The 57,671-nt window shown below is 54.3% G+C and carries 49 protein-coding genes, 1 tRNA gene and 8 pseudogenes (1 of these 58 running past the window's edge); 35 read left to right on the top strand and 23 right to left on the bottom strand.

Going from position 1 to position 57,671, the window contains the following annotated elements; all coding sequences use genetic code 11:
- The 3 genes and pseudogenes from GM30_RS02615 to GM30_RS02605 form a co-directional block, all read left to right on the top strand.
- Positions 1-2,237: the 3' portion of a formate C-acetyltransferase gene (locus GM30_RS02615; RefSeq protein ID WP_049847375.1), read on the top strand. It extends 61 nt beyond the left edge of the window; the window shows 2,237 of its 2,298 coding nt (coding positions 62-2,298); its start codon lies beyond the left edge, outside the window; it ends in the stop codon at positions 2,235-2,237.
- Positions 2,203-2,966 (top strand): annotated as a pseudogene (locus tag GM30_RS02610) (4Fe-4S cluster-binding domain-containing protein). The gene GM30_RS02615 and the pseudogene GM30_RS02610 overlap by 35 nt, the downstream one beginning before the upstream one ends.
- 1 nt (position 2,967) lies before the next feature.
- Positions 2,968-3,324 carry a PTS fructose-like transporter subunit IIB gene (locus GM30_RS02605; protein WP_049847374.1) on the top strand — a complete coding sequence of 119 codons (357 nt, stop codon included), beginning with the start codon at positions 2,968-2,970 and terminating at the stop codon, positions 3,322-3,324.
- Here GM30_RS02605 and GM30_RS02600 read toward each other — a convergent pair.
- Positions 3,311-4,171 (bottom strand): helix-turn-helix transcriptional regulator, encoded by an 861-nt coding sequence (locus GM30_RS02600; protein ID WP_049847373.1) that lies wholly within the window; start codon positions 4,169-4,171, stop codon positions 3,311-3,313. The two genes, GM30_RS02605 and GM30_RS02600, sit on opposite strands and share 14 nt — an antisense overlap.
- Positions 4,172-4,264: 93 nt before the next feature.
- A complete protein-coding gene (ppc, locus tag GM30_RS02595) occupies positions 4,265-6,901 on the bottom strand; it encodes a phosphoenolpyruvate carboxylase (protein ID WP_049847372.1) in 2,637 nt (878 codons plus the stop codon).
- A 385-nt stretch (positions 6,902-7,286) separates the two neighbouring features.
- On the opposite strand from ppc, the gene GM30_RS02590 reads away from it, so the two are divergent.
- Positions 7,287-8,195 carry a sugar phosphate isomerase/epimerase family protein gene (locus GM30_RS02590; protein WP_049847371.1) on the top strand — a complete coding sequence of 303 codons (909 nt, stop codon included), beginning with the start codon at positions 7,287-7,289 and terminating at the stop codon, positions 8,193-8,195.
- 44 nt (positions 8,196-8,239) lie between these two features.
- Here the strand turns inward: GM30_RS02590 and GM30_RS02585 are convergent.
- The 4 genes and pseudogenes from GM30_RS02585 to GM30_RS26960 form a co-directional block, all read right to left on the bottom strand.
- Positions 8,240-9,152: pseudogene (locus GM30_RS02585) on the bottom strand (2-hydroxyacid dehydrogenase).
- Between the two features lie 15 nt (positions 9,153-9,167).
- Complete coding sequence (locus tag GM30_RS02580; RefSeq protein WP_049847370.1) at positions 9,168-10,490, bottom strand: MFS transporter; 1,323 nt, start codon at positions 10,488-10,490, stop codon at positions 9,168-9,170.
- Between the two features lie 362 nt (positions 10,491-10,852).
- Complete coding sequence (locus tag GM30_RS02575; protein ID WP_049847369.1) at positions 10,853-11,701, bottom strand: sugar phosphate isomerase/epimerase family protein; 849 nt, start codon at positions 11,699-11,701, stop codon at positions 10,853-10,855.
- A gap of 8 nt (positions 11,702-11,709) precedes the next feature.
- Positions 11,710-14,064, bottom strand: coding sequence for a transketolase family protein (locus GM30_RS26960; RefSeq protein ID WP_072094011.1), 2,355 nt, complete (start codon positions 14,062-14,064; stop codon positions 11,710-11,712).
- 289 nt (positions 14,065-14,353) lie between these two features.
- Between GM30_RS26960 and loiP the strand changes: the two genes are divergently transcribed.
- Positions 14,354-15,112, top strand: a complete 759-nt coding sequence (gene loiP, locus GM30_RS02560) for a metalloprotease LoiP (protein WP_038158157.1) — start codon at positions 14,354-14,356, stop codon at positions 15,110-15,112.
- Between the two features lie 97 nt (positions 15,113-15,209).
- Here loiP and speB read toward each other — a convergent pair whose 3' ends face one another.
- The 5 genes from speB to GM30_RS25935 all read right to left on the bottom strand — a co-directional run bounded on the left by speB (position 15,210) and on the right by GM30_RS25935 (position 18,838).
- Positions 15,210-16,130: an agmatinase gene (speB, locus tag GM30_RS02555; RefSeq protein WP_049847368.1), complete on the bottom strand. Its 921-nt coding sequence runs from the start codon at positions 16,128-16,130 to the stop codon at positions 15,210-15,212.
- A gap of 177 nt (positions 16,131-16,307) precedes the next feature.
- Positions 16,308-18,284, bottom strand: a complete 1,977-nt coding sequence (gene speA, locus GM30_RS02550) for a biosynthetic arginine decarboxylase (RefSeq protein ID WP_072091814.1) — start codon at positions 18,282-18,284, stop codon at positions 16,308-16,310.
- Positions 18,285-18,292: 8 nt separating this feature from the next.
- The gene (gene yqgB / locus GM30_RS23640; protein WP_072091815.1) at positions 18,293-18,424 is read right to left on the bottom strand and encodes an acid stress response protein YqgB; all 132 of its coding nucleotides are present in this window, start codon (positions 18,422-18,424) and stop codon (positions 18,293-18,295) included.
- Between the two features lie 92 nt (positions 18,425-18,516).
- Positions 18,517-18,618 (bottom strand): hypothetical protein, encoded by a 102-nt coding sequence (locus GM30_RS27800; protein ID WP_420802246.1) that lies wholly within the window; start codon positions 18,616-18,618, stop codon positions 18,517-18,519.
- Positions 18,587-18,838: a hypothetical protein gene (locus GM30_RS25935; RefSeq protein ID WP_155483902.1), complete on the bottom strand. Its 252-nt coding sequence runs from the start codon at positions 18,836-18,838 to the stop codon at positions 18,587-18,589. Before GM30_RS25935 ends, GM30_RS27800 begins: the two co-directional genes overlap by 32 nt.
- 245 nt (positions 18,839-19,083) lie before the next feature.
- On the opposite strand from GM30_RS25935, the gene metK reads away from it, so the two are divergent.
- The 8 genes and pseudogenes from metK (at position 19,084) to ruvX (ending at position 26,204) form a co-directional block, all read left to right on the top strand.
- Positions 19,084-20,238 carry a methionine adenosyltransferase gene (gene metK, locus GM30_RS02545; RefSeq protein WP_049847366.1) on the top strand — a complete coding sequence of 385 codons (1,155 nt, stop codon included), beginning with the start codon at positions 19,084-19,086 and terminating at the stop codon, positions 20,236-20,238.
- A 392-nt stretch (positions 20,239-20,630) separates the two neighbouring features.
- Positions 20,631-22,025: a sugar porter family MFS transporter gene (locus GM30_RS02540; protein WP_049847365.1), complete on the top strand. Its 1,395-nt coding sequence runs from the start codon at positions 20,631-20,633 to the stop codon at positions 22,023-22,025.
- A 75-nt stretch (positions 22,026-22,100) separates the two neighbouring features.
- Entirely contained in the window at positions 22,101-22,598 is a 498-nt protein-coding gene (locus GM30_RS02535; protein WP_049847364.1) for a SprT family zinc-dependent metalloprotease, read from the top strand.
- A 94-nt stretch (positions 22,599-22,692) separates the two neighbouring features.
- Positions 22,693-23,400: a deoxyribonuclease I gene (gene endA, locus GM30_RS02530; RefSeq protein WP_049847363.1), complete on the top strand. Its 708-nt coding sequence runs from the start codon at positions 22,693-22,695 to the stop codon at positions 23,398-23,400.
- Between the two features lie 47 nt (positions 23,401-23,447).
- The gene (gene rsmE, locus GM30_RS02525) at positions 23,448-24,179 is read left to right on the top strand and encodes a 16S rRNA (uracil(1498)-N(3))-methyltransferase (protein ID WP_049847362.1); all 732 of its coding nucleotides are present in this window, start codon (positions 23,448-23,450) and stop codon (positions 24,177-24,179) included.
- A 19-nt stretch (positions 24,180-24,198) separates the two neighbouring features.
- Positions 24,199-25,146 carry a glutathione synthase gene (gshB, locus tag GM30_RS02520; protein ID WP_049847361.1) on the top strand — a complete coding sequence of 316 codons (948 nt, stop codon included), beginning with the start codon at positions 24,199-24,201 and terminating at the stop codon, positions 25,144-25,146.
- Between the two features lie 100 nt (positions 25,147-25,246).
- Entirely contained in the window at positions 25,247-25,810 is a 564-nt protein-coding gene (locus tag GM30_RS02515; RefSeq protein WP_049847360.1) for a YqgE/AlgH family protein, read from the top strand.
- Positions 25,810-26,204, top strand: a pseudogene (ruvX, locus tag GM30_RS02510) (Holliday junction resolvase RuvX). Before GM30_RS02515 ends, ruvX begins: the two are co-directional and overlap by 1 nt.
- 36 nt (positions 26,205-26,240) lie before the next feature.
- Here the strand turns inward: ruvX and GM30_RS02505 are convergent.
- Positions 26,241-26,894: a LuxR C-terminal-related transcriptional regulator gene (locus GM30_RS02505; RefSeq protein ID WP_049847359.1), complete on the bottom strand. Its 654-nt coding sequence runs from the start codon at positions 26,892-26,894 to the stop codon at positions 26,241-26,243.
- 458 nt (positions 26,895-27,352) lie between these two features.
- The gene (locus GM30_RS02500; protein WP_049847358.1) at positions 27,353-28,333 is read right to left on the bottom strand and encodes a type IV pilus twitching motility protein PilT; all 981 of its coding nucleotides are present in this window, start codon (positions 28,331-28,333) and stop codon (positions 27,353-27,355) included.
- A 16-nt stretch (positions 28,334-28,349) separates the two neighbouring features.
- Here GM30_RS02500 and GM30_RS02495 point away from each other — a divergent pair, with 16 nt between their 5' ends.
- The 5 genes from GM30_RS02495 to hemW are packed head-to-tail and all read left to right on the top strand — an operon-like array spanning position 28,350 to position 31,660.
- Positions 28,350-29,054 (top strand): YggS family pyridoxal phosphate-dependent enzyme, encoded by a 705-nt coding sequence (locus GM30_RS02495; protein ID WP_049847357.1) that lies wholly within the window; start codon positions 28,350-28,352, stop codon positions 29,052-29,054.
- A gap of 18 nt (positions 29,055-29,072) precedes the next feature.
- Positions 29,073-29,636 (top strand): YggT family protein, encoded by a 564-nt coding sequence (locus GM30_RS02490; protein WP_049847356.1) that lies wholly within the window; start codon positions 29,073-29,075, stop codon positions 29,634-29,636.
- Positions 29,633-29,923, top strand: a complete 291-nt coding sequence (yggU, locus tag GM30_RS02485) for a DUF167 family protein YggU (RefSeq protein WP_049847355.1) — start codon at positions 29,633-29,635, stop codon at positions 29,921-29,923. The genes GM30_RS02490 and yggU overlap by 4 nt, the downstream gene beginning before the upstream one ends.
- Before the next feature lie 8 nt (positions 29,924-29,931).
- On the top strand, positions 29,932-30,525 hold the full coding sequence (gene rdgB, locus GM30_RS02480; protein ID WP_049847354.1) for an RdgB/HAM1 family non-canonical purine NTP pyrophosphatase: 594 nt from the start codon (positions 29,932-29,934) through the stop codon (positions 30,523-30,525).
- The gene (gene hemW, locus GM30_RS02475) at positions 30,518-31,660 is read left to right on the top strand and encodes a radical SAM family heme chaperone HemW (protein WP_049847353.1); all 1,143 of its coding nucleotides are present in this window, start codon (positions 30,518-30,520) and stop codon (positions 31,658-31,660) included. The genes rdgB and hemW overlap by 8 nt, the downstream gene beginning before the upstream one ends.
- Before the next feature lies 1 nt (position 31,661).
- Here the strand turns inward: hemW and GM30_RS02470 are convergent, their stop codons facing one another.
- The 4 genes from GM30_RS02470 to trmB form a co-directional block, all read right to left on the bottom strand.
- The gene (locus tag GM30_RS02470; protein WP_049847352.1) at positions 31,662-32,666 is read right to left on the bottom strand and encodes a DUF1202 family protein; all 1,005 of its coding nucleotides are present in this window, start codon (positions 32,664-32,666) and stop codon (positions 31,662-31,664) included.
- Between the two features lie 121 nt (positions 32,667-32,787).
- Entirely contained in the window at positions 32,788-33,492 is a 705-nt protein-coding gene (locus GM30_RS02465) for a YggN family protein (RefSeq protein ID WP_274519034.1), read from the bottom strand.
- Positions 33,493-33,541: 49 nt separating this feature from the next.
- Positions 33,542-33,868, bottom strand: a complete 327-nt coding sequence (locus GM30_RS02460) for a YggL family protein (RefSeq protein ID WP_049847350.1) — start codon at positions 33,866-33,868, stop codon at positions 33,542-33,544.
- A complete protein-coding gene (gene trmB, locus GM30_RS02455) occupies positions 33,868-34,587 on the bottom strand; it encodes a tRNA (guanosine(46)-N7)-methyltransferase TrmB (protein ID WP_049847349.1) in 720 nt (239 codons plus the stop codon). Before trmB ends, GM30_RS02460 begins: the two co-directional genes overlap by 1 nt.
- Before the next feature lie 138 nt (positions 34,588-34,725).
- Here trmB and mutY point away from each other — a divergent pair, with 138 nt between their 5' ends.
- From mutY to mltC, 3 genes and pseudogenes are all read left to right on the top strand, one after another.
- Complete coding sequence (mutY, locus tag GM30_RS02450) at positions 34,726-35,784, top strand: A/G-specific adenine glycosylase (RefSeq protein ID WP_049847348.1); 1,059 nt, start codon at positions 34,726-34,728, stop codon at positions 35,782-35,784.
- Positions 35,785-35,810: 26 nt separating this feature from the next.
- Positions 35,811-36,083: an oxidative damage protection protein gene (locus tag GM30_RS02445; RefSeq protein WP_038158211.1), complete on the top strand. Its 273-nt coding sequence runs from the start codon at positions 35,811-35,813 to the stop codon at positions 36,081-36,083.
- A 46-nt stretch (positions 36,084-36,129) separates the two neighbouring features.
- A pseudogene (gene mltC / locus GM30_RS02440) lies at positions 36,130-37,202 on the top strand (membrane-bound lytic murein transglycosylase MltC).
- Positions 37,203-37,246: 44 nt separating this feature from the next.
- Here the strand turns inward: mltC and GM30_RS02435 are convergent.
- Complete coding sequence (locus tag GM30_RS02435) at positions 37,247-39,187, bottom strand: ornithine decarboxylase (protein WP_049847347.1); 1,941 nt, start codon at positions 39,185-39,187, stop codon at positions 37,247-37,249.
- A 328-nt stretch (positions 39,188-39,515) separates the two neighbouring features.
- Between GM30_RS02435 and GM30_RS02430 the strand changes: the two genes are divergently transcribed.
- Positions 39,516-40,238, top strand: a complete 723-nt coding sequence (locus GM30_RS02430) for a DUF554 domain-containing protein (protein ID WP_049847346.1) — start codon at positions 39,516-39,518, stop codon at positions 40,236-40,238.
- Between the two features lie 105 nt (positions 40,239-40,343).
- A tRNA-Phe gene (locus GM30_RS02425) sits at positions 40,344-40,419 on the top strand.
- 254 nt (positions 40,420-40,673) lie between these two features.
- Here the strand turns inward: GM30_RS02425 and GM30_RS25370 are convergent.
- Positions 40,674-41,039: a hypothetical protein gene (locus GM30_RS25370; protein ID WP_080993370.1), complete on the bottom strand. Its 366-nt coding sequence runs from the start codon at positions 41,037-41,039 to the stop codon at positions 40,674-40,676.
- A 764-nt stretch (positions 41,040-41,803) separates the two neighbouring features.
- Between GM30_RS25370 and GM30_RS23630 the strand changes: the two are divergent.
- The 7 genes and pseudogenes from GM30_RS23630 to GM30_RS23620 form a co-directional block, all read left to right on the top strand.
- Positions 41,804-42,388: pseudogene (locus GM30_RS23630) on the top strand (contractile injection system protein, VgrG/Pvc8 family); the annotation flags it as partial.
- A 102-nt stretch (positions 42,389-42,490) separates the two neighbouring features.
- Entirely contained in the window at positions 42,491-44,101 is a 1,611-nt protein-coding gene (gene tssI, locus GM30_RS02415; RefSeq protein WP_072094010.1) for a type VI secretion system tip protein TssI/VgrG, read from the top strand.
- A gap of 69 nt (positions 44,102-44,170) precedes the next feature.
- Positions 44,171-48,205 (top strand): RHS repeat-associated core domain-containing protein, encoded by a 4,035-nt coding sequence (locus GM30_RS02410; RefSeq protein ID WP_193391767.1) that lies wholly within the window; start codon positions 44,171-44,173, stop codon positions 48,203-48,205.
- Positions 48,206-48,207: 2 nt separating this feature from the next.
- Complete coding sequence (locus GM30_RS25930) at positions 48,208-48,603, top strand: hypothetical protein (protein ID WP_124966065.1); 396 nt, start codon at positions 48,208-48,210, stop codon at positions 48,601-48,603.
- Between the two features lie 140 nt (positions 48,604-48,743).
- Positions 48,744-49,582, top strand: a pseudogene (locus GM30_RS26955) (RHS repeat-associated core domain-containing protein); the annotation flags it as partial.
- Positions 49,582-50,265, top strand: coding sequence for an ankyrin repeat domain-containing protein (locus GM30_RS23625; RefSeq protein WP_072094009.1), 684 nt, complete (start codon positions 49,582-49,584; stop codon positions 50,263-50,265). The pseudogene GM30_RS26955 and the gene GM30_RS23625, both read left to right, overlap by 1 nt.
- A gap of 152 nt (positions 50,266-50,417) precedes the next feature.
- Positions 50,418-50,593 (top strand): annotated as a pseudogene (locus tag GM30_RS23620) (IS4 family transposase); the annotation flags it as partial.
- 48 nt (positions 50,594-50,641) lie between these two features.
- Here GM30_RS23620 and fbaA read toward each other — a convergent pair.
- The 3 genes and pseudogenes from fbaA to epd form a co-directional block, all read right to left on the bottom strand.
- Positions 50,642-51,721 carry a class II fructose-bisphosphate aldolase gene (fbaA, locus tag GM30_RS02400; protein ID WP_049847345.1) on the bottom strand — a complete coding sequence of 360 codons (1,080 nt, stop codon included), beginning with the start codon at positions 51,719-51,721 and terminating at the stop codon, positions 50,642-50,644.
- A 91-nt stretch (positions 51,722-51,812) separates the two neighbouring features.
- A complete protein-coding gene (pgk, locus tag GM30_RS02395; protein WP_049847344.1) occupies positions 51,813-52,976 on the bottom strand; it encodes a phosphoglycerate kinase in 1,164 nt (387 codons plus the stop codon).
- Positions 52,977-53,024: 48 nt separating this feature from the next.
- Positions 53,025-54,043: pseudogene (epd, locus tag GM30_RS02390) on the bottom strand (erythrose-4-phosphate dehydrogenase).
- 374 nt (positions 54,044-54,417) lie between these two features.
- On the opposite strand from epd, the gene GM30_RS02385 reads away from it, so the two are divergent.
- From GM30_RS02385 to GM30_RS02365, 5 genes are all read left to right on the top strand, one after another.
- Positions 54,418-54,843: a PPC domain-containing DNA-binding protein gene (locus GM30_RS02385; protein WP_049847343.1), complete on the top strand. Its 426-nt coding sequence runs from the start codon at positions 54,418-54,420 to the stop codon at positions 54,841-54,843.
- Positions 54,844-54,868: 25 nt separating this feature from the next.
- Entirely contained in the window at positions 54,869-55,447 is a 579-nt protein-coding gene (locus GM30_RS02380) for an ECF transporter S component (protein WP_049847342.1), read from the top strand.
- Positions 55,447-56,007, top strand: coding sequence for an energy-coupling factor transporter transmembrane component T (locus GM30_RS02375; RefSeq protein ID WP_049847341.1), 561 nt, complete (start codon positions 55,447-55,449; stop codon positions 56,005-56,007). The genes GM30_RS02380 and GM30_RS02375 overlap by 1 nt, the downstream gene beginning before the upstream one ends.
- Positions 55,995-56,669, top strand: coding sequence for an ABC transporter ATP-binding protein (locus tag GM30_RS02370; RefSeq protein WP_049847340.1), 675 nt, complete (start codon positions 55,995-55,997; stop codon positions 56,667-56,669). The genes GM30_RS02375 and GM30_RS02370 overlap by 13 nt, the downstream gene beginning before the upstream one ends.
- Positions 56,666-57,283, top strand: a complete 618-nt coding sequence (locus GM30_RS02365; RefSeq protein ID WP_049847339.1) for an ATP-binding cassette domain-containing protein — start codon at positions 56,666-56,668, stop codon at positions 57,281-57,283. The genes GM30_RS02370 and GM30_RS02365 overlap by 4 nt, the downstream gene beginning before the upstream one ends.
- A gap of 43 nt (positions 57,284-57,326) precedes the next feature.
- On the opposite strand, the gene GM30_RS02360 is transcribed toward GM30_RS02365, so the two are convergent.
- Positions 57,327-57,671: transketolase-like TK C-terminal-containing protein (locus tag GM30_RS02360; protein ID WP_274519033.1), on the bottom strand; the 345-nt coding region annotated here is incomplete at its 5' end.

Raw genomic sequence — 57,671 nt, 5'->3', positions numbered from 1 at the left:
TGGAGCGCGCGCTGCTGTATACCGAGAGCCACAAACTCACGGAGGGCGAACCGGTTATCCTGCGGCGGGCGAAAGCGACGGCGCATATTCTTGATAACGTAGCGATAGCGATTCGTGACGATGAACTGATTGCCGGTAACCGCACGGTAAAACCGCGTGCGGGGATCATGTCCCCCGAGATGGATCCCTACTGGTTGCTCAACGAGCTGGACAGTTTTTCCGAGCGTCCGCAGGATCGCTTTGCGATCGGCGAAGCAGACAAGCAGATCTACCGTGAGGTGCTTTTTCCCTACTGGGAAACGCGCTCAATGAAAGATTTCATCAATGCGCAGATGACAGATGAGGTGAAAGCGGCAGTCAACACGCAGATCTTCAGCATTAATCAGACCGACAAAGGACAGGGGCATATCATCATCGATTTCCCCCACCTGCTGAATAACGGGCTTGGTGCGCTGATTCAGCAAATGCAGGGGCTTTGCCAGCGCGAGCCGGAAAACGTCTTTTATGCGGCTGCGCTACTCCTGCTTGAGGCCTCTTCACGGCATATTCTGCGTTACGCTGCGCTGGCGGAGACCATGGCGGCGCAGTGTAGCGATGCACAGCGGCGCCAGGAACTGCTCACCATTGCCAGCCATTCTCAGCACAACGCCCGGCATAAACCAGAATCCTTCTGGCAGGCGTGTCAGCTGTTCTGGTACATGAATGTCATTTTGCAATACGAATCCAACGCCAGTTCGTTGTCACTGGGCCGCTTTGATCAGTATATGCTGCCCTTTTATCAGGCCTCGCTGAACCAGAGCGATGACCCCGCGCAGTTGCAGGAAATCCTCGAATCATTATGGGTGAAATGCAACGACGTGGTCTTGCTGCGTTCGACCAGCAGTGCCCGCTATTTTGCCGGGTTCCCGACAGGTTATACCGCATTGTTGGGCGGCCTGACGGAGAATGGCCGCAGCGCGGTGAATACGCTCTCCTTCCTCTGCCTGGACGCCTACCAACAGGTCCAGTTGCCGCAGCCTAATCTTGGGGTGCGAATCAACGAACTCATCGACAGACCTTTTCTGCTGAAGACCGCCGAAACCATACGCCTGGGCACTGGCATTCCGCAAATCTTTAACGACGAAGTGGTGGTGCCCGCGTTTCTGAATCGTGGCGTGTCGCTGGAGGATGCGCGCGACTACGCCGTCGTTGGCTGCGTGGAGCTTTCCATTCCCGGCAAAACTTACGGGCTGCATGACATTGCGATGTTCAATCTCCTGAAGGTCATGGAAATTGTGATGCAGGAAAATGAAGGTAATGCCGCGCTCACCTATGACGGTCTGCTTGAGAAGATCCGCGCCAAAATCAGCTATTACATCGCCCTGATGGTGGAAGGCAGCAATATCTGCGATATCGGCCATCGCGAATGGGCACCGGTGCCGCTGCTCTCTGTGTTTATCAGCGATTGTCTCCTGCAAGGTAAGGAACTGACGGAAGGGGGCGCACGCTATAACTTTTCTGGCGTGCAGGGTATTGGCATTGCCAATCTAAGCGATTCGCTGCACGCCCTGAAGGGCATGGTGTTTGAGCAACGGCGCTTAAGTTTTGATGAACTGCTGGCGGTACTCAACGCTAATTTCGCCACGCCCGAAGGGGAGAAAATTCGCGCCCGGTTAATTCATCGTTTTGACAAATACGGTAATGATATTGACGATGTCGATAATATCAGCGCGGATTTGCTGCGTTATTACTGTAAAGAGGTCGAAAAATACCGTAATCCCCGCGGCGGGCTTTTCACCCCTGGTTCGTATACCGTCTCAGCACATATCCCCCTCGGCTCAGTGGTTGGCGCGACGCCGGACGGGCGTTTCGCCGGGGAGCAACTGGCCGATGGCGGACTGTCGCCCATGTTGGGGCAGGACGCGCAAGGGCCAACAGCGGTACTGAAATCGGTCAGTAAACTGGATAACTATCTGTTATCCAACGGCACCCTGCTTAACGTGAAGTTTACCCCTGCGACGCTGGAAGGCGAGGCCGGATTACATAAGCTCGCTGATTTTCTGCGCGCCTTTACGCAGCTGAAATTACAACACATTCAGTTCAACGTGGTGAATGCCGGGACGCTGCGCGAGGCTCAGCGTCGCCCGCAGGATTTTGCCGGGCTGGTCGTGCGCGTGGCGGGTTACAGCGCTTTCTTTGTCGAGCTGTCGAAGGAAATTCAGGATGACATCATTCGCCGCACCGCACATCAGCTGTAACGAGCAGGTCGGGGCTGATATTGCGCGCATATACAACATTCAGCGTTACTCGCTCAATGACGGGCGAGGGATTCGTACCATCGTGTTTTTCAAAGGTTGCCCGCACCGATGCCCGTGGTGTGCTAACCCGGAATCGATCTCGCCAAAAAGAGAAACGGTGCGGCGTAAAAGTCAATGCCTGAGCTGCTCTCCCTGTTTGCGGGACGTTGATGCGTGTCCGTCCGGGGCCTATGCGCATATTGGTCGCGACATCACCCTTGATGCGCTGATTCGTGAAGTCATGAAAGATGAGGTCTTTTTTCGCGCCTCCGATGGCGGCGTTACGCTGTCGGGCGGCGAGGTTCTCATGCAGGCTCCCTTTGCGACACGGCTGTTGCAGCGGTTGAANNTGCTGAACAATCAGAACGGTGCCTGGGCATTCATCTCCCCCGTGTACTGGAGAATTTTCAGCGGCTGGTCAATGAAGGGATTCGGGTGATCCCGCGTTTGCCGTTGATCCCCGGCTATACGCTGAGTGAGGCGAATGTGCGAGCTGTGCTGAGATTTCTGCAACCGCTGGCACTAACAGAGTTGCATCTGCTGCCTTTTCATTCGTATGGTGAATCCAAATACCGCATGCTGGGGCAGACCTGGGCGATGGCGGGGGTGTCGCCGCCAGACGTGGCAGTGGTCGATGCTCTGCGGCGAATAGCAGAACAGCAGGGTTATCAGGTGATAACAGGAGGCTGATATGGTGGTGAAGCATGAGCGATTTCTGGTTGCAGTGACCGCCTGCGTCAGCGGTGTGGCTCACACCTATATGGCTGCGGAACGCCTGGAGAAACTCTGCCAGCAAGAAAAATGGACGGTAAAAATTGAAACGCAGGGCGCGCTGGGTATTGAAAACAGCCTGAATGCGGTCGATATCGCCCGGGCAGACGCCGTGCTGCTGATTACTGACATCGAACTGGCAGGCGCGGAGCGGTTTACGCAAAGCCGCTCTGTGCAGTCAGGGATTAACGCTTTTCTGCGAGAGCCGCAAAAAGTGATCGCCGCCGTGCGTAAATTGCTTTCTGCACCGCAACATACTCATCTTATTCTCCGTTAAGTTTCTTTTCCGTCAACTGGCTATGGTACTGCCGACGGTACTCCGACGGCGAGCGCTCGGTATTTTTACGGAACAAGCGGCAGAAATAGTTGCTGTCGACGAAACCGCAGGCGTGCGCCACTTCTTTCACTTTCAGGTCGTAGCCCTTCAGCAGCGCTCTGGCATGTTCCAGCCGCGTATGGTTCAGGTACTCGTTAAAGCCCATCACGCCGCTTTTCTGGAAAAGATGTGACAGATAATTCGGTGAGATATAAAACGCCTGTGCTACCGATTCACGAGTGAGCGGCGAGGCATAGTGGGTATCAATGTGTTCGCGAATGGCTTCGAACAGCGCCTGGCTGCGCGACGCCGTTTGTATCTGGCTGCCCAGCAGGTCCGCGCAATGGCTTAACAGGCTGGCAATGATTAGCCGGGCTGTTGATTGCTCATGCGGTTGCATCAGCATTTCATTGAGTGCCTGCAGCAAAAAAGAACCCACGCGTGGCCCGCGACGGGCGACGTGCTCTTTATTCAGGTTATGCAGCGTTGCGCCATCCCAGTGCTGAACGCTGAAACCAAGCTGCTGTTTGCCAAAAAGAATACTTAATGTGGTAACCGGCTCGCGCCACTGCGGGAAATTCCAGCCACCGGCGGGTACAAACAGCGCATCATGTTCGGTCATCAGCGCCTGTTCTCCGACAATACCGGAATCCAGCAGTTGGCCTTCAAGCACGATCTCCAGACGAGGGAAAGGGACCTGAAACGCAACGTCAGGAATGGCGCCCGTGGTGCTGGCAAAAAAGACATGGCGCAGCAGCGTGGGACTGTTAACGATCCGGGACAGGAGATAGCTGATATCGTGGCGCATGTTTTTTCTCATTCCTGTTGCGACGAGGAAACCTTACCCGTTGCGATCAAAAAAGGCCACACAAGGTGTGGCCCTTTTACTAAACAGCGTCAATCAACCGGTGTTACGCATGCCCGCCGCGACCCCGGCAATGGTCACCATCAGCGCCTGTTCGACGCGCGGATCTGGCGCATTACCCTTCTCTTCGCTGAGGCGTGAACGGTGCAGCAGCTCTGCCTGCAGCACGTTCAGCGGGTCAGTGTAGATATTACGTAGCTGGATGGACTCGGCAATCCACGGCAGATCGGCCATCAGATGCGCATCATTGGCTATGGCCAGCACCACTTTAATGTCGGCTTCCAGTTGATTACGCAGCTCTTCGCCGAGCGTCCACAGCTCCGGTTTCACCAGACGCTGATCGTAATACTCTGCCAGCCACAGGTCCGCTTTGGAGAAGACCATTTCCAGCATGCCGAGACGGGTGGAGAAGAACGGCCAGTCGCGACACATGGTTTCCAGTTCGCTCTGTTTGCCATCTTCGACGACTTTCTGCAACGCAGCACCCGCACCAAGCCAGGCGGGCAGCATCAGGCGGTTCTGCGTCCAGGCGAAGATCCACGGGATGGCGCGCAGGGATTCGACACCGCCNCCCGGACGGGAGCCAAGCGGCAGTTTGCCCAGCTCCTGTTCCGGCGTTGCCGAACGGAAATAGGGCACAAAATCTTTATTTTCACGCACGTAGCCGCGATACATCTCGCAGGAGATGTCGGACAGCTCGTCCATAATGTGGCGCCATTCCGCTTTCGGTTCTGGCGGCGGGAGCAAGTTGGCTTCCAGAATCGCACCGGTGTAGAGCGACAGGCTGCTGATGGTGACTTCCGGCAGACCGTATTTGAAGCGGATCATCTCACCCTGTTCGGTCACGCGCAGACCGCCTTTCAGACTGCCCGGCGGTTGCGAGAGCAGCGCCGCGTGGGCGGGTGCGCCGCCGCGACCAATAGAGCCGCCGCGGCCGTGGAACAGCGTCAGCTCAATGCCCGCTTTTTCACAGGTTTTGATTAGTGCGTCCTGCGCCTGGTACTGCGCCCAGGAGGCGGCCATCACGCCTGCATCTTTCGCAGAGTCGGAATAGCCAATCATCACCATCTGTTTGCCCTGAATAAAGCCGCGATACCAGTCGATATTCAGCAACTGGGTCATCACGTCGTTGGCATTGTTCAGGTCATCAAGGGTTTCGAACAGCGGCGCGACCGGCAGCGCAAAGCTGATACCGGCTTCTTTCAACAGCAGATGAACCGCCAGCACGTCGGACGGCGTTTTCGCCATCGAGATAACGTATGCCGCGATGGAGCCGCGCGGTGCTTCGGCAATCACCTGGCAGGTTTCCAGTACTTCGCGGGTGTCGTCGCTTGGCTCCCATTGACGCGGCAGCAGCGGTCGTTTGGAATTCAGTTCGCGGATCAGGAACGCTTGTTTATCGGCTTCTGACCAGCTTTCGTAGTCGCCGATGCCGAGGTAGCGGGTCAGCTCGCCCAGCGCTTCAGTGTGGCGGGTGCTTTCCTGACGGATATCAATACGCACCAGCGGGACGCCAAAACACTTCACGCGGCGCAGGGTGTCGAGCAGTTCGCCGTTGGCGATGATGCCCATACCGCAGGCCTGCAGCGATTTATAACAGGCGTACAACGGTTCCCAAAGCTGCTCGTTCTGCGTCAGCAATCCGGCAGGTTTCGGTAATTTCTCGCCCTTCAGGCGCGCTTCCAGCCAGGACTGCGTCGCCATCAACTGGCTACGCAGTTTTTTCATCAGATAGCGGTACGGCTCGGTCGCGCCTTCTTCGCCGACCAGCGCCCGCAGGTCGTCGGTGCAGTCAACCATCGACAGTTCGGAAATCAGCAACTGAATGTCTTTCAGGAACAGGTCGGTGGCTTTCCAGCGGCTCAGCAGCAGCACATGGCGCGTGATGTCTGCGGTAACGTTCGGGTTGCCGTCGCGGTCGCCGCCCATCCAGGAGGTGAAACGAACCGGCACAAAATCCACCGGCAGGCGATAATTCAGGTGTTCTTCGAGCTGTTCGTTCAGCTCACGCAGGTAGTTCGGCACGCCTTCCCACAGGCTGTTTTCCACCACCGCAAAACCCCATTTGGCTTCATCCACCGGGCTCGGGCGGTATTTGCGAATTTCATCGGTATGCCAGGACTGGGCGATCAGCTGGCGCAGACGGCGCATCAGCTGGTGGCGTTCGTAATCGACGATATCTTTGTTGTCGAGCTGCTTTAAGCAGGTGTTCACTTCGACCATTTTGTGGATCAGCGTACGACGCGTGATTTCGGTCGGGTGCGCGGTAAGCACCAGCTCCAGTGACAGTGACTCAACGGCTTTTTTAATGGTGTCTTCGGTGAGATCGGGTTGGTCTTTGAGCTTGCGCAGCGTACGGGCAATCACTTCCGGATTGCTGGCGGCCTCGCCTTTCGGCGAAATGCTGTGGTATTGCTCGGCGGTGTTAGCCAGGTTCAGAAACTGGCTAAAGGCGCGGGCGACGGGTAACAGCTCATCATTAGACAGATTTTGCAGCGTAGTGAGCAGTTCCTGACGGTTCGCTTCGTTACCCGCACGGGACGATTTGGAAAGCTTACGGATGGTTTCGACACGATCAAGAATGTTTTCACCCAGTGCATCCTTAATGGTGTCACCCAGCAATTTGCCGAGCATACTGACATTACTACGCAACGCGGAATATTGTTCGTTCATGTTACCCCAGACACCCCATCTCATTTTATTTTGTTATGCCTGTCGCCCGTGAACCTGGACGGCGGGCAAAAAGACCCCGTCTTTTATAAAGCCACGTAAAAACCCCCACGTCAATTGCTGCGAAAACGCTTCAGCAGACGAAAAAATGGCGGCAATTTGCAAAATTTAATTTGCGTTGTGTGAGATAAGGAATGCTTATTGAAATGTGAACAATATCACGCGATTTCGCGTGGGATTCGGTGGAGGAAAATCGCGTTTGGTGTAGCGGGTGATTGACCCGACAGTTTTACAATTGTTCTTGTGTTCTTTGTGTGATCATATGTTCATTGGTGGTTATAATTACTTGAAAATGCGTACTCATTACACCAGGAGGCAGTGATAGCACATGAAACCCACATTGTATCCATCCGCCCATATTGCCGAACTTTTCTTCCCGCTGGCCAACGATGAAAAAGCCATTCTGCAGGTGATCCAGCAGGTCGCAGCCACGGATTACTATCAGGGATTTGAAACCGGCATTATTAAACACCCCGAGATTGCGAAAACCATCCGTTCCATTGCGCAACAAAACCATTTGCACGTGACGCAGTGGCTGACCTTTGAATTACTCAGGGACAATCTGAATCTCAGCAGCCTGGACAGCGCGCTCAGAGAGAAATCTATCCGCCGTGCCTGTGAGCTGGTCCATCTGGCGGCGGAGTGCGGCACCACTAAATTGTCGCTGGTGAGCGGCAGCGATCCCGGCGATGCGCGTCGTGAAGAGGCGAAAAAAGGCTTTGGCGAGGCGCTGATCCGCATCGGCGAAGTAGTGAAGCAGTACCCGACTATGCTGATGCAGGTGGAGCCGCTCGATCGTTTCGCCCACAAATGTCAGTTGATAGGCCCCACGGACGAAACGGTGGAATGGATGACGACGCTGCGTGCGGAGTGCCCGAAGCTGTATCTCGCCTGGGACAGCGCTCATGTCGCGCTGAATGAGGAAGATCTGGCAGACTCGCTGCGTCTGGCGGCACCGCTGATTTCCCAGCTGCATCTCGCCAACGCCATTCTCGATCCGCAGGCAGAAGGTTATGGCGATTACCACATGAAATTTGGCGAGCCAGGTTTTCTGACGCCCCGCACGGCGGCGCATATTATCCGCACCGCGCTGAGCCTGCCGTTACCGCCGGAGCTCGGCCCGATCTCCATCGCCGTTGAAATGCGGACCACGGAACAGGATGACTTGTGGGATAACGAAAAACAGTGCCGCGCGTTTTTACAAAGGGCGATGGCCGAAGCGGTGCAGGAAGCATAGAGAAGAAAAATCCGTGCCTGTAAAAACAGGCACGGATGAGAAGATTATTTTGGTTGTGGTACTGGCGTCAGCAAGGGCTGCCCGGCATTAAACGCGGCAATGTTATCCATCACCAGTTTTGCCATCGCCGCACGGGTGGCGAGGGTGGCACTGCCGGTGTGCGGTGTGACGACCACGTTATCGCGATTAAGCAACTCGCGCGGCACATGCGGTTCGTTGGCAAACACATCAATCCCCGCACCGCCAAGCGTACCGTCGGTGATCGCATCGACCAGCGCGTCTTCATCCACCACACTGCCGCGGGCGATGTTGATTAAAATCCCGTTGCTGCCTAACGCCGCCAGCACTTCGCGGTTAATCAGTTTTGCACTCTCCTTGCCTGCGCTGGCGCAGACCATTAATACGTCGCTGTTCTGCGCCAGTTCAACCAGCGTGGGGTAAAACACGACGTCTTCGCTTTCCACCGGATAGCGGTCAAAACAGCCGATGCGCATGGCGAAGCCTTTCGCCCTGTGCGCCACCGCCCNGGCGGCTGCCACTGACTTTCGTTGATGGCGGGTACGCGCCGAACGGCCAGTCTCCCCGCTCGATAAACCGCTGTGCGCCAATGATCCGCCGCGAAACGTTCAGCATTAAAGCAATGCCGAGATCCGCGACGTCGTCGGTTAAAATATCCGGTGTATTGGTGACCTGAATATTCCGCCGGAAGGCGGCGTGGATATCCACGCCGTCGTAGCCGACACCAAATACCGCAATTAACTTTAAAGCAGGCAACTGGTTGATCAGCGCGGCTTCCACTTTCGATTCCCCGCTGGCCAGAATCACCTGAATTTCCCCGGCGATGGCGCCTAAATCCTCTGCAGACAGTTTGTTATATTCGTACAGCGTGTAATTCTGCGCTAATTGTTCCGCTAAATTATCCGGGACTTTCTCAACGCGTAATATCGCAGCAGACATCGCGACACCCTCTTATTATTTCTGGAACGATAACTGACCGTTTTTCACCGGTAATTTATTGAAGTTGATACACAGCGTGCCGACGGTATAGAAACCGGCGCAAACAGCGAAGTAGACCAGCACGCTTTCATAGCTGCCGGTGGCCTGCAGAATGACGCCGACCAGAATCGGTACCAGGATACCTGCGCAGCTGTTTGCCATGTTCATTAATCCGCCAACCAGACCCACGCGATCTTTCGGTGCCAGAATCGCCGGGAAGCTCCAGTACAGGCTGCCAAACATCATGAAGAAAGCGGCAACGGCCAGCAGACCGACGGCGATAGTCGGGTTAGTAATGGTCGCCAGCGCGTACAGCGCGGCCAGCCCGACAACACCGGAAATCGACAGTAGGGTTTTCAGCGCCACGTTATGGGTGATGCCTCTTTTCACCAGGAAATCGACGAAGAAGCCGCTGAACAGGCAACCGAGCGTCCCCATGATGAAAATCAGGAAGGTGGAGTTACCGATAGACGCCAGATCCAGACCTTGCGCCTGCGCCAGATAGCTCGGGCCCCAGGTGAGCAGACCCCAGTAGACCATGCCCCAGGAGGCGCGGCCGACCATGATGGCAATCATGGTGAACCAGCTGATACCCAACCCTTTGGTCGGTGCCGTATCGTCGTTGCCCGTGGCGCTGACAACGTTCCCTGCGGCAATATATTCGACCTCTTTCTGATCGACGCTCGGGTGTTCGGACGGGCGGTCACGCAGCACTTTCCAGGCCAGGAAGCCTAACAGCATGGTGAACAGGCCGACGACCACGAATGTCACGCGCCAGGAGTCGAACATCACAATCAAGTGCGCCACAATGATACCGCCGAGGGCAACACCGAGCGGGCTACCGGAGTCCATAATGACCGCGCCGCGCCCCCTTTCAGACTGGGTCAGCCAGGTCGAACTCAGTTTTGCGCCGCTGGGCGATACCGGGGCTTCCATCACGCCCAGGCCGATACGGGACAGGATCAGGCTGAGCCCACCGCTGGCCAGGCCGATAATGGCCTGGAAGAATCCCCAGCCAAACAGCGCGCCGGTGATCACTTTGCGGGGGCCGAAGCGATCGAGCAACCAGCCGCCGGGAACCTGTAATAATGCGTAAGACCAGAAGAAACTACTGAGAATCAGCCCCTGTGTGGTGGGTGAAAGATTAAATTCTTCTTTGATATAGGGCATCCCGATAGACAGCGTAATACGGTCCATGAGGTTAACCGCTAATAAGAAGAACATCGTTGCAAAGATAACCCAGCGGAAATTCGTTGGTTTCTGTGCGTTTGATGGTGGCGTAATCGTAGAGTCAGACATAATTAACCTTCAGTTTAATAGGGAACGTTATTAGAAATAAACGCAATTAACCAATGAAGCTTAAGTACTCTATTGATGTTACTTGTTTTTTTGTTTTAGTGAACAAAAGAACTGTATGTGTTCTTTTGTTAATTACATAACAGCATAACGACAAATAACTGTATGAGAGCTTAATCACATAACATGAAAAATACGCTTCAGGTTTTTTTTGCTATTTTTCACGGCAACAGAAATCTGTTTCCCGGCAAAAATAAAATTGCAGGAAAATAAATATTCACAGTTTTACCAACAGACAATTGACGCTCATCCTTTTATTCATCACGTTATTATTTGAATGCCGTGATGAGCGTCGCTGTCTTTTTTTAACTCACGCCGTAGCCGGTCATTTTTTCCAGCGCCTCACGAGACTGAATCAGGACGTCCAGGCTGCGTGCCGGATCGACAGGCGCATCCGCACGCACCGGGTAGCTGTCACGCTGACGGTGCATTCGCAACGGAATTTCCAGGCTGCACGGTATCGCGCGCGTCTCAAGGGCTTTCAGCATGGGAACGTAGTTCAACTGGCCCTGGCCCATCGGCGTGAAATGTACTTCACCGTTGCGCACCTCCAGATCTTTCAGATGACAGTGTTGCGCGCCCGGCAGCATGTTGATGGCTTCCGCAATGGCGTCGGCGTCAGGGCAGAGCGACACAATATTGCCTGCATCGACGTTAAAGGCCACGGCCGGGCTGTCGATGGCATCGAGCAAAGCGAAGCCATCGTCCGCCAGGCGGAACACGTCGTAATTCGGGTCACCGCCGTTTTCCAGGCAGATCACGCACTGATGTTCTTCTGCAAACGGCGCCAGCTCGCGCAGGTTGCTGATGATGCGTTCCCTGTCCGCGCTGCGGCCGACGCAGATGTTGATCCAGGTGGCGCCAATCATGCTGGCAAAGCGGATGCGTTGCGTGAATTGTGCAACGGCATCCTGCGCGCCCATGTTCATCGTCGCGCCCAGCGAGTGGGTGCGTAGATCGTATTTTTCCAGCACTTCGCGGATGTGCCGGGCGTTGCCTTCCTGAAACAGCGCCGGTGGCATGTCGCCCACGTAGCCCTGATTGTACGCCAGCTCTACATAGCGAAACCCGGCCTCGCGGATCGTGCGGAAGGCGACGTCGGTATCGACGCCGTCAAACATCGCGGTATTCACACCAATAACCAGTTTGTTCATGCTGATCTTTACCTCCCTTGTTGATGTAACGGGGTTGCCAGCAGCGCTTTCGCTTTTGCCACCACGTTCCCGACGGTAAAGCCGAATTCTTCAAACAGCTTCTCAGCCGGAGCAGATTCACCGAAAGTGGTCATACCGACGATAGCACCGTTCAGGCCGGTGTACTTGTACCAGTAATCAGCAATACCCGCTTCCACCGCCACGCGGGCAGAGACCGCTTTCGGCAGCACGGATTCACGGTACGCCGCATCCTGTTTGTCGAACGCGTCGGTGGACGGCATGGACACCACGCGCGCCTTCACGCCTTCCGCTGACAGTTTTTCCCACGCGGCAACGGCCAGCTCAACCTCAGAGCCGGTGGCGATGAAGATAAGCTCCGGCTGACCGGCGCAGTCCTTCAGCACATAACCACCGCGGGCGATGTCGGCCAGCTGCTGCGCCGTACGCGTCTGCTGCGCCAGGTTCTGACGGGACAGAATCAGCGCGGTCGGGCCGTCGTGGCGCTCAACGCCGTACTTCCACGCCACTGCCGATTCCACCTGGTCGCACGGACGCCACAGGCTCATGTTCGGGGTCACACGCAGGGACGCCATCTGCTCCACCGGCTGGTGGGTCGGGCCGTCTTCGCCCAGACCAATCGAATCGTGGGTGTAAACCATCACCTGACGCTGTTTCATCAGCGCGGCCATACGGACCGCGTTACGCGCGTATTCGACAAACATCAGGAAGGTGGAGGTGTACGGCAGGAAACCGCCGTGCAGCGCAATGCCGTTGGCAATGGCGGTCATGCCGAATTCGCGCACGCCGTAGTGAATGTAGTTACCGGCCGCGTCTTCGTTGATGGCTTTCGAACCGGACCACAGGGTCAGGTTGGACGGGGCCAGGTCAGCGGAGCCGCCGAGGAATTCCGGCAGCCACGGGCCGAAGGCTTCGATGGCATTCTGTGATGCTTTACGGCTGGCGATTTTCGCCGGATTCGCCTGCAGGTTTTCAATCCACGCCTGCGCTTTCGCGGCGAAGTCTGCCGGCATGTCACCCTTCATACGGCGGGTGAACTCAGCGGCTTCCTGCGGGAAGGCTTTCGCATACGCGGCAAATTTGTCATTCCAGGCAGACTCTTTTGCCTGACCGGCTTCTTTTGCATCCCACTGGGCATAGATTTCAGACGGGATTTCAAACGGCGCGTATTTCCAGCCCAGCTGTTCGCGGGTGGCAGCGACTTCCATTTTCGCCGGATTCGCCTGCAGGTTTTCAATCCACGCCTGCGCTTTCGCGGCGAAGTCTGCCGGCATATCACCCTTCATACGGCGGGTGAACTCAGCGGCCTCCTGCGGGAAGGCTTTGGCCCAGGCAGCGAATTTGTCGTTCCAGGCAGACTCTTTCGCCTGACCCGCTTCTTTTGCATCCCACTGGGCATAGATTTCAGACGGGATGTCAAACGGCGCGTATTTCCAGCCCAGCTGTTCGCGGGTGGCAGCGACTTCTGCATCGCCCAGCGGCGCACCGTGAGAATCGTGGGTCCCGGCCTTGTTCGGGGAGCCGAAACCGATGATGGTTTTGCACATCAGCAGGGACGGTTTGTCCGTTACTGCGGTCCCGGCCTTGTTCGGGGAGCCGAAACCGATGATGGTTTTGCACATCAGCAGGGACGGTTTGTCCGTCACCGCACGCGCTTCTTCCACCGCACGTCTGATGGACGCCGCATCGTGACCGTCCACGCCGCGCACCACGTGCCAGCCGTAGGCTTCAAAGCGTTTCGCGGTGTCGTCGGTGAACCAGCCTTCCACATGACCGTCGATGGAGATGCCGTTATCGTCATAGAACGCCACCAGTTTGCCCAGCTTCAGGGTGCCCGCCAGGGAGCACACTTCGTGGGAAATGCCTTCCATCATGCAGCCGTCGCCCATAAAGGCATACGTGAAGTGGTCAACGATGTCATGACCCGGACGGTTGAACTGCGCCGCCAGGGTTTTCTCGGCAATCGCCATGCCCACGGCGTTGGCAATGCCCTGGCCCAGCGGGCCGGTGGTGGTTTCGACGCCTGCGGTGTAACCCACTTCCGGGTGACCCGGGGTTTTCGAGTGCAACTGGCGGAAGTTTTTCAGTTCTTCCATCGGCAGGTCATAGCCGGTGAGGTGCAGCAGGCTGTAAATCAGCATGGAGCCGTGGCCGTTGGACAGCACGAAACGGTCGCGGTCAGCCCAGGACGGATTCTGCGGGTTGTGATTGAGGAAATCACGCCACAGGACTTCGGCAATGTCAGCCATACCCATCGGGGCACCGGGGTGACCGGATTTCGCTTTCTGTACTGCGTCCATGCTTAGCGCACGAATAGCATTGGCAAGCTCTTTACGTGAGGACATTTTGACTCCAGATCGGACTGTTGAAGTGTTGAAGGCCATGCCCGAAACGACTTGACGACAGCGCGTTTTGGGCTACGCCGGAAAAAAGTGTGAACAATGTAACCCAAGCGACAAAGCATGTACATGGAGCATCCTTTTACCGCTTCAGAAATCTCTGGATCATGCTCGCATGTTGCGCAATCTGCTCACGCCATTGTCGTTATTTTCTTTATACTTCCAGCACGATCCGCACAGTCTCTCTGCGGACCGATTTTCAGATTGATGACGATACCGTGCGGAAGATAAACCGATGAAAATACGCTCAGCATTACTGGCTTTAGGGATCGCAACCGCGTTAACCGGTTGCCAGAACATGGATTCAAACGGGTTGTTAAGCTCCGGTGCGGAAGCTTTTCAGGCGTATTCACTTACTGATGAGCAGGTCAAAACGCTAAGCGACCAGTCCTGTAAAGAGCTGGACAGCAAAGCCACCATCGCGCCTGCCAGCAGCGAATACACCAAACGCCTCAACAAAATCGCCGCGGCACTGGGCGATAACATTAATGGTCAACCGGTGAACTACAAGGTCTACGTGACCAAAGACGTGAACGCCTTTGCGATGGCCAACGGCTGCATCCGCGTTTACAGCGGCCTAATGGACATGATGAACGATAACGAAGTCGAAGCGGTCATCGGTCACGAAATGGGTCACGTTGCGCTGGGCCACGTGAAGAAAGGCATGCAGGTTGCGCTGGGGACTAACGCCCTGCGCGTCGCGGCGGCCTCAACCGGTGGTGTCGTAGGAAGCCTGTCACAGTCACAGTTGGGCGATCTGGGCGAAAAACTGGTGAACTCACAGTTCTCCCAGCGTCAGGAAGCCGAAGCGGATGATTATTCGTACGATCTGCTGCGTAAGCGCAATATCAACCCGACGGGTCTTGCCACCAGCTTCGAAAAACTGGCGAAACTCGATGCCGGCCGCCAGAGCTCAATGTTTGACGACCACCCTGCCTCTGCTGAACGTGCGCAGCATGTACGCGATCGCATGAAGGCGGACGGAATTAAATAATCACATATCTAATGGCTTCGGACGTTATTGGCGAAGCCAGTTTGAGCCCGGACAGCGAGCACTGCCCGGGTTCAAAATGGCAGGTAAAATAGTCCGATTACTCGCCTTTTTTGGCTGCCTGAATATAAAGCATTTCCAGTGCCAGCGTGGCCGCCGCCAGTGCAGTGATTTCAGACTGGTCGTAGGCCGGAGCCACTTCCACTACATCCATTCCCACAATGTTCAGATCCTTCAGACCACGCACCAGCTTGATGGCGCGATCGGACGTCAGACCGCCGATCACCGGCGTACCGGTGCCCGGCGCGAAGGCTGGATCCAGACAATCGATATCGAAGGTCAGATAGACCGGCATATCGCCGACGATCTGTTTAACCTGCGCGATGATGTCGTCCACGGTGCGGTCGTTCACCTGACCGGCGTCGAGCACGGTGAAACCGTTGTCTTTATCAAACTCGGTACGAATACCGATCTGTACAGAGTGGTTCGGATCGATCAGCCCTTCGTTCGGCGCGGTGTAGAACATGGTGCCGTGGTCGAATTCGCAGCCGTTGGCGTAGGTGTCGGTGTGGGCATCGAAATGCACCAGCGCCATTTTGCCGAAGTGTTTGGCGTGAGCACGCAGCAGCGGCAGCGTGACGAAATGGTCACCGCCGAAGGAGAGCATCCGCTTACCGGCCGCCAGCAGTTTTTCCGCGTGGGCCTGCAGTTTTTCGCTCATTTCGCGGGCATCGCCAAAGGCGTAAACCAGATCGCCGCAGTCCACCACGTTCAGACGCTCGCGCATGTCAAAGTTCCACGGGAAGCGGTTGTGCTCCCAAGCCAGGTTAGTGGAAACCTGACGGATAGCCGCCGGACCGTGGCGACCGCCAGCACGACCCGAGGTCGCCATATCAAACGGCACGCCAGTGATAACCCAGTCCGCATCGCTGTCATACGGCTGGAAATTCAGCGGCAGACGCAAAAAACCAAAGGCGTTGGAAACCAGGGAGTTGTCGTACTGATGACCTAAAGTGCTCATGTCCTGACCTCTTTTAAAGTCGATACATTAGAAACAGATGAAAAAAAATCCCCTCCGCGTCGTTAAACCCGACGAGGAAGGGATTATTCGAATTCAGTTTGTGTTCAGGATTATCGCCGCAAATTCATACGGGTTCAAGCCTGATGCCCCTCATCACAAGGACGAGGGGCAAGCGCTTTACTCGTCTTCCAGATAAGTATAGCCGTACAGCCCTGCTTCAAATTCTTCCAGGAACTGCTGTTGCAGCGCGGCGTCGAGATCGGTGTTTTTCACCTGATCGCGGAACTGCGTCAGCAGGGTGTTGGGATCAAGCTGCACGTACTGCAGCATGTCCGCCACCGTATCCCCTTCGTCAGACAGCTCAACTTCCACGCTGCCGTCAGGGAAGACAAACACGTCAACCGCTTCGGTATCACCGAACAGGTTGTGCATGTTGCCGAGGATCTCCTGATAGGCACCGACCATAAAGAAGCCCAGCATCGGCGGGTTCTCCGGATCGTACGGCGGCATCGGCATGGTGGTGGCGATCCCGTCGCCATCGACGTAATGATCGATAGCCCCGTCAGAGTCACAGGTGATGTCCAGCAATACTGCACGGCGCTCCGGCGCATGATTCAGCCCTTCCAGCGGCAGGACCGGGAACAGCTGATCGATACCCCATGCGTCCGGCATCGACTGGAACAGCGAAAAGTTGACGTAAATCTTATCCGCCATACGTTCCTGCAGTTCATCGATGATCGGGCGATGTGCGCGGTTACTTGGGTCGAGCTGCTTCTGCACTTCATGGCACATGTTCAGATACAGCTGCTCGGCCCAGGCGCGCTCGTGCAGGCTGAACGTACCGGACGAATAACCGATGTGAATGTCATGCAGATCCATCTGGCTGTCGTGCAACCATTCGCGCAGCGAGCGGCGATTGCCTGGCTCGTGCATCTCCTGCCAGGTTTCCCACATGCTTTGCAGCGCGCGGGAGGCATCGGGTTCCGGGGCGGCAGGCACGGTGTATTCGTTACGCTCAACGCCAATAATGTTAGAGACCAGCACCGTGTGGTGCGCGGTCACCGCACGACCGGACTCGGTGATCACCGTCGGGTGCGGCAGGCCGTTCTCTTCACAGGCATCACCAATCGCCCAGATGATGTTGTTGGCGTATTCGTTCAGGCCGTAGTTAACCGAGCAGTCGGATTGTGAACGGGTTCCTTCGTAATCCACGCCCAGACCGCCGCCGACGTCGAAGCATTGAATGTTGACGCCAAGCTTATGCAGTTCAACGTAGAAGCGCGCTGATTCACGTACGCCAGTGGCGATATCGCGAATGTTCGCCATCTGCGAGCCGAGATGGAAATGCAGCAGTTGCAGGCTGTCCAGATGCCCCGCGTCACGCAGGATCTCCACCAGTTGCAGCACCTGCGTCGCCGCCAGGCCGAATTTGGATTTTTCACCGCCAGAGGACTGCCATTTGCCAGAACCTTGCGACGCCAGACGCGCACGTACGCCAAGGCGCGGCACCACGTTCAGACGCTCGGCCTCTTCCAGCACGATCGCAATCTCGGACATCTTTTCGATGACCAGATAGACCTTGTGGCCCATCTTTTCACCGACCAGCGCGAGACGAATGTATTCACGGTCTTTATAGCCGTTACAGACGATCACGCTGCGGGTCATGCCGGCATGGGCCAGCACCGCCATCAGCTCCGCTTTCGAACCGGCTTCCAGGCCCAGCGGCTCGCCAGAGTGGATCAGCGATTCAATCACGCGACGATGCTGGTTCACCTTGATCGGGTAAACCAGGAAGTAGTCACCGTGGTAACCGTAGGATTCGCGCGCGCGTTTGAACGCGGCGTTAATCGAACGCAGACGGTGTTGCAGGATCTGCGGGAAGCAGAACAAGGCGGGCAGACGTTGCCCCTGCGCTTCGCGGGCTTTCACCAGTTCGGCGAGATCAACGCGCGCCTGCGGCACATCAGGATCCGGGCATACGGTGATGTGTCCCAGTTCGTTGACGTCGTAGTAGTTATTGCCCCACCAGGCAATGTTGTAAGTACGTAGCATCTTGCTGGCTTCCTGGGAGCTCATCGCAACCTCCTGCATGGAACGTAGTACACCCTGTTCGCCTGCTGACGAAGGCGAAACCATTGAAATGTCGTCAGACATAGCGAACCTCAAATTGTCTTATTAAGTGTAAAACAGTTGACTACTATCGCAGTGTAATATTGCGATAACAACCCATAAACGGCGCAGTTCCCCAGCACAGCGTGCTGAGTTTGCGGCCGTGCGACCGGTTTCATGTTCATATCATTGTAAAACACAGACCCGGACTAATTATGACCGTCCGGAGAAACCACGAGAAAACTCTTGTCGGAACAAGAGCGCCCTTGTTCAGTCTTCACAGCGCCTTACCGGCTCTTGAATCCTGAGAAGCGCCGAGATGGGTAGAACATCGGCAGGTTTGCACATTAGAGATGCGGGTTGCGGGAATTAAACGCATGCCAGAACGGCATGACTGATTCAGCGGAAAACGACGGTTCATTCTTTCGTATCACCTCCACGCCAACCTCCTGAGGCCAGCGACAAGCCAAAGCTAATAGTTCACTGCTTAACCCGGCTGGAAGTGGCGTCACGATGATTTTCACCGTGCGCTTTTTTGCATAAGCCGCGCGCGGCGTTTTATACCGATAACCGGGGCAAAATGCAAAATAAAAATGCACACTCTGCCACCGCTGTCAGGAAAATTTTCCAGCGCGATTTCGCTGACGATTGCGACCTGCATCAAAAAAAACTGGCAATCCGATGAATAAATCACCTAAAATAGCCATCCAGATGTTAATCCATCTATACTGATTAACACTCAGACTTCTTGTGGCTATTGACCGCTCCATCAGCGGAATCATCCAGAAAAGCCAACGGATACAAAAGTTTGAGCTTAACGTATTCTCCTTAGGTGAAATAAAACATGGCAAAACACCTCTTTACGTCCGAGTCCGTATCTGAAGGGCATCCAGACAAAATTGCTGACCAAATCTCCGACGCCGTCCTCGACGCGATCCTCGAGCAGGATCCGAAAGCACGCGTTGCCTGTGAAACCTACGTCAAAACCGGCATGGTGCTGGTCGGTGGTGAAATCACTACCAGCGCATGGGTTGATATCGAAGAGATCACCCGTAACACCGTCCGCGAAATTGGCTATGTGCATTCCGATATGGGCTTTGACGCCAATTCCTGCGCCGTATTGAGCGCGATTGGTAAACAGTCCCCGGACATCAACCAGGGCGTTGACCGTGCCGATCCGCTGGAGCAGGGTGCGGGCGATCAGGGCCTGATGTTTGGTTACGCCACCAACGAAACCGACGTGCTGATGCCCGCGCCTGTCACCTACGCGCACCGTCTGGTGCAGCGTCAGGCTGAAGTGCGCAAAAACGGCACGCTGCCGTGGCTGCGCCCGGATGCGAAAAGTCAGGTAACCTTCCAGTACGACGACGGCAAAATCGCCGGTATCGATGCTGTGGTGTTGTCCACGCAACACGCGGAAGACATCGATCAGAAAGCGCTGCAGGAAGCGGTGATGGAAGAGATCATCAAGCCGGTTCTGCCAGCAGAATGGCTGAACGCGTCGACCAAATTCTTCATTAACCCGACCGGACGTTTTGTTATCGGCGGCCCGATGGGCGACTGCGGTCTGACGGGTCGTAAAATCATCGTGGATACCTACGGCGGCATGGCCCGTCACGGTGGCGGTGCGTTCTCCGGTAAAGATCCGTCGAAAGTTGACCGTTCTGCAGCGTACGCGGCGCGTTATGTGGCGAAAAACATCGTGGCGGCCGGTCTGGCTGACCGCTGTGAAATTCAGGTGTCCTACGCCATCGGCGTGGCTGAACCGACCTCCATCATGGTGGAAACCTTCGGGACTGAGAAAGTGCCGAGCGAACAGCTGACGCTGCTGGTACGCGAATTCTTCGATCTGCGTCCGTACGGCCTGATCCAGATGCTGGATCTGCTGCACCCGATTTACAAAGAAACCGCTGCCTACGGTCACTTCGGTCGTGAACATTTCCCGTGGGAAAAAACCGACAAAGCCGCGCTGCTGCGTGACGCTGCCGGTCTGAAATAATTCACCCGCGCAATGCGTTAAACGGCCAGCGAAATGCTGGCCTTTTTTATTGCTGCTATTATTAATCCTGCGCCGCGTTATCTGACTCGCCTGTCGTTTCCTTAAGCATGATGGAAGCGATTACACTGCGTGTTACTTCTGACCCTTTCCGGTTTTCTCTCATTCCAGACATGCAAAATGCGTTGTTACACCGTTTTTCGGTTTACTCTGAAAATGGTTTATTACGCTTCGCTTAATATTAATTAACTGTATGATATAAATAGTTATTTTTATTGACGATTTAAACCACGCAGTGTAACCGATTACACCATTGTGATGTGCATCACACTCGAACCCGTTTTACTGGCCTACCCTTAATATCGACAAAACTGATAATTCAATCGGAGGGCATAATGCCTGGCAATCACAAACAGGGGCGTTCTAACAAGGCGATGACGTTTTTTGTCTGTTTTCTCGCAGCCCTGGCGGGATTACTGTTTGGCCTTGATATTGGTGTCATTGCGGGGGCGTTGCCCTTCATCACCGATGAGTTCCAGATCAATGCGCACACGCAAGAATGGGTTGTGAGTTCGATGATGTTTGGTGCCGCCGTCGGCGCCGTGGGCAGCGGCTGGCTCTCGTACCGCCTCGGGCGTAAAAAGAGCCTGATGATTGGTGCCATTTTGTTTGTCGCGGGCTCGCTGTGCTCTGCTGCCGCACCAAACGTTGAAGTGCTGATTATCTCCCGCGTGCTGTTGGGTCTGGCGGTTGGCGTCGCGTCCTATACCGCACCGCTTTACCTCTCGGAAATTGCGCCGGAAAAAATCCGCGGCAGTATGATTTCGATGTATCAGCTGATGATCACCATCGGGATACTCGGGGCTTACTTATCCGATACCGCCTTCAGCTACAGCGGTGCCTGGCGCTGGATGCTCGGTGTGATTATCATCCCGGCGATCCTGCTATTGATTGGCGTTTTCTTCCTGCCGGACAGCCCGCGTTGGTTTGCGGCGAAACGGCGTTTCCACGATGCCGAACGGGTGCTGTTACGTCTGCGCGACAGCAGCACCGAAGCGCGTAACGAGCTGGAAGAGATCCGCGAAAGCCTGAAGGTTAAACAGACCGGCTGGGCGCTGTTCAGAGAGAACAGCAACTTCCGCCGCGCGGTGTTCCTCGGCGTGTTGCTGCAGGTGATGCAGCAGTTCACCGGCATGAACGTCATTATGTATTACGCGCCAAAAATCTTTGAGCTGGCGGGGTACACCAACACCAACGAGCAGATGTGGGGCACGGTGATCGTCGGCCTGACCAACGTGCTGGCGACCTTCATCGCGATTGGTCTGGTTGACCGCTGGGGCCGTAAACCGACGCTGATCCTTGGCTTCCTGGTGATGGCGGCAGGCATGGGCGTGCTCGGCACCATGATGCACGTTGGCATCCACTCCACCACTGCACAGTATTTTGCCGTGGCGATGCTGCTGATGTTCATCATCGGTTTTGCGATGAGCGCCGGTCCGCTGATTTGGGTGCTGTGTTCTGAGATCCAGCCGCTGAAAGGCCGCGATTTTGGCATTACCTGCTCCACCGCCACTAACTGGATCGCCAACATGATTGTCGGTGCGACTTTCCTGACCATGCTTAACTCGCTTGGCAACGCCAACACCTTCTGGGTGTACGGCGGCCTGAATCTGCTGTTCATTGTCCTGACGCTGTGGCTGGTGCCGGAAACCAAACACGTGTCGCTGGAGCACATCGAACGCAACCTGATGCGCGGTCGTCCTTTACGTGAAATCGGCGCGCACGACTAACTTCCCCCGCTTCCTCCCTTTCGGGAGGAAGCTTCTTATTGCACTCCCCCCGGCATCGAATTATTCTCTGGCGTTATGAAAACCCCGCGTATCCCAATCGCCACTCAGCAGGCTGTTATGCGCTGTCTGCGCGATAAACTGGCTCAGGCCAACCTGAAACTTGGCCGCAACTACCCCGAACCCACACTGGTGTACCATCAACGCGGCACATCGGCGGGCACCGCGTGGCTGGACACCTACGAAATCCGTCTCAACCCCGTTTTGCTGATGGAGAACGGGCAGGAATTCATCGACGACGTTGTCCCTCATGAGCTCGCGCACCTGCTGGTGTGGAAAACCTTTGGCCGCGTTGCGCCCCATGGCAAAGAATGGAAATGGATGATGGAGGATGTGCTCAGCGTTCCCGCCCGGCGCACGCACCGGTTTGAGCTCGGTTCAGTACGCACCAATACCTTCCCCTACCGCTGTAAGTGTCAGCAGCATCAGCTCACCGTCCGGCGGCACAATCGGGTAGTGCGTGGCGAGGCAGTTTATCGTTGCAGACAGTGCGGCGAACCATTGATGTCTGAATAACCGCCAACATTATCAAGAACTTTCATGATCTAACTGATTGCATCCCTGAACATCTTTCGTTACGTTGCGAGCTCGCTTTAAAACGGAGTTTGTGATGTCCCGTACATTGTCTTTTGCCGTTGCCTGCCTGGTGACGGCGTTTTCAGGCCCGCTTTTCGCTGCCGGTATTCACAGTTTTTCGCAGGCCAAAGCCGCTGGTGTGAAGGTGAATGCCGATGTTCCTGGTGATTTTTACTGCGGTTGTAAAATTAACTGGCAGGGAAAAAAAGGCGTCGTGGATCTCGGGTCCTGTGGCTATAAAGTGCGCAAAAATGAAAACCGTGCCAGCCGTATTGAGTGGGAGCACGTGGTTCCCGCGTGGCAGTTTGGCCATCAGCGCCAGTGCTGGCAGCAGGGTGGGCGTAAAAACTGCGCCAAAGATCCCGTTTACCGGCAGATGGAAAGCGATATGCATAACCTGCAGCCCGCCGTTGGCGAGGTGAATGGTGACCGCGGAAACTTTATGTACAGCCAGTGGAACGGCGGCGAAGGTCAGTATGGCCAGTGCGCCATGAAGGTTGATTTCAAAAATAAACGCGCTGAGCCGCCGCCGCGCGCCCGTGGCAGCATCGCCCGCACGTGGTTTTATATGCGCGATCGCTACCAGCTCAGCCTGTCGCGCCAGCAAACGCAGCTGTTCAATGCATGGGCGAAGTTGTATCCGGTTACGGAATGGGAATGCCAGCGGGATGCGCGAATCGCAAAAATACAGGGCAACCATAACCCGTACGTCCAGCGCGCTTGCCAGCTACAAAAGAGCTAACCTACACTAGCGGCCATTGTAAATTCAGAGTCCGGATATCAACAGCTATGCGTATCCCCCGCATTTATCATCCTGAAAGCCTCACTGTGGGCAGCCAGATTGCCCTTTCCGACGATGCAGCCAACCATGTTGGCCGCGTGCTGCGCATGACGACTGGTCAGCAGGTGCAGCTCTTTGACGGCAGTAATCAGGTGTTTGATGCCGACATTATCCAGGCGGATAAGAAAAGCGTTCGGGTCAGCGTTAAGCGCGCTACCCTGGACGATCGCGAGTCTCCACTCCATATTCACTTAGGCCAGGTGATGTCGCGCGGTGAAAAAATGGAATTCACTATCCAGAAATCGATCGAACTTGGTGTAAGCCTCATTACGCCACTGTTTTCTGAACGCTGCGGCGTTAAACTGGACGCTGAACGCCTGAACAAGAAGATCCAGCAGTGGCAGAAAATCGCCATTGCAGCATGCGAACAGTGCGGCCGGAACCAGGTGCCGGAAATTCGCCCGGCGATGGATCTGGAAGCCTGGTGCGCTGAGCAGGATAGCGGCCTGAAGCTGAACCTGCACCCGCGCGCCAGCCAGAGTATCAATACGCTGCCGCTGCCGGTGGAACGCGTGCGTTTGCTGATTGGCCCGGAAGGCGGCCTGTCGGCGGATGAAATCGCCATGACCGCACGCTATCAGTTTACTGATATCCTGCTGGGACCTCGCGTTCTGCGTACAGAAACCACCGCGCTCACCGCCATTACCGCACTGCAAGTGCGCTTTGGCGACCTGGGCTGATGCTTTACAGGAGATGATAATGATTAAGCTCGGCATCGTGATGGATCCCATTGCGAACATCAACATCAAGAAAGACTCCAGCTTCGCTATGCTGCTGGAGGCACAGCGTCGTGGTTACGAACTCCATTATATGGAGATGAACGATCTGTATCTTATCAACGGTGAAGCCCGCGCGCGTACGCGCCAGTTCAGCGTTGAACAGAACTATGACAAATGGTACGAGTTCAGCAGCGAGCAGGATCTGGCGCTCGCCGATCTCGACGTGATCCTGATGCGTAAAGATCCGCCGTTTGATACCGAATACATCTACGCAACCTATATCCTGGAGCGCGCAGAAGAGAAAGGCACACTGATCGTCAACAAGCCGCAGAGCCTGCGTGATTGTAACGAAAAACTGTACACCGCCTGGTTTGCAGACCTGACCCCGGAAACGCTGGTCACCCGCAGCAAAACGCAGCTAAAAGCCTTCTGGCAGAAGCATGGCGATATCATCATGAAGCCGCTGGACGGTATGGGCGGCTCGTCCATTTTCCGGGTCAAAGAAGGCGACCCTAACATTGCGGTGATTGCAGAAACCCTGACCGAGCTGGGCACCCGTTACTGCATGGCGCAAAACTATCTGCCCGCAATCAAAGACGGCGATAAGCGTGTGCTGGTGGTTGACGGTGAACCGGTGCCTTACTGCCTGGCGCGTATCCCACAGGGCGGTGAAACGCGTGGTAACCTGGCGGCCGGTGGACGTGGCGAACCGCGTCCGCTGTCAGAAAGCGACTGGGAAATTGCCCGAAAAGTGGGCCCAACGCTGAAAGCGAAAGGGCTGATCTTCGTCGGTCTTGATATCATCGGTGACCGTCTGACAGAAATTAACGTCACCAGCCCGACCTGCATTCGCGAAATCGAAGCAGAATTTCCGATTTCCATCACCGGTATGCTGATGGATGCTATCGAAAAGCGTCTGGCGAAGTAAACTACGCGGGCGGCAGGGAAACCGCCCGCGCTCGACAGCACCCTTGTTTATCCAGCATACTGGGTGCTGCTTTTTAAAACAGGACACAGAACCTCTGACAATGAATTTACAGCACCACTTTCTTATTGCCATGCCTGCGCTTCAGGATCCGATCTTCCGTCGCTCTGTCGTTTATATCTGTGAATACAATGATGATGGCGCCATGGGGATTATCATCAATAAACCGCTGGAAAATCTTCAGGTTGAAGGCATTCTGGATAAACTGAAGATTGTTCCTGAACCGCGCGATCCTGCCGTTCGTCTGGATAAGCCGGTTATGCTCGGGGGTCCGCTGGCTGAAGATCGTGGTTTTATTCTCCATACGCCGCCGTCTGATTTCTCTTCCAGCATCCGCATTTCCGACAATACCGTGATTACCACCTCCCGCGATGTGCTTGAAACGCTTGGCACCGCAGAGCAGCCGTCTCAGGTGCTGGTGGCGCTCGGTTACTCTTCCTGGGAGAAGGGGCAACTGGAGCAGGAGATCCTCGATAACGCCTGGCTGACCGCGCCGGCAGACCTGAATATTCTGTTCAGGACGCCCATCGCCGACCGCTGGCGTGAAGCGGCAAAGCTTATCGGCATCGATATTCTGACCATGCCAGGTGTGGCGGGGCACGCATAATGAGCGGAACGTTGCTGGCATTTGATTTCGGTACAAGAAGCATCGGAGTGGCGGTAGGTCAGCGCATTACCGGCACTGCGCGTCCGCTGAATGCGCTCAAAGCGCAGGACGGCAACCCGGACTGGAACAGCATTGAGCNNAAAACGTTATCGTCGGCTTACCGTTGAACATGGACGGAACAGAGCAGCCACTGACTGCCCGCGCGCGCAATTTCGCCAACAAAATTCATGGCCGCTTTGGCGTGAAGGTCACGCTGCACGACGAACGCCTGAGCACGGTGGAAGCCAAATCCGGATTGTTTGAGCGAGGTGGCTTCCGGGCGCTCAATAAAGGCAGCGTCGACTCCGCCTCCGCCGTCATTATTCTGGAAAGTTTCTTCGAGCAAGGCTATTAATCCGGGTGCGCCTGCGGCACCCGGTAACCATCACAGTCAGTGACGCAAATGCTCATTCGCCCAGCTCACCGCCTGGGTTCTGTTCTTTACACTCAGCTTGCGGAAAACGTTGTACAGATGAGTGCGGACGGTATTTTCACTGATAAACAGCGCCCGTGCGATATCCATGTTCGTCGCGCCGTGACGTAATTCATTGAGGATTTCGCACTCACGTTCGGTCAGCGGAACACTCATATCGGCGTCAGTATTATTATCTGCCGCATACATCGCCGGATGCATTACGCTCAGTTCTGCCGTCTGTTCGCCATTTAACACGGCACGAATTCCGTCAAATAAGCGCGACTCATCATCGTCATGACGGAATACACCGTATAACGAAGGCCATTGCGCCATTTCGTATAACTCATACTTTTGCGCGCTATTGATAATTAACAAACGAGGCGCGTCCGCCTGCGTGCGAATAAAATCACGCCAGATGCCATTCAGCTTTTTGTTAGATATCGCGATATCAAATAACACCACTACACCTTTTGGCAAACGGTGTGTCAGGGGCTTATTAATATTATGAACCGCTACTGAAATCTGCAGCAGATCGGAAAGGTACGAAGCAAAAGTATTTGCCTGAACAGAAGGATGGGTAATGAGCAGCAGTTGCCGCGCGCTCTGCATTTTCTCCGATACATCAATCATTTAAACTCTCCTTAGTTGACGTTCACCTTCATGGTGGCTAAATGAAGCGAAAGTAAAACATCCAATTTTCACTATTTTCTAAAATAACAGCAAAAATGAAACAATATTTTATAGGAAACATCCTATTTCCATTATCAGGATAGAACGAACGTGCGAGAGTAGTCAAAAGATATCAGCATTTCTTTTGCACCAATCACAACATAATCTAATGCATTGCTCGCAATTTGTTCATCATCACATCCCAAGCCCTCATTTCGAACGCCGGTGTCACATGAGATATTGCTGTAGAAAGAGAATATCCACGCTTTGAAGAATTCGCCATAACGACATAACAACATCAATATTTTTTATGTTTCATTCTATTTCACCGCTTGTATATATTTATATCGATAATGATTTATTGCAATTATCAGATAAAAAAGGCAGCAAACAAAATTGATGACCATCAAGTTCACAGTTTAAATTTTACCTGCGGCAACTCGTTGCTGATAACTCTGCGTAAAGATCTGCATGCCGGACTGTTGCCCGGTCTGCATGACGCCAGGCAACTGGTGCCCTTTCCCTTCGCGAATCAGGTTGGCGACAGCGGGCGTATTCACCAGCAGCTCATACAGTGCCACCCGGCCGCCCTGTTTGTCCGCCACCAGCTTTTGCGCCAGCACCGCACACAGGCCCCCGGCAAGCTGGCTACGCACCTGATCTTTCTCCTGTGCCGGAAAGACATCCACCAGCCTGTCAACCGCTGAGGCGGCGCTGCGGGTATGTAACGTTGCCAGCACCAGATGCCCGGTCTCCGCCGCCGTCAGCGCCAGTTTGATGGTTTCCCGATCGCGAAGCTCGCCGAGCAGGATCACATCAGGATCCTGTCGCAGCGCGGCGCGTAACCCGTCAGCAAAAGATAAACAGTGCGGCCCCAGTTCACGTTGCTGGATCAGACACCGCTCGCTGTGATGAATAAACTCCACCGGATCTTCCAGCGTCAGAATATGCCCGTCCAGATGATGGTTAAGGTGATCCACCATCGCCGCCAGGGTGGTGGATTTCCCGCTGCCGGTCGCGCCAGTCACCAGGATCAGTCCGCTCTCTTCATGCAGCAGATTTTCCAGCGCCGGGGGTGCGGTAAGCGACGCCAGCTGCGGGCACCGTTCCGGCAACAGCCGCAGCGCGAGCGATACCCCCTGCATATTCATAAACGCGCTGGCGCGCAGGCGTTTACCGTCATTTAGCGCGACAGCGAAATCAGCCTGATGACGGGTCTGCCATGCTTCGCGCTGCGCCGCTGAAAGCCAGCCCGCAATTAATGATTCCACATCGAGTGCCGGGATCGGCGCCGGCTCGAGTCGCCCCTGCCGTCGCCAGCGCGGCGGTCTGCTACTGCACAGGTGTAGATCCGAGACGTTATGCTTTACACTAAGCTCCACAATTTCTTGTATATCCATATACCCACCAGGAAAAATGAACGACATTGCGCATAACCTGGCACAGGTCCGGGACAAAATCCTGAGTGCTGCTGCACGATGCGGCCGCGATTCAGAAGAAGTTACGCTGCTTGCAGTCAGTAAAACAAAACCTGCGAGCGCCATCGAAGAAGCCATTGCGGCGGGTCAGCGCGCATTTGGTGAAAACTACGTTCAGGAGGGGGTGGATAAGATCCGCTACTTTCAGGAAGCCGGCCACCGCGATTTGCAGTGGCACTTTATTGGCCCGTTGCAGTCCAACAAAAGCCGTCTGGTGGCAGAGCATTTCGACTGGTGTCATACCGTTGATCGTCTGAAAATCGCCACCCGACTGAGCGAACAGCGGCCTGCAGATAAGCCGCCGCTCAACGTGCTGATCCAGATTAATATCAGTGACGAGCAGAGCAAATCCGGGATCCCACTCGCATCACTGGATGCGCTGGCGGCGGAAATCGTCGAGCTGCCAGGCATTCAGCTTCGTGGTCTGATGGCCATTCCAGCGCCGGAAACCGAGTATGAAAGGCAGTTTGCTGTTGCCCGACAAATGGCAGTAGCATTTGCCGAACTGAAAACACGCTACCCGACGGTCGATACACTCTCGCTGGGCATGTCGGATGATATGGACGCGGCCATCGCGGCAGGTAGCACTATGGTACGCATCGGCACCGCCATTTTTGGTGCGCGCGATTACACAAAAAAATAAAGGAAACTGAGGAACGCCATGATTACCTTGTCCACTTTGTTAGCTCTGGTTCTCCAGATTTACACGATGGTGCTGTTGCTTCGTATCTGGATGCAGTGGGCACGGTGTGATTTTTACAATCCCTTTTCCCAGTTCATCGTGAAAGTCACCCAGCCTGTTGTCGGGCCGCTGCGCCGCATTCTGCCTTCGATGGGGCCAATTGACAGCGCCTCGCTGCTGATTGCGCTGATCCTGTGCGCCATTAAAGGCTTTTTCTGCCCGTACGTTTCTGTCGGCGGTGCCGCCATCGCGATTGCCGCGCTGCTGGTGCTGGTCAAAACGCTGGGGTCGTTGATCTTCTGGGTACTGCTGGCAATGGCAATCATGAGCTGGGTCAGCCAGGGCCGCAGCCCGGTAGAATATGTGCTGATGCAACTGGCGGATCCGCTGCTGCGCCCGATCCGCAACTTCCTGCCGTCAATGGGCGGCATCGACTTTTCCCCGATGATCCTCGTACTGCTGATGTATGTCATTAACATGGGTGTCGGCGAATTGCTGACCAACCTCTCCATGCCGCTGGCCATCATCTGGAGCTGGGCTTGAGTGCTGTCATCCCTTCGAACGACGGGCTGGTGCTTCGGCTGTACATTCAGCCGAAAGCCAGCCGGGACAGCATCGTGGGCGTGCATGGCGACGAATTAAAAGTCGCCATCACCGCCCCGCCGGTTGACGGTCAGGCCAACGCGCACCTGATAAAATTCCTCGCAAAACAGTTTCGGGTAGCCAAAAGCCAGGTCATCATTGAAAAAGGCGAACTTGGTCGTCATAAGCAAGTTAAAATCATCGATCCGCAAAACATCCCGACTGACGTCGCGGCGCTGATAAATTAGGATATCCCATGCAAAAAGTTGTCCTCGCCACCGGTAACGCCGGTAAAGTGCGTGAACTGGCTACGCTGCTTAGCGATTTTGGCCTCAATATTGTTGCTCAGACGGAGCTCGGCGTAGATTCGGCTGAAGAAACAGGCCTGACGTTTATTGAAAACGCGATTCTGAAAGCGCGCCATGCAGCGCAGATCACCGGCCTGCCGGCGATTGCCGACGACTCCGGTCTGGCGGTTGATGCGCTTGGCGGCGCGCCGGGGATTTACTCCGCACGCTACTCAGGCGTGGATGCCACCGACCGTGAGAATCTGGAAAAGCTGCTGGAAACGCTGAAAGATGTCCCGGACGGACAGCGCCAGGCGCAGTTCCATTGTGTGCTGGTTTACCTGCGTCATGCCGACGATCCTACTCCGCTGGTGTGCCATGGCCGCTGGCCGGGCGTCATTACCCGCGAACCTGCCGGTCAGGGCGGCTTTGGCTACGATCCGATTTTCTTTGTACCGTCAGAAGGTAAAACCGCCGCCGAGCTGACCCGCGAAGAAAAAATCGCCATTTCCCACCGGGGTCAGGCACTGAAAACGTTACTGGAAGCTTTACGCAATGGCTGATTTACCGCCGCTGAGTCTTTACATTCACATTCCGTGGTGCGTGCAGAAATGCCCGTACTGCGACTTTAACTCGCACGCGCTGAAGGGCGAAGTGCCGCACGACGACTACGTTCAGCATCTGTTGCGCGATCTGGACGCGGACGTGCCATACGCGCAGGGTCGCGAAGTAAAGACGATTTTCATCGGTGGGGGTACGCCGAGCCTGCTTTCCGGCGAGGCCATGCAGACCCTGCTCGACGGCGTTCGCGCCCGTCTGCGTCTTGCTGCGGATGCGGAAATCACCATGGAAGCAAACCCCGGCACGGTTGAGGCAGACCGCTTCACCGACTACCAGCGCGCAGGGGTGAATCGCATTTCCATCGGCGTGCAAAGCTTCAGCGAAGCCAAACTGCAGCGTCTGGGGCGCATTCACGGGCCGGAAGAGGCAAAACGTGCCGCACGGCTGGCGAGCGGTCTCGGACTGCGTAGCTTTAACCTCGATCTGATGCACGGCTTGCCGGATCAACGTCTCGACGAAGCGCTGGATGACTTGCGCCAGGCTATCGAACTGAACCCGCCGCACCTTTCCTGGTATCAGCTTACCATTGAGCCGAACACGCTGTTTGGTTCACGCCCACCGGTACTGCCTGACGACGATGCGCTGTGGGATATCTTCGAGCAGGGCCACCAGCTCCTGACGGCGGCAGGTTATCAGCAATATGAAACCTCGGCGTATGCGAAACCGGGCTACCAGTGCCAGCATAATCTCAACTACTGGCGCTTTGGCGACTATCTTGGGGTTGGCTGCGGCGCACATGGCAAAGTGACGTTCCCTGACGGTCGTATTCTGCGCACCGCCAAAACGCGTCACCCGCGCGGCTATATGGAAGGTCGTTATCTTGAACGCCAGCACGACGTGGCAGCGGCAGACAAACCGTTCGAATTCTTTATGAACCGTTTTCGTCTGCTTGAGCCAGCGCCACGCGCCGAGTTCACCCGCTACACCGGCTTAACGGAAGCGGTGATTCGCCCGCAAATCGACGAGGCGCTGGCGCAGGGGTATCTCACCGAGTGCGAGCAATTCTGGCAGATCACCGTGCACGGTAAGCTGTTCCTCAACTCGCTGCTTGAGCTGTTCCTCGCCGACGAAGAGTAAGCTAGTGAATAACGCCGTTTCGACGCAGATAAGAGATATCGCGATCCCAGCGTTCTAAACGGCGCTGCAGCTCTTCACTGTTGACGCTCAGCTTCACCAGTTCAGCATTCAGTTCGCCCTGCTTGTGCCACAACGGCTGGAGCGCTTTATCCCGCGCCGCCATTTCGTCTTTGATCTTGTTGCTCATGATCTTGTGCTGAACCGAATACTTGCGCTGCTGGTCGCTCAGGGCGATATCCCGCGCCTTGCGTAGCGGTGTCGCATCGCAGTCCGTTTTTTTCTGGCAGGCCGCCAGCGCAGGCTCGTAAACCGTGGCGTTGTAATTATTTTCAAACTTCAGCGGATCGTTGTCGCGGCTAAACTGATACAGCTCCTGAAACAGCGCGGTTTGCACATCGTTCCGGCTCAGCGGCTTGCCGTTTTTATCCTCACCCCAGCTGGCATTGATTTGCCGTTCAAGCGTCTCGATTTCCTGCTCAAGCTCTTTTTGCCGGGTCAACGATACCTGCTGTTTTGCTTTCAGCGCGGCAAAGTCGGCGTTAATTTTCGCCAGCCGCGCATCGAAACCAAAGTCGTTCACGATGAGGTATTTATCCTGATTGTTCACGTCCTCCAGCGGATGACCGACGTTTTTCGCCGCCGCCTGCATGGAAAGGAACGATGTCGTCCAGCCGGATTCTGGCGTGCCGGTCGCGGTCATCATGGCGGAAAATTTCACCGGCTTGCCTTTGGTCCAGGTTTTTTCCACCAGCTGGTAATCCGCCGCCATGCCGACGATGGCGTACAGATCTTCCGTCGCCGACATATCACCTTTTACCGAATACGTCGCCTGATTGCCGCGCGCGTCGAGGGGTTCGAGGGTGATAGCGTCAAGATGAAAGAGGCCATTGTACTGTTCGCTGAACTGCTGGCTCAGCACCGGATAAGTGGGGGCATGAGTGTCTGCCGACGCCGCCAGAGAGGCAAAGAAGAGCAGCGATGCGGTTACGATTCCCTGTATTTTCACGAAGGTATCCTTGTGGAAGTTGAATGACTCCGCACAGGATAAAGGATGCGTCCCGTCGGGACGGGTAAATGAATTCTGAATTAGCGGCTTTCTGTCCGGAAACAGAAAGCCGCTCAATTGACTACTTAAGGGTGCCTACCAGCGCTTTGCGACTGTCTTCCAGCGACACCACACGCGCGCAGACGTCTTTACCGAACTTCTGGAAATCATCTTCCTGGGTTTTCCATTCGTTCTGAATCGCGGTCTGCAAACCGCCGAGGCTGCCAAGCACACCCTGCAGCGGATTGCCGCCGCCTTTGAGCACCGCTTTGGCACCGACTTCGTTGATGCTGTCCTGCAGGATGCCACCCATCGCCTGATTTACCAGTTGCTGACCATCGGCACGCACCTGATCGATCGCTTTATAGTGGAACGTCAGGCCATCGCTGCGATGCTCAATGATGCGGTTCATCTGCTCTTTCAACTGGGCATCGAGTTTGGTCAGGCGACCGCGCATGCTGCTGCTTTCACCGACCTGCTCAGAGATGATTTTATCCAGCGCCACGCGGCTTTTTTCGACGCGGGAGCGGGCGCCTTCATCAATCCACGGCAGCGCGCTGCGTAAATCGGTCTGGTAATCTTTCGCCTGCTCACGCTGGGCTGCGGAGAGGTTGTACTGTTTGCCGTTGTACATCACGTTGCCGTCCGGCGTGATGACCAGGTTGCCGTTCTCCCCTTTCACCTGGACGGTTTGCGGGCTCAGAATTACATCGTCACGCGGGGTGACGCTGCATTGATAATCGGCCTGGGCGGCGAACGTCGTTAGCATCAGAGCCGCAGCCAGCAGCGTAGTNNCAAGACAAAACGGGCCGGCATGTGCCGGCCCTTTCGTTAACTTAGTCCCACCAGACGTCGAAAAGTTCGCTGATGCGTACATCTTCGAATTTGCGGTCTTCCAGCCACTTGCGGATTATGGCCTGATGCTCCTCGGTGCATTTACCGATTTCCTGCATGCAGATAAGCCCTTCCCAGGCCAGGTAGCCGCTGCCGTCAAACGCCAGTTTGTTAGGCTCAATGACCTCATTGATGAAGTCATCAACGGTTTTATCAATGATTTCTTCGTTTGAGCCTTCCGGAAAACGCCACGCGACCGAAAATCCTAATTCCTGGAATTCGTCGATGTGCATTTTCTTACGCAGACGACGGCTACGGTTCTTTGCCATTATTTCACCCTCTCGAACATTAAGTCCCATACGCCGTGACCAAGACGATGGCCACGTTGTTCAAATTTGGTTACCGGACGTGATTCCGGGCGCGGTACATAGTCGTTGCTTTCTGACAGGTTTTTATAGCCATCCAGCGAGGACATCACTTCCAGCATATGCTCCGCATACGGCTCCCAGTCGGTCGCCATGTGGAATACACCACCGAGCTTCAGCTTGCTTTTGACCAGTTCAGCAAACGGTCCCTGAACGATACGGCGTTTATTATGACGTGCTTTGTGCCACGGGTCAGGGAAAAAGAGCTGCACCATGTTCAGAGAATTGTCAGGAATCATTTTATGCAGTACTTCCACCGCGTCGTGACACATTACCCGCAGGTTCTCAACGCCCTCTTCGTGCGCAGAGCTGAGGCAGGCGCCGACACCCGGGGAATGCACTTCGATGCCGAGGAAATTCTGTTCCGGCTTCGCTTTCGCCATCGCCACCAGCGACGCGCCCATACCAAAACCAATCTCCAGCGTGACCGGCGCGCAGCGGCCAAACAGGGTATCGAAATCAACCGGTTGTTCGCTGAATTCGACGCCCATCACCGGCCAGTAGTTATCCAGCGCATGCTGTTGCCCTTTCGTCAGGCGCCCCTGGCGGCGGACAAAGCTACGGATACGGCGCAGCGGGCGACCGTTTTCATCAAATTCCGGTGAGATGACGTCGTTATTCATAAAAATTATGTCTACTTGTGAGAATGTTCGGGAAACGGGCATTATCCAAAGTTAGGGAGAGTATGCAAGCATGGGAAAGATCCTGTTTACACCGCCGGGGCGCTGTGCTGGAATTTGCCTCCCTGATAATGCGAATCGATAACCATGCAAGCCTCTCAATTTTCAGCCCAGGTGCTGGACTGGTACGACAAATACGGGCGTAAAACCCTGCCCTGGCAAATTGAAAAAACGCCTTATAAAGTCTGGCTGTCTGAGGTCATGCTGCAACAGACGCAGGTGACAACGGTTATCCCCTACTTTGAGCGTTTTATGGCGCGTTTCCCCACCGTTACCGACCTGGCTAACGCGCCGTTAGATGAAGTGCTGCACCTGTGGACCGGGCTCGGCTACTACGCCCGCGCGCGCAATCTGCATAAAGCGGCGCAGCAGGTCGCCACGCTGCATCACGGTAAATTTCCGGAAACGTTTGAAGAGGTTGCCGCGCTGCCAGGCGTCGGACGTTCGACGGCGGGTGCGATTCTTTCGCTTTCGCTCGGAAAACACTTCCCCATTCTTGACGGCAACGTGAAGCGCGTGCTGGCGCGTTGTTACGCCGTCAGCGGCTGGCCGGGGAAGAAAGAGGTGGAAAACCGTCTGTGGGAGATTAGCGAACAGATCACGCCCGCCAACGGCGTTGAGCGTTTCAACCAGGCGATGATGGATCTCGGGGCGATGATCTGTACCCGCTCTAAACCGAAGTGCGAACTCTGCCCGCTCAATACGCTTTGCGTCGCACACGCCAACAACAGCTGGACGCAGTATCCGGGGAAAAAGCCGAAGCAAACATTGCCAGAACGCACCGGTTATTTCCTGATCATGCAGCATGACGACGAGGTGTTTCTCCAGCAGCGTCCGCCGGTGGGGTTATGGGGCGGCCTGTTCTGTTTTCCGCAGTTTGAGAGCGAAACCGCCCTTCGCGAGTGGCTGGCGCAGCGGGGAATAAAATCAGATAATCTTATGCAACGTAACGCGTTTCGCCATACATTCAGCCACTTCCATCTGGATATTGTGCCGATGTGGCTTGATGTGCACTCCGTCTCCGCATGCATGGATGAAGGCAGCGCTCTCTGGTATAACTTAGCCCTGCCACCGTCCGTTGGGCTGGCGGCACCCGTGGAGCGTCTGTTACAGCAGTTACGCGCCGGGGCACTGGTGTAGTCCCTGGCCGAAGAAGAGGATTTATCATGAGCAGAACCATTTTTTGTACGTTCCTGCAGCGCGACGCTGAAGGTCAGGATTTCCAGCTTTACCCGGGCGAGATCGGCAAACGGATCTACAACGAGATCTCCAAAGAAGCCTGGGCACAGTGGCAGCATAAGCAGACCATGCTGATCAACGAGAAAAAGCTCAACATGATGAACCCGGAGCACCGCAAGCTGCTTGAGCAGGAAATGGTTAACTTCCTGTTTGAGGGCAAAGAGGTGCATATCGAAGGCTATACGCCGCCGGAAAAATAAGAAGCCCCGCGGGGCTTTAAACTCAACAACACGCACTCCCGGAATGATGAAAAAACTCTTAGCGCTAGCCCTGATTGCGCCGTTGCTTGTGTCGTGTTCCGGCTCGAAAAAAGGTGATTCGTATAACGAAGCCTGGGTCAAGGACACCAACGGATTTGACATTCTGATGGGGCAATTTGCCCATAACATTGAAAACATCTGGGGATACAACGAAGTTCTGGTGGCGGGCCCGAAGGACTACGTTAAGTATACCGATCAGTATCAGACCCGCAGCCACATCAACTTTGATGCGGGTACCCTCACCGTTGAGACCATCGCTGGTACCGAGCCGGCCGCGCGTCTGCGCCAGACGATCATCAAAACCCTGCTGATGGGCGACGATCCGGGTTCGATCGACCTCTATTCAGACGCCGACGATATCCAGATCTCCAAAGAGCCATTCCTGTACGGCCAGGTCGTGNCGGGGAGCCGATCCGCTGGGAGTGGCGCGCCGCACGCTTTGCCGACTGGCTGCTGCAAAACCGCATGAAGAGCCGCAGCAACGGCCTGCATGTGATCTACAGCATCACCATTAACCTGGTGCCGAACCACCTCGACAAACGTGCGCATAAATATCTTGGCATGGTGCGCCAGTCCGCGCGTAAATACGGCATCGACGAGTCGCTGATTCTGGCGATTATGCAGACCGAATCCTCCTTTAACCCCTATGCGGTCAGTCGTTCAGACGCGCTGGGCCTGATGCAGGTGGTTCAGCACAGTGCGGGTAAAGATGTGTTCCGTGCGCAGGGGAAATCAGGGACGCCGAGCCGCAGCTATCTGTTTGATCCGGCAAGCAACATTGATACCGGCACCGCCTACCTGGCGATACTGAATAATGTTTATCTCTCCGGGATCGACAACCCGACCTCGCGCCGCTATGCGGTGATCACTGCCTACAACGGCGGTGCCGGCAGCGTACTGCGGGTCTTCTCCGACGATAAAATCCGTGCCGCAAGCATTATCAACAGCATGGCGCCTGGCGATGTCTACCAGACGCTGACGACTCGCCACCCGTCCGCGGAATCGCGTCGCTATTTGTATAAGGTGAACAGCGCGCAGAAGGGCTATCGCCGGAAATAACCGTCAGCACCATTCCCCTCTCCCGGCGGAGAGGGGAATGCGTATCAGGCCTCAGCGCGCTTCAGCATGTAACCGTACAGACGCTTGATGCCATCGGCGTCTTTTTCGCTGTACACACCTTGTAGCTCCGGCGAGAAGCCCGGCAGCAGATTGACGCCCTCTTCCAGCGCCAGGAAGTAACGCAGTACCGCTCCACCCCAGATTTCGCCCGGTACCACGCAAAGGACACCCGGCGGATACGGCAGCGCGCCTTCGGCAGCGATCCGCCCTTCGGCCTCACTCAGACGCACCAGTTCAACATTGCCGCGAATAAACTCGCGGTTGGCGTCCTGCGGATTCATCACCACCGGTGGCAGGCTGGCTTTGCGGAACATCGCTTTTTGCAGATCCTTCACCGCAAAGCTGACGTAAAGATCGTGCATCTCCTGGCACAGCTGGCGAAGGGTGTAGTCGCGATAGCGCACCGGATATTTTTGATAAATCGTCGGCAGCACCACCGACAGCGGCGTATCGTCTTCAATATGCTGCTCAAACTGCGCCAGCATCGCCACCAGTTGCGCCAGTTTCTCCGGGCTTTCGGCTGGTGTCAGCAGGAAGAGGATCGAATTCAGATCGCACTTCTCCGGCACGATGCCGTTTTCACGCAGGTAGTTCGCAAGAATAGTCGCCGGGATGCCAAAATCGGTGTATTCCCCGGTTTGCGCATCAATACCCGGCGTCGTCAGCAGCAGTTTGCAGGGATCGACAAAGTACTGATCCTGCGCGTAGCCTTCAAAACCATGCCAGCGTTCGCCTGGACCAAAACTGAAGAAGCGACGTTCCCGAGCAATAGCTTCCGTGGGGTGATCCTGCCACGGTCGCCCCGCCACCTCTGGTGGAATAAACGGCTTGATCATCTTGCAGTTAGCGACGATCGCCTTGCGCGCCTCGATCCCCATCTCAACGCATTCTGCCCACAGCCGCCGCCCGCTCTCGCCTTCATGGATTTTCGCGTTGACGTCCAGTGCCGCGAACAGCGGATAAAACGGGCTGGTGGAAGCATGCAACATATACGCATTATTCAGCCGCTTGTATGGGCAGAAACGCGCCTGGCCGCGGATATGGTTATCTTTTTTATGGATCTGTGAGGTTTGCGAGAAGCCCGCCTGCTGTTTGTGTACCGACTGAGTGACGAAAATCCCCGGATCGTTCTCGTTAAGATCCAGCAGCAACGGCGAACAGTCAGCCATCATGGGAATGAATTGTTCGTAACCCACCCACGCCGAGTCAAACAGGATGTAGTCACAGAGATGACCAATTTTGTCGACCACCTGGCGGGCGTTATAAATGGTGCCATCGTAGGTGCCGAGCTGGATCACCGCCAGGCGGAACGGACGTGACTCCTCCGCTTTCTCAGGCGCAACCTCGCTAATCAATTCACGAAGATAAGATTCATCAAAACAGTGTTCATCAATCCCGCCAATAAAGCCGAACGGGTTGCGCGCCGCTTCGAGATACACCGGCGTCGCCCCTGCCTGAATCAATGCACCGTGATGGTTCGACTTGTGATTATTACGATCGAACAACACCAGATCGCCACGCGTCAGCAGCGCGTTAGTGACCACTTTATTCGCCGCCGAGGTGCCGTTCAGCACGAACCAGGTTTTATCGGCGTTAAACACTTTCGCCGCGTATTTCTGCGCGTGCTTCGCGGCGCCTTCGTGGATCAGCAGATCGCCGAGTTTGACGTCGGCATTACACATGTCAGCGCGAAAAATATTCTCGCCAAAGAAATCATAGAACTGACGCCCGGCAGGATGCTTTTTGAAAAACGCGCCGTGCTGGTGCCCCGGGCAGGCAAAGGTGCTGTTGCCCATCTCAACGTACTGNNAAACACCCGCGCCTGCCACATCGGTGAAATCGGTGCTGTCCAGCGCCACCACATCCCGGTGCGTGGAGAGTCGGGAAACCAGCGCGTGGCTGGCAGCTATTTTCATTGATTTCATAAGCAAATAGACCCGTTTCGGGGAAATGAAAGAGGATTAATCAACGGTGGTACTTCGTTAGCTTCACCGCATGGGGATCATAGAAAGCAATGCGGAAGTGTGGGATAACCTACGCTGGTGCGCGCATGGGTGCTGGCAAATGCGTAATGAAGTGGTCATCACTGTCGGCCCCATCTCTGGAAAGGAGTAAACTTGCGCAATCATGGCACCTTTCATGTATGGGTGCAAGATGCATTGTTTATGCAAATCCACTGGGTTTGATCCCCATGCGTTGGGGTATTGATGCAATAATAATGCAGCTATAGCGAGTAATTAACAGGAGTTTCTTTTGGTTATTGGCCCTTTTATTAATGCGGGTGCCGTCCTGTTGGGCGGTGTGCTGGGCGCCGTACTGAGCCAGCGCCTGCCGGAACGCATTCGCGTTTCCATGACGTCCATTTTTGGCCTGGCGTCGTTGGGTATTGGAATTTTGCTGGTTATTAAATGCGCGAATTTGCCAGTAATGGTACTCGCAACGCTGGTAGGTGCGCTGATTGGCGAGTTTTGCTATCTCGAAAAAGGCATCAACACTGCGGTGGGTAAAATCCAGCAGTTGATGATGAAATCCGGCGGCAAACGCAGCGGCGCGCACGGCACCCATGAAACGTTTATCCAGAGCTATGTCGCGATCATTATTCTCTTTTGCGCCAGCGGCACCGGGATTTTCGGTGCCATGCGCGAAGGGATGACTGGCGATCCCAGCATTCTGATTGCGAAGTCTTTTCTCGATTTCTTCACCGCGACGATCTTCGCCTGCTCACTGGGCATCGCGGTTGCGGCGATCTGCGCGCCGATGCTGGCGATCCAGCTGTCGCTGGCAGTTTGCGCGTCGATGATCCTGCCGATGACCACGCCAATGATGATGGCCGATTTCACTTCTGTGGGGGGGTTGTTACTGGTGGCGACCGGCTTGCGCATCTGCGGCATCAAGATGTTCGCGGTAGTGAATATGCTGCCTGCGCTGGTACTGGCAATGCCGCTTTCCGCCGCCTGGACCGCCTTTTTTGCCTGAGCCTTCGTGCAAACAGGCGAAAGTGGTGATAGATTGTGCAGTCTGCAATGAAAATCGCAAATTTCATTGACGAAGCGGAGCGAATCAGGTTTAATGCGCCCCGTTGCCCGGATAGCTCAGTCGGTAGAGCAGGGGATTGAAAATCCCCGTGTCCTTGGTTCGATTCCGAGTCCGGGCACCACTCATTCAGAACCCTCGCTTAGGCGGGGGTTTTTGCTTTTAGCCCATGCATCAGTCCTGGTTCTGGTTACTGCTTATTGGCGTCATCCAGATTTTTTTTTGCTATTTTCAACAGAAATAAATATAAAACGATGAAGATGCAAAAATAACACTTCGGATTTGAAATCAAAAACACCATTACCATCAACAAACACGAAATGTAATGGATTCATACACACACCCAGCTTGAATTATAATATTTCAACATTCCCTTTTTTATTTTTTTGTTTTGCCAACCACTGATGACAAAAACAAAATAATGACTATCCATACAAACATCCCTACTACCTTCGCTGGCCAAAGGTCAAGCATGGATATGCAAGATATACTCCCCACAATCAGTAACGGCCCTGAAAGCAGCTCAAAAACACCACTAGATACATTGATTCTTTTAGACAGTATTTTACTAAAACATAGGGTGAATACATAAACAATGCAAAATGTCATAACGATGGCAATTATTTTTTCCTGCCAGGTATCAAACATAAATAGAAAAATCAAGCAAAGGCTAATAATAAATGTGCTGATAGCCACATTAAATATCTCGACAAGATACCTGATAATATTATTTAAAATATTCACATTATGTCACCTTGAAATAACAAAATTACTTGTTTTTAATTTATCACTTACACTTTCCATTATTTAATTTGCCACAGTTATGAATTAGCCGTTATTATCACCATTGATTATATTTATAAAATGTAGCTTATGTTTATCCTAAAACAATGGTATGCTGCCACCTGATTATCCTTGGCTTTTATTTACTCGACAGGAAACTTATTATCATATGAAACCGCATGAATCATTAAGATGCACACATGTCGCATTTCCTCAGCATTAGCATTGATCACAAAAATGCTTTTATGCCATTCATTTATATCTTCATTGTTTAATGCTGAAAGGATACAGAACAACAAGATGTAAAAGACAACTCCTTTTTTCTTTTCTGCTCATCCGATTTTGTACTTTAAAAATCATGAGATAAATAGTCATTATGAAGGCACCTGAAATCTTTAAGTAGTCTACAAATAGATATCACCACATGTTTTTATGAAATGAATTGACCAAGTAAATGTTCCCTTCTACTTCAACTTGAAATCAACCGCCGAAATGGATTGTCGAGTGGAAATCAATCCAAGGTTTAGAGAGGAGGGTAATTATGTTCAGATCACACAGACAAACTGCTGTAACAGAAAATCAGCTCTGTAGGTACAGCGTTACGTATTCATCTTGGGAGATGGCAGGCGCCGGAAACTTCGGCGGTAGCATTCCCAAAAATGAGCGTAACGCTTCTGTAAGCCCAAACATTAAAACATTTTCCTGTTCACGTCAGGGAGGAATTTATGTCGTTAGAAGGGTTGCGCTTTACTCTGGAAGTGGATGGTCAGGAACCGGATATTTTCGCTGTTGTCAGCTTTGCGTTAAAACAGGATTATTCATGCCCGTTTACCCTTGAGGTTGATGTCGCCAGTGATTCCTTCAGACAAACCGCAGATACGTTACTCGAAAAGAACGCCACACTGACTCTCTGGCAGGGACAAACGGTACTGCGTTATGTCAGCGGGGTCATCGCCACTTTCGGGACGAAAGAGAATAATGGCTGGCAGATGCTCTATCGCTTCGTCATTCACCCTCCCCTCTGGCGCTCTGCCCTGCGGCAGAACTTCCGTATCTTCCAGCAGCAGGATATCCTGACCATATCCGACATCCTGCTACGAGAAAACGGCGTCACCGACTGGACAGACCGGTTTAATGAAGACCATCCGACCCGTGAATTCTGCGTACAGTATGGTGAGTCTGACCTCGCCTTTCTGACCCGTCTGTGGGCAGAAGAAGGCATCTTCTTTTTTGACCGGCCTTCCCGGGATTCACCACAACAAAAGCTGTCACTGTGCGATAACGTCGCCGGACTGCACCAGATACCTGACCNGTGGTGCCGAAACGGCTGTCTGCGAGAGTAATTCGCCCGGACTGTGGCCGGGAACCCGCTTTACCCTTGCCGGCCATCCGTCTGTCAGTCTTAACCGGGAGTGGCAGGTGCCCGGGATTCACCACAACAAAAGCTGTCACTGTGCGATAACGTCGCCGGACTGCACCAGATACCTGACTCCATCACGTTTAACCCGAACGCGACCACGGAAGCCACTAAAGAGCACATCAGCGTGTTCCGCTATGAAGCCACCGTCAGCCCCTCTTCTGTGCAGAGCCAGGACTACACCTTTAAAGTCCCCGACTGGCCGGGCATCTATGACCATGAGGCCGACAGCCTGAACGGACAACGGGCACAGTATGAGATTTTTGATTATCCGGGCCGCTTCAAGGATGAGCAGCACGGCCAGAACTTCACCCGCTACAAAATGGAAGGCTGGCGCAGTGGTGCCGAAACGGCTGTCTGCGAGAGTAATTCGCCCGGACTGTGGCCGGGAACCCGCTTTACCCTTACCGGCCATCCGTCTGTCAGTCTTAACCGGGAGTGGCAGGTAACGAGCAGCTCGCTGACAGGTATACAGCCCCAGGCTCAGCATGGCAGTCAGGGCGCGGGAACCTCACTCACTAACCATTTCACCGTCATACCCGCAGAGCGGACCTGGCGCGCCAGACCACAACAAAAACCGAAAGTGGACGGCCCGCAGAGTGCAGTGGTTACCGGTCCGGACGGTGAAGAAATCTTCTGTGACGAGCATGGCCGGATACGGGTGAAATTTCTGTGGGACCGCTATCACGGCGGAACGGAGGACAGCTCCTGCTGGATAAGGGTCTCTCAGGCCTGGGCCGGAACCGGCTTCGGCAACCTCGCCATTCCCCGCGTGGGTCAGGAAGTCATTGTCGATTTCCTCAACGGCGACCCGGATCAGCCCATCGTGATGGGCCGCACCTACCACGAAGATAACCGCTCGCCGGGTGACCTGCCGGATACGAAAACGAAGATGACCATTCGGTCAAAAACCTATAAAGGCGACGGTTTTAATGAGCTGAGCTTTGAGGATGCAACAGGCCAGGAGCAGGTCTATATCCATGCGCAAAAAAACATGGATACCGAAGTGCTCAATAACCGCACCACCGACGTGAAAGTGGACCATACCGAAACCATTGGCGGTAACCAGAGTATTACCGTGAAGCAGAACCAGGTGCAAACGGTGGTGCAGAACCAGAAAGAGACCGTGGGGCAGAACCAAAGTATTACTGTCGGTCTGAACCAGGCAGAAACGGTGGGGGTGGTCCGTGCATTGACGGTGGGGGTGGCGTACCAGACCACGGTGGGCGGCGTGATGAACACCTCAGTGGCGCTGACACAGTCCTCTCAAGTAGGGATACAAAAGTCGTTGCTGGTCGGTAAGGGTTATAACGTCAGTGTCGGGGAGAACGTCACCTTTACTGTGGGCAAAAGCAAAACCGAGAGTACCGGCAAGGTGGCCGTCTATTCAGCCGGGGAACATCTGGAGCTACGTTGCGGACAAGCCCGGCTGGTGCTGACGCAAGACGGCAAAATATTTCTTAACGGCACTGCGATTAACCTCCAGGGTATGCAGACCATCAGCGGCGACGCTCTGATGATCAACTGGAACTGCGGCATTGCAGAAGACCCACCGAAAGCACCGCAAGAAAACAGCAGCTCGTCGCCGGATATGCGGCAGTACTGAACCAGCCACAGTACAAAAACGATAAATAAAAAATAAGCATTACATTCAGCAAAAAAGAAGGACTGGAGTATGATCGGAAAACCGGCAGCCCGTCAGGGTGACAGCACCATGACAGGTGGCCCAATAATCCAGGGCTCGGCGGGGGTGATGATTGGCGCACCGACCGGCGTGGCCTGTTCGGTCTGTCCGGGTGGCATGACCTCCGGCAACCCGGTCAATCCGCTGCTGGGCGCAAAAGTACTGCCCGGCGAAACCGATATCGCCCTGCCCGGCCCGCTGCCGTTTGTGCTCTCGCGTACCTACAGCAGCTACCAGACCAGAACGCCTCCCCCGGTGGGTATATTTGGCCCCGGCTGGAAAGCGCCCTCTGATATCCGCCTGCAGATACATGATGCGGAACTGATACTCAATGACAACGGCGGGCGCAGTATTCATTTTCACCCGCTGTTTCCGGGGGAAACGGCCTTCAGCCGCAGCGAGTCTTTCTGGCTGGCGCGAGGTGGCGTCCCGTCGTTGCACGAAAGTAACCCGCTGTATGCGCTCTGGCAGCAGCTTACGCAGGATATTCGTGTCTGCCCACATATATACCTTGCGACCAACAGTCTGCAGGGGCCGTGGTGGATCCTGGGCTGGTCTGAGCGTGTTCCCGGGCCGGATGAAGCGCTGCCCGCCCCGTTGCCACCGTACCGGGTGCTGACCGGTCTGGCGGACAGTTACGGGCGGACAATGACTTTCCATCGTGCCGCATCCGGCGCATTCTCCGGTCACATTACCGCCGTGACAGACGGTGCAGGCCGTAACTTCCGGCTGGTTCTGACCTCCTGTCCGGACACGCCCCCCGCCACGGGTTATGGCGCAGACAGTGGCGTCCGCCTCGCCGAAGTGTGGCTTTCCCGCGACCCGGAATACCCGGATAACTTGCCCACCGTTCCCCTGGTGCGTTATCAATATTCGTCCCGGGGTGAACTGGCGAGAGTGTATGACCGCAGCGGTACGGCAGTTCACGACCTGACCTATGACGCGCAGCATCCGGGACGGATGGTGGCACACCGCTATGCGGGCAGGCCGGAAACCAGCTACCGCTATGACGTTGCCGGGCGAGTGACGGCGCAGCATAATCCGGAAGGCTTAAGCTATACCTATGATTATGGACACAATAGCGTCACTGTCACCGACAGTCTGGACCGCCGGGAGGTACTGCACACCGAAGGCGACGGCGGGATGAAACGGGTAGTGAAAAAGGAGCACGCCGACGGCAGCATCACCCGCAGCGACACTGACATCGCAGGCAGACTGCTCGCGCAGACGGATGCGGAGGGCCGTAAAACCGAGTACCGGCACAGCCCCGCGTCCGGTCAACTGACGGCGCTCGTCACACCGGACGGCAGGCTCACGGAGTTTTGCTACAACGCTCAGCGCCAGCTGACCTGCACAGTCTACCCTGACGGACTGCAGAGCCGGCAGGAGTATGATGACCACGGCAGACTGACGGCTGAAACCCTGCGTAACGGCAGTGCAACCCGCTATTTTTATGATGACCCGCGCAGCGAATATCCTTCCTCAACCGAAGATACCACCGGCAGCCGGAAGCAGATGACCTGGAGCCGCTACGGTCAGTTACTCACCTTTACCGACTGCTCCGGTTATGAAACCCGCTATGAATACGACCGTTTCGGACAACTGACGGCAGTGCATCAGGAAGAAGGTATCAGTCAGTTCCGGACGTATGACAGCCGGGGGCGTCTGACCTCTGTAAAAGATGCACAGGAACGCGAAACTCATTATGAATACAACGTGGCTGGCGATCTGACAGTAACCACATTCCCTGACGGCAGTCGCCGCGAAACCACACATGACGCCCGGGGCCACATTCTCAGCAGCACACAGGACGGGCTGACACGGCGGATGCAATTCGACACCGCAGGCCGGGTCACGCAGCTCACGAATGAGAACGGCAGCCACATAACGTTCACTTATGATGTGCTGGACAGACTGACGCAGGAAACCGGTTTTGACGGCAGGACACAGCGTTACGGGTACAGCGCCTCCGGGCTGCTCATCCGCAGTGAAGATGAAAGCCTCATGACCTGCTGGCACTACGACGCATCAGACCGCCTGACGCACCGCACGGTGAATGATGAACCGGCAGAGCAGTGGCGTTACAGTGAGCGCGGCTGGTTGTCTGAAATCAGCCACGTCAGTGACGGGCACCGCGTCACTGTGCAGTACGGGCACGACGACCATGGCCGTACTGTGCACAAACGCCAGATGGTGCATCACCCGGACACAGGTGAACTGTTGTGGCAGCATGACACCCGGCACGATTACAGCGACAGCGCGCTGCTGAACCGCATCACACCGGATAACCTGCCCCCGCTGGAATGGCTGACGTATGGCAGCGGTTATCTGGCGGGCATGAAGCTTGGTGATGAACCACTTCTCGACTTTACCCGTGACCGCCTGCACCGCGAGACGCAGCGCAGCTTTGGCGATTACGAACTGACCACGGCATACATGCCTGGCGGTCAGTTACAGAGCCACCGCCTGAGCATTCCCCGGTTTAACCGTGACTACACCTGGAACGCCGGCGGACAGCTTGTCCGTATCAGCGGGCTGAATGAACAGCATGATTATCAGTACGGTCCCGCCGGACGGCTGCGCAGTACGCACATTAAATCAGCACACCATGACCTGACGCAGTGGACCCTGACCGACCCGGCGGGCAACCGGATAGCGGAGCGGGATAAATACCCGATGCTGCCGGATAACTTCCGGGATAACCGCACCGGTCAGGATGCGAATAATTTCTACCATTACGATGAAAACGGCAGACTCACTGAAAAGGGTGAGCGTCGCCCCCGTCCGCGCGGCAGCCTTTCTCATCATTATGGCTATGATAACCAGCACCGGCTGACGCATTATCGCCAGATGCAGCCCGGCAACCTGCTGACGGAAAGCCGGTATATCTATGACCCGGCGGGCCGCCGCACGGGTAAGCGTATATGGGAATGTACGGTCTGTGACGATGGTTCGTGTACAAAGCCGGAACTGAAGGAAACCGTATGGTACGGCTGGGACGGCGACCGGCTGACCACCACGCAGACAGACACCACCCGCATCCAGACGGTGTATCTGCCGGGCAGTTTTACACCGTTAGTCCGCATTGAAACCGCAACCGGAGAACTGACGAAAGCCCGCCGCCGTACGCTGGCGGATAAACTCCAGCAGGATGCGGGGATGGTGTTTGCACCGGAACTGGTGGCAATGCTGGGTAATCTGGAGCGGGAACTGAAGACGAACCAGGTCAGCGGGCAAAGCCGGCAGTGGCTGACGCAGTGCGGGCTGACGCCGGAGCAGATGAAAAAGCAAATGGAGCCAGAGTACAGTCCGCAACGGAAAATCCATCTGTATCACTGCGACCATCGTGGTCTGCCGCTGGCGCTGATTGACGCTAACGGGAAGATTGCGTGGAGTGCAGAGTTTGATGAATGGGGGAATATGTTGCGTGAGGATAACCCTGACAATCTGCAACAACTTATCCGGTTACCAGGACAGCAGTATGATAAAGAGACGGGGCTGTACTATAACCGTCACCGGTACTATGACCCGGAGCAGGGACGGTATATTACTCAGGATCCGATAGGGCTGGCGGGCGGATGGAACCTGTATCAGTATCCGTTAAATCCGGTTACAGAGATAGATCCTTTAGGTTTGTATCAGATGTGCCATAGAAAGTTCGACCCAATCCCTGTTCCATATGCAAGGCATTGCTATATAAAATTTACAGATGGCACAACATCAAGTTTCGATAATAAGGGTACTCATGCAGATCCTGCTCCAAATAAGGAGGGTACAATTTGTACTGAACCTCAAAATCCCTCACAAGATGAGTGCATTAGGGAAGCAATGAAGAATTGTAAAGGAGAGAATTATCACTTTACTGAATTTAATTGTTGCCACTGTGCAGAACAAGCGATGAAATCATGTGGAACATCTATTCCTAAAACGTCATGGCCAAACTTCCCGATAAATCCAGGCCCACAACCTGGAGAGCCTGATTATCGCCGGGAGCCCATTTTTGAACCAAATTTGGGAGGGAAGTAAGTATGCTAAAACATTTTACCACGGGATTAGCATGGGTGTTTTGGTTTTTGTTTTTGTTATTTATAGAAAAACATATCCCGATATATGTATATGCACGAATGAATATCCCTTATTATATTATTTCATGGGCGCCATGGGGAGGGCTTTTCCTTTGTGGCTTAAGTGTGTCGTGGTGTATGGATTTTAGTGCATGGTGGTTATGTTTTGCATATGCCATTATAATATCTATCGTTATTTTTATGTACAATTCACTTGTTAATTATTTTTTCCAACCAACTGATTTTCCAGGCGTTGTTGGAAGTATATGGTTATCAATAATTTTCTTTATATTGACTTTTTTCATCATTTTTATTGGTTTTAGTTTTAGTTATGTTTTGAAATTTTTACTATCTAAATGAAATAATATTTGTAACGAATTGAATCTCTATCGCTGGTGTAAAAAATGAAAGATTTAATCGGTTTTTCAGATTGCCGATGTAGATAATCTGGGATCCTCTACAGAAACGGCAGACGGAAGAGCCAACTGCAGGCGGAAATGGAGGGCGAGGAGAGTAAATGGTGGCTTGCGGAGTACAGACTGGAACAGGAGCAGATGAAAAACCAGATGGAGCCAGAGTACAGTCCGCAACGGAAAATCCATCTGTATCACTGCGACCATTGTGGCCTGCCGCTGGCGCTGATTAACGCTAACGGGGAGATTGCGTGGAGTGCAGAGTTTGATGATGGGGGAATATGTTGCGTGAGAATAACCCCGACAATCTGCAACAACTTATCCGGTTACCAGGACAGCAGTATGATAAAGAGACGGGGCTGTACTATAACCGTCACCGATACAATGACCCGAAGCAGGGACGGTATATTACTCAGGATCCGATAGGTTGGCGCGGAGGATGGAGTCTGTATACATATCCGCTTAATTACGTTGATCCGCTTGGATTAGATATACAGAATGCATTAGGTCCATTAGTTAATTCACCGGGAGTTAAGGCAGGGTTGGGAAAATCAATGGAAAAATATTCTGAGACGGTAAAATCAGTATCAGTGAGACCGGATGGTAATCCATGGGGATATGGATGCGGTGATGAAAAATCAGATTGGTATGTGCCAGATAGTTTATTTGGTGCGAATTTCATGCCTGCTTGTAGAACTCATGATATTTGTTATGGCACTCCAGGAAGTAATAAAGCATATTGTGACTCACAATTAGGAGATAACATAATTTTAGCGTGTAACAAGACTTTAAATGGCATTCCAGGTCTTGAAGAAACACTTTCAAATTGTTATGCCGCTGCCGGTATTTATCAACTCGCAGTTGAACGCATGGGGGGCGATGCATTCAATGCCGCACAAAAAGAAGCAGGAATGGAAAGACAATAATGACAACCATAAAAAGAAGTATATTATTATTGATATCTTCACTATTTGTAATAGTCATCAATCCATATACATCATTTGCGTATAAAAAGAACTTCTCACTGAGTTCAGTTGCCAGTTTCCCATCAACGATAAATGAATTGAAAGATAGATGGTTTTTTTGTGATAAATGTTTGAATAGTACTCGTTGTAGTTCTGATGATACTGAACAATGCAAAACAATTACATTACCAGATAGAAATGAGGCATTAAATTTAGCTGTAGGAAGTGCAAATTCCGAGGCGGTTTATTTTTTAGTCAATACTGTCAGGGCAGACATTAATAGTCCCATGGGAGAATATAAGGAAACCCCATTAATTGTCGCCAGTTATTATGGCACACAAAAACATCAAAAAATAGCGAGTTTTTTAATCTCACATGGAGCAAATATTAATGCAACGGCAGTTCCTCCGATTGATACAGCTTTAATCACTGCCATTTGGAAAAAGAATACTGAATTCGCAAAATTATTACTCAGGAATGGCGCAGATGCATCAGTGACAGTATCTGGGAAAAAAGATGGTTATGTTTGCAAGTATGCAATACAGAAAAAACAAGCAGTAATAATCCCATATATCCCTGACTGTTGTTCCATCGTCAAACAAGATCCTAATTGGATTCGTGAGACTGGATACCTATGTCCTTAAAGACAATTTAATAACTAAGTATGTCTTTATTCAAATAGCGATACGTTACTCATTTTTATAACTTCCTGACGTTTGTTTGGGCAATGGCCATATTTATATTAAATAAGGAATGATCTATTAGGATATTTCTTATTATTTATAACCATACAACGATGACGCTCCAGGGCGCATCACCGGGTCGAATCCCGGAGTTAATGCGGGATCTTGAAAGTATTGGACAGAGGATAAAGCTACTCGTAAGAAGGGAAAGGCCTTCCCGAGAGAGGTAAAAGAAAGGCCCTATAAATACCGAAAAGCTGAGAAAACAGCCAGTCAGTTGCTTAACTGACTGGCATTACTTCCCAAAGGAAGCCATTTTATTGCCATCAGGCAGAGATTACAGAACGTCGATCGCGTTCAGTTCTTTGAATGCCTGCTCCAGACGCGTAATCATGCTGGTCTGTGCAGCACGCAGCCATACGCGCGGATCGTAGTATTTCTTGTTCGGCTGGTCTTCGCCTTTCGGGTTGCCCAGTTGGCCCTGCAGATATGCTTCGTTGGTTTTGTAGTAGTTCAGGATACCTTCCCAGGTTGCCCATTGGGTATCGGTATCGATGTTCATTTTTACTACACCGTAGCTGACAGAGTCTTTGATTTCCTGAGCAGAAGAACCGGAACCGCCGTGGAAAACGAAGTTCAGGCTGTTGTGTGGCAGATTGTGTTTCTTAGAAACGTATTCCTGAGAATCGCGCAGGATAGTCGGGGTCAGAACCACGTTACCCGGTTTGTACACGCCGTGTACGTTACCGAAGGACGCTGCGATGGTGAAACGCGGGCTGATTTTGCTCAGCTCAGTGTATGCGTAATCAACGTCTTCCGGCTGGGTGTACAGTGAGGAAGCGTCCATGTGGCTGTTGTCCACGCCGTCTTCTTCACCACCGGTGCAACCCAGTTCGATTTCCAGGGTCATGCCGATTTTGGACATGCGGGTCAGGTACTTAGAGCAGATCTCGATGTTTTCGTGCAGAGACTCTTCGGACAGGTCGATCATGTGAGAAGAGAACAGCGGCTTACCGGTAGCAGCGAAGTGTTTTTCACCTGCGTCCAGCAGACCGTCGATCCACGGCAGCAGTTTCTTCGCGCAGTGGTCAGTGTGCAGAATTACCGGAACACCGTAGTGCTCAGCCATCTGGTGAACGTGATGCGCGCCAGAGATGGCACCCAGAATTGCTGCGCCCTGCGGAACGTCAGTCTTCACGCCTTTACCTGCGATGAACGCGGCACCGCCGTTAGAGAACTGAACGATAACCGGTGCTTTAACTTTTGCTGCGGTTTCCAGAACAGCGTTAATGGAGTCGGTACCCACGCAGTTAACAGCTGGCAGAGCAAAGTTGTTTTCTTTTGCTACCTGGAACACTTTCTGAACGTCATCACCAGTGATCACGCCAGGTTTTACGAAATCAAAAATTTTAGACATGTTTACGTTGTCCTGTATCTTCGGCCTATGAAAAGAGTGCGTGCTTTAAAGCGCGCTAATAAATGGGCAGGTTTCCCTGCCCTTGAATGTCTTACTTCTTAGCGCGCTCTTCGAGCATCGCAACTGCCGGCAGTACTTTGCCTTCGACGAATTCGAGGAATGCGCCGCCGCCAGTAGAGATGTAGGAGATCTTGTCGGAAATGCCGAACAGGTCGATGGCCGCCAGAGTATCGCCGCCGCCAGCGATGGAGAAGCCTTCGCTGTCTGCAATCGCGTTAGCCACGATTTCGGTGCCTTTACGGAAGTTCGGGAATTCAAACACGCCAACCGGGCCATTCCACAGAATGGTTTTGGCGTTTTTCAGGATGTCAGCCAGTTTCTGTGCAGAAACGTCGCCCAGGTCCAGGATCTGCTCGTCATCTTTGATGTCGTTTACAGATTTCAGCGTAGCGGTCGCAGTTTCGGAGAACTCGGTCGCCACGCGAACGTCAGTCGGCACCGGGATATCGCAGGTGCTCAGCAGACGTTTGGCTTCATCAACCAGATCCGCTTCGTACAGGGATTTGCCCACGTTGTGGCCCTGTGCAGCAACGAAGGTGTTGGCGATGCCACCGCCGACGATCAGTTGGTCAGCGATTTTTGACAGGGAATCCAGCACGGTCAGTTTGGTAGACACTTTAGAACCACCGACGATGGCAACCATCGGGCGAGCCGGCTCTTTCAGCGCTTTACCCAGCGCGTCCAGTTCAGCGGCCAGCAGCGGGCCTGCGCACGCCACGTCAGCGAATTTGCCGATACCGTGAGTGGATGCCTGCGCACGGTGTGCCGTACCGAAAGCGTCCATGACGAACACGTCGCACAGCGCAGCGTATTTCTTAGACAGCGCTTCGTCGTCTTTCTTCTCGCCTTTGTTAAAGCGAACGTTTTCCAGCACAACCAGCTCACCTGCAGCCACTTCCACGCCGTCCAGGTAGTCTTTCACCAGACGTACCGGGCTGGACAGTTTGTCTTTCAGGTAATTAACAACCGGCAGCAGAGAGAATTCTTCGTTGTACTCGCCTTCGGTCGGACGACCCAGGTGGGAGGTTACCATCACTTTTGCACCCTGTTTCAGTGCCAGTTCGATGGTCGGCAGAGAAGCACGGATACGCGCGTCGCTGGTCACTTTCCCATCTTTAACCGGTACGTTCAGATCCGCACGGATAAAAACGCGTTTACCAGCCAGATCCAGATCGGTCATCTTAATTACAGACATGGTGAATCCTCTCGTTGATTCTTAAAGTTTTGCAAGCGCACTCGCGCTTTACCTGAAACCTTTCGCGGCCATTGCTAACGTGGTGTCGAGCATTCGGTTAGCAAAGCCCCATTCGTTATCACACCAGACCAGCGTTTTGATCAGATGCGCGCCACTGACTCGCGTTTGAGTGCCATCGACGATGGCGCTGTGCGGATCGTGGTTGAAATCGGTGGAGACCAACGGCAATTCCGTATAGTCAACTATACCATGAAATGCATCCTGTGCTGCTTTTTGCAGCAACCTGTTGACTTCACAGGATTTTACCGGTTTCTTCACCGTCACGCTAAGATCGATCGCCGTCACATTTATCGTCGGAACGCGTACCGCAATCGCTTCGAAACGATCGTTAAATTTCGGGANATCCGCGTGACCCCCGCCGCCAGTTTCGTATCCACAGGAATAATAGACTGGCTCGCGGCACGGGTGCGGCGTAAATCCGGATGATAAGCGTCGATCACCTGCTGATCATGCATCGCGGAGTGGATCGTCGTTACCGTGCCCGATTCTATTCCGTACGCATCATCTAACAGTTTAATGACGGGGATGATGCAGTTCGTGGTACAGGATGCGTTGGAGACAATGCGGTGTTCGGCGAGGAGTTCGTGTTGGTTAACCCCATAGACGACGGTGGCGTCCAGATCGTTACTGCCCGGGTGTGAAAACAGCACTTTCTTCGCCCCTGCGGCGAGATGCGCTTCGCCATGTTCGCGGTTGCCATACACACCGGTACAGTCAAGCACCACATCGATGCCCAGTTCCCGCCACGGGAGCGCGTCAATGCTGCGCTCATGGAGGAGACGAATGACATCTTCACCGACATACAGCTGTTCCCGCTCCTGGCGCACATCCCAGGCAAAACGGCCATGGCTGGTGTCATATTTCAATAAATGCGCGATGCCCGTAGCATCTGCCAGTTCATTGATTGCCACCACGGTGATTTCCGCACGACGCCCGGATTCATATAAAGCGCGAACCACGTTGCGTCCGATGCGACCGAAGCCATTAATCGCTACGCGTACGGTCATAGATCTCCTGCGAGACATTCCCTGATTTGAGGTGGCTGACAGAGTAATGCAGCAACGCGCTAAGGGGAACCTCGCCTGTCACAAACTGCGACTGATTGATTATTTGTCGAACATTTAATCGACTGAAGCGTTTCAGCTAGAATAAGCGAAACGGGGAATAAAAGGAATGTTTGTCCAGAGAGAGAAGCCAGTTATCTGACCTGCGTCACATTTTAAAGCGTTTATGCCGCATGGTTATTCCGGCACCAGGAATTATCCGGCTTTTAATGAAGCGTTTCCCCTCCCCGCCTCTTTTTCCTGATGTAAATCACAGCCTTGTTTGGCAATCGCTTTTATCATCCGTTTCACGTCCGAGTCTCGGAGTACATCACATCATGACACCACTGACACCACACGTCTCTTCCGCACGTTTTTGGGCTTTCCGTCTGCTGCCGGGTCAGGAAATCTTTTCGCAACTGCGCCGGTTTATGGAAAATCACCAGATTCAGGCGGGCTGGATTGCGGGATGCACTGGCAGCCTGACCGACGTTGCGCTGCGCTACGCGGGCCGTGAAGAGACCACCCGACTGACCGGTAAATTCGAAATCATTTCGTTGAATGGCACAATCGAGCTCGCCGCCGAACATCTGCACCTTTCCATCGCCGATCCTGATGGCGCTATGCTTGGCGGTCACATGATGCCCGGCTGCACGGTGCGCACCACGCTGGAAATCGTCGTCGGTGAGCTAACCGCGCTGGCGTTTACCCGTGCCCCTTGCCCCTTTTCTGGTTATGACGAACTCGTCATCGCCCCACGTTAACAATATGTCGTTCCGAGGGTTATCTATGGCTCATCGCTATTTTTCCAGTCAGTCCCTGACCTTAATGGTTATTGCTATCGCGATTAACATGATCGGCGGGCAGCTCATCAGTATGCTCAAATTACCGATTTTTCTCGATTCTATCGGCACGCTGATCAGCGCCATTTTGCTTGGGCCGGTGGCGGGCTGCCTGACGGGGTTATTAACCAACCTGATTTGGGGATTACTGACCGATCCCATTGCCGCCGCTTTTGCGCCAGTGGCGATGGTGATTGGCCTGGTCGCCGGATGGCTGGCCCGCGCGGGCTGGTTTCGCAGTCTGCCGAGAGCGGTGGTTAGCGGTATTGTGATTACGCTTGCGGTCACCGTCGTCGCCGTTCCTCTGCGCACCGCACTGTTCGGTGGCGTCACCGGCAGCGGTGCCGATCTGTTCGTCGCCTGGATGCATTCCATGGGGCAAAACTTGCTTGAATCGGTCGCCATCACCGTGCTCGGCGCGAATCTGATTGATAAGATTTTAACGGCAGTGATCGTCGTGCTGCTGTTACGCAACCTTCCACAGAGAACCACAAGGAATTTCCCGGCTATGTCGGCGGTTCGTTGATGCACCCGTTTACGTCACTGACGCTCTGGGCGCTGGCGGCCTGCACCACGCTGTGGCTGCCCNAGTGGTTGTCCGGGCAACCGCGCGATCCGCAGCGCTGGGCCGATGCCGTAACGCTCTGGTTTCGCCTGCTGGCGATTCTGAGTACGGCTCAGCTCTGGCTGTATGCAGTGCCTGCCCGAAATTTCATTCGCGCACTGTTTGCCAGCCGACTGCCGCCCGGTATGGCCTATCTGCTGGCCGGGCCGTTGCTGGTCGTTGAGCAGCTCAAACAGCAACTGAGCAGCATTCATGAGGCGCAGCGTGCAAGAGGCGTTCCGCTGGACGGGCGCTGGTATCAACGGCTCCAGGCGATCCCTGCTCTGATTATCCCCCTGACTCACCGCGCCCTGAACGATCTTGCCATCCGGGCCGCGGCGCTCGACATGCGTGCCTTTCGTCTTCACCGTCAACGCACCACGCTGTGGGCGCCTGCCGACAGCCAGTCTCAACGTTATCTGCGCTACCTGATGGCAGCGATGATAGTTGCCGAAGCGGGAGCCGCACTATGGTTACGCTAGACAATGTCTGTTTTCAGCCTCAGGACGCCCGCCATCCGCCGCGGCAGTTGAATTTTCACTGTGCACGTCCCGGCATCGTGACGATACTCGGTGATAATGGCAGCGGCAAAAGCACGCTCGCGCAACTGCTGGCTGGCTGGTATCCCGAGTTTTTACCCGGCACCCTGAGCGGCGACGCGACAGTGGCGGGCTTGCGCCCTGGTGAACAACCTCTGGTTGAACAGGCGCAGCGCGTACAACTGGTACAGCAGTCGCCCTGGCTACAGCTTTCGGGCTGCACCTTTAGTGTGGAAGAGGAGATCGCCTTTGGCCCGGAAAATCTTTGTCTCAGCGAAACGGAGATCCTGCAGCGTACGGAAACGGCAATGTTGATGACACACTGCCAGCACCTGCGCCACCGCCATCCGGCAACGCTTTCAGGCGGCGAGGCCCAGCGCGTGGTGATGGCCAGTGCGCTGGCTATGAAACCCCGGATCCTGTTGCTGGACGAGGCGTTTGGCCGCCTGTCGCCCCAGTCGACGGAAGAGATCCTCACCCGCCTCAGCGCATGGGCGCAGGCTGAGTCGTCGCTGGTGATAGTGTTCGAATGTGATGCGACAAGAACCCGCCATTACAGTCACAGCCTGTGGCGACTCACGCCGGACGCGCTGGAGGCATTTTGATTACGCTCAATCAGGTTTCCTTCCGTTGGCCTGCCGCCACGCAACTCTGCCTTTCCTCGCTGTCGCTGTCGGTAGACGCTCAGGAATGGATAGCGTTAGTCGGTGACAACGGCGCCGGAAAATCCACGCTGTTACGCCTGCTGGCCGGGCTGCTCAGCCCCACGTCCGGCACGATTACGCTGAATGACGTACCGCTGTCCCGCTACACGGCACTGGCGCGCGCCAGGCATACCGGGATCCTTTTTCAGGAGGCGGAAAACCAGATCCTGCATAACCAGGTTTTTGAAGAGGTTGCCTTTGGCCTGCGTCTGCAGAAATACCCGAAAAAGCATATTCACGAGCGGACGATGGCAGCGCTGGCGCTTTGCGGTCTGGAAGANNAGGTGATGACACCGCCGCTGTTACTGCTGGATGAGCCCAGCCGGGATTTTGACGCCCACTGGCTGGGCATGTTTGAACGCTGGCTGGCGGTGTGCAAACAACGCGGAACGACGGTTATTACTATCAGCCACGACTATGCGTTCGCGCGCCGCCATTTCCCCCGGACGATCCGTCTGGAAAGCGGGCGCATCACTGACGACGGCGACAGCCAGACGCTTCTCCGCGAAGGTTAAAAAAACGGGCCGCCTGAGCGACCCGTTTTCAGTTTTTTCGCGATTACAGCAGCGCTTTCGCTTTTGCCACCACGTTCCCGACGGTAAAGCCGAATTCTTCGAACAGCTTCTCAGCCGGAGCAGATTCACCGAAGGTGGTCATACCGACGATAGCACCGTTCAGGCCGGTGTACTTGTACCAGTAATCAGCAATACCCGCTTCCACCGCCACGCGGGCAGAGACTGCTTTCGGCAGCACGGATTCACGGTACGCCGCATCCTGTTTGTCGAACGCGTCGGTGGATGGCATGGACACCACGCGCGCCTTCACGCCTTCCGCAGACAGTTTTTCCCACGCGGCAACGGCCAGCTCAACCTCAGAGCCGGTGGCGATGAAGATAAGCTCCGG

The sequence above is a fragment of the Trabulsiella odontotermitis genome, assembly GCF_001188485.1.
GTDB classification, from domain to species: domain Bacteria; phylum Pseudomonadota; class Gammaproteobacteria; order Enterobacterales; family Enterobacteriaceae; genus Trabulsiella; species Trabulsiella odontotermitis_A.
This window is presented reverse-complemented; position numbering and strand designations above follow the sequence as displayed.

What these genes read in the sequence shown, in the direction of transcription:
- GM30_RS02500 (WP_049847358.1), bottom strand. Translation starts at nt 28,333, where the DNA reads ATGGATATACAAGAAATTGTGGAGCTTAGTGTAAAGCATAACGTCTCG.
- endA (WP_049847363.1), top strand. Translation starts at nt 22,693, where the DNA reads ATGTCCCGTACATTGTCTTTTGCCGTTGCCTGCCTGGTGACGGCGTTT.
- GM30_RS02515 (WP_049847360.1), top strand. Translation starts at nt 25,247, where the DNA reads ATGAATTTACAGCACCACTTTCTTATTGCCATGCCTGCGCTTCAGGAT.
- pgk (WP_049847344.1), bottom strand. Translation starts at nt 52,976, where the DNA reads ATGTCTGTAATTAAGATGACCGATCTGGATCTGGCTGGTAAACGCGTT.
- trmB (WP_049847349.1), bottom strand. Translation starts at nt 34,587, where the DNA reads ATGAATAACGACGTCATCTCACCGGAATTTGATGAAAACGGTCGCCCG.
- GM30_RS02385 (WP_049847343.1), top strand. Translation starts at nt 54,418, where the DNA reads ATGACACCACTGACACCACACGTCTCTTCCGCACGTTTTTGGGCTTTC.
- GM30_RS02410 (WP_193391767.1), top strand. Translation starts at nt 44,171, where the DNA reads ATGATCGGAAAACCGGCAGCCCGTCAGGGTGACAGCACCATGACAGGT.
- GM30_RS02380 (WP_049847342.1), top strand. Translation starts at nt 54,869, where the DNA reads ATGGCTCATCGCTATTTTTCCAGTCAGTCCCTGACCTTAATGGTTATT.
- GM30_RS02495 (WP_049847357.1), top strand. Translation starts at nt 28,350, where the DNA reads ATGAACGACATTGCGCATAACCTGGCACAGGTCCGGGACAAAATCCTG.
- hemW (WP_049847353.1), top strand. Translation starts at nt 30,518, where the DNA reads ATGGCTGATTTACCGCCGCTGAGTCTTTACATTCACATTCCGTGGTGC.
- GM30_RS02590 (WP_049847371.1), top strand. Translation starts at nt 7,287, where the DNA reads ATGAAACCCACATTGTATCCATCCGCCCATATTGCCGAACTTTTCTTC.
- GM30_RS02540 (WP_049847365.1), top strand. Translation starts at nt 20,631, where the DNA reads ATGCCTGGCAATCACAAACAGGGGCGTTCTAACAAGGCGATGACGTTT.
- GM30_RS02490 (WP_049847356.1), top strand. Translation starts at nt 29,073, where the DNA reads ATGATTACCTTGTCCACTTTGTTAGCTCTGGTTCTCCAGATTTACACG.
- GM30_RS27800 (WP_420802246.1), bottom strand. Translation starts at nt 18,618, where the DNA reads ATGCGTTTAATTCCCGCAACCCGCATCTCTAATGTGCAAACCTGCCGA.
- GM30_RS25930 (WP_124966065.1), top strand. Translation starts at nt 48,208, where the DNA reads ATGCTAAAACATTTTACCACGGGATTAGCATGGGTGTTTTGGTTTTTG.
- GM30_RS02535 (WP_049847364.1), top strand. Translation starts at nt 22,101, where the DNA reads ATGAAAACCCCGCGTATCCCAATCGCCACTCAGCAGGCTGTTATGCGC.
- gshB (WP_049847361.1), top strand. Translation starts at nt 24,199, where the DNA reads ATGATTAAGCTCGGCATCGTGATGGATCCCATTGCGAACATCAACATC.
- rsmE (WP_049847362.1), top strand. Translation starts at nt 23,448, where the DNA reads ATGCGTATCCCCCGCATTTATCATCCTGAAAGCCTCACTGTGGGCAGC.
- speB (WP_049847368.1), bottom strand. Translation starts at nt 16,130, where the DNA reads ATGAGCACTTTAGGTCATCAGTACGACAACTCCCTGGTTTCCAACGCC.
- GM30_RS02505 (WP_049847359.1), bottom strand. Translation starts at nt 26,894, where the DNA reads ATGATTGATGTATCGGAGAAAATGCAGAGCGCGCGGCAACTGCTGCTC.
- GM30_RS02445 (WP_038158211.1), top strand. Translation starts at nt 35,811, where the DNA reads ATGAGCAGAACCATTTTTTGTACGTTCCTGCAGCGCGACGCTGAAGGT.
- GM30_RS02580 (WP_049847370.1), bottom strand. Translation starts at nt 10,490, where the DNA reads ATGTCTGACTCTACGATTACGCCACCATCAAACGCACAGAAACCAACG.
- GM30_RS02605 (WP_049847374.1), top strand. Translation starts at nt 2,968, where the DNA reads ATGGTGGTGAAGCATGAGCGATTTCTGGTTGCAGTGACCGCCTGCGTC.
- GM30_RS26960 (WP_072094011.1), bottom strand. Translation starts at nt 14,064, where the DNA reads ATGTCCTCACGTAAAGAGCTTGCCAATGCTATTCGTGCGCTAAGCATG.
- metK (WP_049847366.1), top strand. Translation starts at nt 19,084, where the DNA reads ATGGCAAAACACCTCTTTACGTCCGAGTCCGTATCTGAAGGGCATCCA.
- speA (WP_072091814.1), bottom strand. Translation starts at nt 18,284, where the DNA reads ATGTCTGACGACATTTCAATGGTTTCGCCTTCGTCAGCAGGCGAACAG.
- rdgB (WP_049847354.1), top strand. Translation starts at nt 29,932, where the DNA reads ATGCAAAAAGTTGTCCTCGCCACCGGTAACGCCGGTAAAGTGCGTGAA.
- GM30_RS02460 (WP_049847350.1), bottom strand. Translation starts at nt 33,868, where the DNA reads ATGGCAAAGAACCGTAGCCGTCGTCTGCGTAAGAAAATGCACATCGAC.
- yqgB (WP_072091815.1), bottom strand. Translation starts at nt 18,424, where the DNA reads ATGAACATGAAACCGGTCGCACGGCCGCAAACTCAGCACGCTGTGCTG.
- GM30_RS23625 (WP_072094009.1), top strand. Translation starts at nt 49,582, where the DNA reads ATGACAACCATAAAAAGAAGTATATTATTATTGATATCTTCACTATTT.
- fbaA (WP_049847345.1), bottom strand. Translation starts at nt 51,721, where the DNA reads ATGTCTAAAATTTTTGATTTCGTAAAACCTGGCGTGATCACTGGTGAT.
- GM30_RS02600 (WP_049847373.1), bottom strand. Translation starts at nt 4,171, where the DNA reads ATGCGCCACGATATCAGCTATCTCCTGTCCCGGATCGTTAACAGTCCC.
- loiP (WP_038158157.1), top strand. Translation starts at nt 14,354, where the DNA reads ATGAAAATACGCTCAGCATTACTGGCTTTAGGGATCGCAACCGCGTTA.
- GM30_RS02370 (WP_049847340.1), top strand. Translation starts at nt 55,995, where the DNA reads ATGGTTACGCTAGACAATGTCTGTTTTCAGCCTCAGGACGCCCGCCAT.
- GM30_RS02575 (WP_049847369.1), bottom strand. Translation starts at nt 11,701, where the DNA reads ATGAACAAACTGGTTATTGGTGTGAATACCGCGATGTTTGACGGCGTC.